Here is a 57,671-nt window from a genome sequence, read left to right on the forward strand (position 1 = left end):
AACCAGAACTTGCGGTACGTCTGGCAGACCGCATCAGCCGGATTCACGACTGCTGCGCAGCCGAACGCAGCCTCGCAGGCTCGGCAGCTGCTACCAATCGTGTTACGGCGTGGTGCGCAGGCACGCATTCACCGGCGGTACGCGCTGCCGCCAGGGCTGAGCCTGCTCCAGTTGTGCGGCCAGGCTCAGCAAGGTCGCCTCTTCGCCGAAGCGGCCTGCGAAGTGCGCGCCCATGGGCAAGCCTTGCGGGCTCCAGTGAAGCGGTACCGACATTGCCGGTTGCCCGCTGGCATTGAACAACGCGGTAAACGGCGAGTAACTGTGGAAGCGCTCGATCAATTCATCGAGACTCAAGCGGTCGTCCCGCAGGTCCAGCTCGCCGATCGGTACCGGTTCACGGGTCAGGGTCGGGCTGAGGATCAGGTCGTAATCCTGCATGAACAGCGCCAGTTGTCGGCCCAGGGCATGAATCCACTCCACCGCTGCCGCGTATTGCGCGCCACTGACCCCGCCCTTGTCGCGCAGAATGATCCGCGTGCGGGCTTCCAGCTCCTCGGGCTGTACAGGCGCGCCACGCAATTGGCCCAACAGGTCGACGTAGTTTCGCGTGCTGGCACCGATGATAGTGAACACCTGGTCAAGAAACTCAGGCAGCACCACCGGTAACCGGGCGGGTTCTACCCGATGCCCCAGCGACTCACACAGGCTCGCAGCCTGACGCACCGCCTCCAGGCTTTGTGTGGAAGTCGGCCAAGACCCGATCTGCTCCACCAGGGCGATACGCATTGGCCGCGGAGTCTGTTGTACAGCAGTCACATACGGTTGCGCCGACAGCGGCGCAGCATAGGGCGCACCCAAATCGATTCCCGCCGTAGCGTCGAGCAAAGCCGCGCTGTCACGTACCGATAAGGTGATGCAGTGGTTGGTGCCCATGCCCGCCCAACCCTCGCCTATCATTGGCCCGGAGGGCAGCAAACCACGGCTGGGTTTGAGGCCGAAGACTCCGCAGCAGGACGCCGGCACCCGCAGCGAACCGCCGCCGTCATTGCCGTGGGCAAAAGGTACTACCCGCGCCGCCACCAGGGCCGCCGCCCCGCCGCTGGAGCCGCCGGCGCTGTGCTCGGTGTTCCACGGATTGCGGGTGGCGCCGAAACGTGTCGACTCGGTGGAATAGGATGTGCCGAACTCCGGTGCCGTGCTGGTGCCGACGATCAGGCAACCGGCGCGGCGCAGGCGGATCACCACCTCGGATTCGAAATCGGCGCGGGCCCCGCCCAGCGCCAGCGAACCATTGGTCATTGCGGCACCCTGCACCGGCGCGAACAGGTCCTTGATCAAGGTCGGCACACCGGCAAACAGTCCGTCCCGAACCTGAGGTTCGAGCGCTGCCTCGCGGGCCTTGTCGTAGAGCCGCTCGGCCACTGCGTTGAGTTGCGGTTCAACCCGCTCCAGTCGCTCGATCACTGCGTCGACCAGCTCCACGGGCTGCACTTCACCACGCCTGACCCAAGCGGCCAGGCCGGTGGCGTCTTCCTTGTCCAACAACTGATGGATGTCTTGCATGTTTGATACTCCGGATCTATTTCAATGACGAATGGGTGGATGGCACGGAAGAGTTCGAGCGGCGGCGCGATAACCCGGCGATCGCCCAAAGCAACGCGGCAGCAAGACTGGCAAAGGCCAGCCATTCGATGGCGTGACGCAGGTCGCCGGCAAATGCGCCGAGCATCGCCACCACCAAGGGGCTGACGAACTGACCGAAATACAGGCACGCGGTGAAGCCTCCCAATCCCCGACCACGGGTTCTAGCACTCAAGGCCTCCATCATCGGCGCCATGACATTGGGCACCAGCAATCCCGCGCCCAGGCCATGGATCACCACCGCCAACACCACTTGGTTGTAGCTTTGCCCGCGCATCAGCAACCACAACCCGAGCGCCAGCAACAGCAGCAACACCGCATTGGTACCGGCGATCCCCAAGCGTCGACGCAGTAGCGGCCAGGCCAGGGAACCGCCCAGGGTGGCCAGCAGGCTCAAGCCGGCGGACAGGCCAATCAGGGTGCTGGATGTGACCCCGAGACCCACCAGCAAAATGGGCGTCTGTACCGGCACCACAAAGCTCAGCACCATGCCGACGAGGATCAGCAGATAACCCAACACCAGCGGCAGAATCGCCACCCGCTCCGGTCCCTGAACCTCAACGGACGGCTGCGTACGAACCGGCTCCCAGAGCACCTTCACCATGGCCGGCACCAGCAGCAGCGGCAGCAAATAGAGGAGGAACGGCAAGCGCCAGGAGTGCTCGCCCAAAGCGCCACCAACGACGAAGAACAACGCACCGACCAAACCGATGGTGACCACCTGACGATTGATGTAGCGCAAGCGTTCCTCGCCCTGCCAATAGTCGCCGATCAGGGTCGCGCAACAGGTCATCACCGCCGCCTCGGCCACCCCGAACAGCAGGCGCACGGCGACGATGGACTGCAGATCTCCCAGCACCGCCGGCAACGCGCCGAGCAAGGCATAGAGCAAGGTGGCGATCACCAGCAACGCCTTGCGCCCGACTCGATCGGCGAGCCAACCGGCCAGAGGCGCGCACACCGCAATCGCCAGCGCCGGTCCGGTGACCGCCAGTGGCACCAGCAGGTCGGCCCGGGAAGTGAGCGGCCCGAACTCGGCACCGAGTTTGGGCAGGATCGGCGCGATCATCACCGAGCCCATGATGGTCAGGCTGCTGCCCAGCACCAGCACCAGCCCTTCGCGGCGTCCCGTGGCCTGACGCACGACAGGCGTCGCCAGGGTTGAAGCGCAATGCACAGAAGTCATGGTCCGGTCCTCAGAAACTTTGGGAAACGCGCAAGGCGACGGTGTAGCCTTCGGCGCGGTTGCTCGCGCCCTGCTCTTTGTAGAGGTGCAGCCAGACCGGCGGCAGGCCCGGTTTGACGTAGCTCACCGCTGGTCCCACAGCCAGCACCCTGGCGCGATTGCCACTCGTCAGGCCCGGGGCGTCGTCATCGGTGAACTGACGGTAGTAGTACCCGCCGATACCGGCGGTCCAGGGGCCGAAGTGCTGGCCCACGGCGAACTCATGCCGGTACTCCACGCCGTTCTTGTAGTCAGTGGCAGGGTTGCGCGTGTTGATGTCCACCTCGAAGCTCGATGACACCTCGAAGCCGGTGTCACTGATGTAAGTGGCATTGACGATGGGGGAAAAAGTCCAGTGATTGAGCCCGGGGGAAATCAGCCGGTTCTTGTCGTAGTCGCCGGTGGGGGTCTGGATCTGAAACTGGGTGTTGACGAACAGGTTGGGCGACAGGTTCCACTGCAGGATCAGCGGCAGAAACTGCACGTCTGCCAGGCGGAACGGATCGGCCTCAAGCTTCAAAGGACCGCCCGGCGTCGGCACCTCCAGGGAAGCATCCATCTTGAAGAAAGGCACCACCGTGCCGAAACCGTATTGGGCGCCGAGGACGCTGTAGTCCGTCATGCGCATATAGGCGAGGCCGATGGACAGCACGTCCAGGGAGAGATTGTTGTCCAGAGAACGACCGTGGCGGTCCTTCTGCACGTTGGCCGAATAGTAGGCCGTGCGCAGGCCCAGGGTGCCGAATGGCGTGGCCGGCGGCATCATCCCGGCGCCGAAGTCATAGACGCCCACTGCGGTGGTCGGCGCCCCGTTTTCAGTGGCCTGTGCGCCGGCGCACAGGCCGAACAGCCCCAGGGTGAATACAGTGACGCGGCTGATGCTTGAGTTGTTGTTCTTGTGATTCATCGAATGCCCCTCCCAACCAAATGGTGTGGGCCATCCTAGTAACGACTCCGGTAGGCGGGTTATCCGTTTTCAGCACAGTTAATGGCGACGCAAGGTCTGTGAGGGCGTCTCTCCGAACAGTGTGCGGTAATCGCTGGCAAAGCGACTCAGGTGCCAGAAGCCCCAACGCGCCGCCACCTCTTGCACCCCCTGTTCATGGGGGCTGTCACGCAGTTCACGACGCACTGCATTGAGGCGCAACGCCCTTAAATACGCCACCGGATTGATACCCAGGGTTTCCTGGAAACAGTACTGGAGTTTGCGTCGGCTGGCGCCGATGTGATTGCACAGATCGAGGATCGACAATGGTTCGTCCAGATGCCCCAACGCGTATTCCCTGGCACGATCGACCATGCGTTTGCGCGCCGTCGGGTTAAGGGGCGCGGCCTGATCCGGCGCGACCAGTTCCAGCAGTTGCACCATCACGGCATCGCGAATGCCATGACGGATCGCCTCATAGCCCAGCAAGCTGTCGTGGCCCTGATCGGCAGCGGCCAGCTCGTCGAACAGCGCCGCCAACTCAGCCTGCACCGAGGAAGCCCCCAGACGGTAACACTTGGGAAGATCGGTAATTCGAAACCGGGCGCCCTGGCGCTCCAGCACATGTTCAAGGGCCTGGACATCAACCGCCACCCCCAACAGATCCAGATGTTCGGGCGTGCGCAGATCGGGCAAGTGATCACCATGGGCCACCAACAGGCTCGCCTCATGAATCGGATGCCCCGCACAAAACACCGTCCCCTGAGCGCTCAGCGGCACGCTGAAGGTGATGGCTCCCTTCCAGGCGCTGCCACTCTTGAGCATCGCCTGATTAGAGCGGTCGCGCGCCAGTTGCATCCATCCGGCGCGAAACTCGATCAACTCACCTTCGAAGCGACCGGGCGTCAGCTGGTCATAGCGTACCTGCCAGCCGTCCATGTTCTGTGCGTGCTGATCGATGTCGTTGGTGCGATAACGATGAATCGCCGCAGTCATGTCCGGCGTACCGGTGGCGCCTTCCACGCTAGGGTTATTGTTATTCATGGACCTTTCCTGTTGGGCACACAAGGCTTGCAGACTGTTGGGGAGGCAAGTTCCATTCCGCCGTAACAGGCATTGGCGCAATTGTGCCGAAAACGGCTAGTCGGTCCTTCGGCCCTCCTTGATCATCTGCACAAGCAAGCTCGCTTCAGGCTTTTTTGCGAAGAGCTTCTGCGGCAGCAACAGCCAGGCCAGGGCCGGCAGCAGGATCAGGGCGCCGAGCATGTTCACCAGGAACATGAACGCCAGCAGAATCCCCATGTCGGCCTGGAACTTGATCGGTGAGAACGCCCAGGTCGACACTGCGACCGCCAGGGTCATGCCGGTCAGCAACACCACTTTGCCGGTGAACAGCAGCGCCTGGTAATACGCCTGGGCCAGGGTGTCGCCGGCACGCATGCGAGCCAGGATTACACTCAAGACATACAGCGCGTAGTCGATGCCAATGCCCACGCCCAATGCGATTACCGGCAGTGTCGCGACTTTGACCCCCATGCCCAGCCCCACCATCAGCGCCTCGCAAAGAATCGAAGTGAGCATCAGCGGCAGCATCGCGCAAAGGGTTGCGCGCCAGCTGCGGAAGGTCAGCAGGCACAACAGGCTGACGGCGCCGTAGACCCAGAACAGCATCTCGCGCATGGATTTTTTCACCACGATATTGGTCGCGGCTTCGATCCCGGCGCTGCCGGCGGCGAGCATGAATTTGACCTCTGGGATCTGATGCGCGCTGATGAATTTCTCGCTGGCCTCCACCACCCGATTCAGGGTATCGGCCTTGTGATCGGCCAGGTAAACGTACAGCGACAACATCGAGCAGCCCTGATTGAACAGCTCCCTCGGTGCACGGGTTTGCACGGCGCCCAGCGCACCATCATTGGGGATCAGCTCATACCATTTGAAGTTGCCTTCGTTGTAACCGGCCGTGGCGATTTTGCTCAGCGCCGCCATCGAGGTGGTCGACTCCACGCCGGGCAATTGCTCCAGCCGCCAGGCCAACGCATCCACTGCCGACAGGCTCGCGTAACGGGTGCACTGATCTTCCGGAGTCTTGATCATGACCACGAAAATATCCGAGCTGGCCGCATAATTCTGGGTCATGAACAGCGCGTCGCGGTTGTAGCGCGAGTCAGCCCGCAACTCCGGAGCGCCGGGGTCGAGATCGCCGATCTTCAGGTGCAGGCTCACGGCAAAACCGAACGCTGCCAGCAGCAGAGCGCCCAGCATGGCGCCCATGGCCCAGCGCCGTTGGGTGAACAAATCGAGTACGCGCCACAACGGATGCTTGATCTGCGCCTGCAGTTCGGCGTTTTCCGAACTCAGGCTGCGTTGCGCCGCTGCCGGGCTGACACCGATATAGCTGAGCAGGATCGGCAACAGAATCAGGTTGGTGAAGATCAGCACCGCCACACCGAGACTGGCGGTGATCGCCAGATCCTGAATCACCCGGATATTGATCAGCAGCAACACCGCGAAGCCCACCGCATCACAGAGCAACGCGGTCATGCCGGCCGCGAACAGTCGGCGGAAGGTATAACGCGCGGCCACCACCCGGTGGGTGCCGCGACCGACGTCCTGCATGATGCCGTTCATCTTCTGCGCGCCGTGGCTCATGCCAATGGCGAACACCAGAAACGGCACCAGCGCCGAGTACGGGTCCAATTCATAACCGAGGGTGGCGAGCAGACCCAGCTGCCAGAGCACCGCCACCAGCGAACACGTCACCACCACCAGCGTGCTGCGCGCGCAGCGGGTATAGCCAAACAGCACCAACACCGTCACCAGTACCGCCACCACGAAGAACAGCAAAACTTGAGTCAGCCCCTCGATCAGGTCGCCGACGATTTTGGTGAAACCGGTGATGTGAATCCGCAGGTCATCGCTCTGGTACTTGTCCCGCAGGGCTTCCAGTTGCCGGGAAAACTCGCCGTAGTCCAGGGCCTTGCCGGTCTGCGGACTGATGTCCAGCAACGGCACGAAGATCACGCTGGACTTGAAGTTGCCGGCCACCAATTGACCGACCTCACCGGAACGCGCGACGTTGGTCCGCACCTGTTCGATACTGGCCGCCGAGCCATCGTAGTCGTCGGGGATCACGGTGCCGCCATCAAGCCCCTCCTCGGTCACGGCGGTCCAGCGCGTGGTCGGGGTCCATAACGATTTCATGTAGGGCCGGTCGACACCCGGCAGCAGATAGAGCTCGTCGTTGAGCCTGGCCAGGGTGTCGAGATAGTCCTTGGTGAAAATGCTGCCTTGTTTGACCTCCACGGCGATCCGCAGCGAGTTGCCCAGGCCGCTCAACTCACTGCGATTCTCCAGGAAGTTGGCGACATAGGGATGCCCCGTGGGAATGGTTTTCTCATAACTGGCATTGATGCCGATGCGCGTGGCTTGCCAGCCGAGCACCAGCGTCACCAGCAGACACAGCAGGATCACCAGCGGTCGATGGTTGAAGATCGCCCGCTCGGCGAAGTTGCCCGACGCCTGGTCGAAGTCTGCCAGGCGGCCGATCACGGTTTGGGTTTTGTCGTCTTTCAAGTCTGACTCCTGTTGCACGGGCCGTGGCCCGATAGCGCTGCACCGTGAAGATTCAAGGTTTGCCAGAGGCTCGTGGATCCTGGTCAGCGGCCACACCGCTCAAACCAACGCTGGCCAGACTGCCATCGGCCGCCTGTTGCACGGCAGCGACAGTCCCGCCGCTGCGGCTCTGGCGTTTGTCGAAGCTACGACCCTCGTCATGGCTGAATAAAAGCTCGCCGCCCTGGCTGGCCAACAGCAGGCTGCCATCGCGCAGTTCGATGGCGCTCGACAGTGTTGATTCGATGCCGGTGTCGAGGCGTCGCCAACTGCCGCCACGGTCGTCGGACCACCAGGCGTTACCGCGCAAACCATAGGCAATCAAGGCGCCGCCGTGAGTGCCGAGCAAGCCGAAAAAGCTGCCTTCATAAGGTGACTTCAAGGCCTGGAATGAATGCCCGGCATCGGTCGAACGCAACAGCAAACCGCGCTCCCCCACCAGCAGCAAATCGTTGCCCGAGACGCGAATGCCATACAGGTTCAGGCCCTGCGGATTGTCCACATGCTGCATCCACGGCTGCCAGCTTCGCCCGCCGTCGTCGGTACGGTAGATCTGGTTGTAGGCGCCAACGACGTAGCCGTGCAGGCGGTCACTGAAGTACAGGTCGAGAAACGGTTTGTCCGGTCCGTCGTCGAGCATATGCCGGGCCTGCACCAGGTTGCCGGCGCCGCCCGGCTGATCGGCATCGCGCTCAGCGGCCTGCACCGCCAGCGCGGCGGCGCGTTCACCGTCGAGTTGCTTGTGCCAGGTTTCACCGCCGTCCTCGGTGTGCAACACCACGCCCAGATGACCGACTGCCCAACCCTGCTCGGCATCGACGAACTGCACCGCCGTCAGGCTGACGCTGACCGGCACACTGGCCTGGCGCCAATTGACTCCAGCGTCATCCGAGAGCAGCACGATCCCGCGCTCGCCGACCGCCACCAGTCGCTCGCCGGCCCGGGTCAGCCCGAGCAATGCCGCGCGCTGGGCCTTGGCGGTCGACAGTGCCGGCTGCTGCAGTACGGCAAACGTGCTCGCCTGGGCGCTGAACACACACGCCATCAAACCCAATGCCAGGACGCAGGCGCCCCGGCGCAGGCCAAAGCCTGCATAGCGTTTTTGCCCCATCATGTCTTTATCCCACTCGCAAAGTCACAGGCGACCGCAGCGCGCACCCTCACCCGCCGCGGCCTCCCCAGGTTCAACGCATGTTTTCGTTGGCCATGGCATCCGGTGTGAAATAGGACGCCGAAGGTTTCGCGACTTTCTGGTACTGGACCGCCAGATCGTTGCTCGAGGAGTTGAGGAAGTAAGCCCCGGTGTCGAGGTTGTAGCTGCCCCACATGACCTGCGCGGTGAGGGCCGGCAGGTCCGGCGCCAGCAGCGTCAGCGAATACATCTGCCGTCCGAGTTTGCCCTGGGCGTCATACCCGTCGGCCATCAGGATCTGCCAGGAGTCTTCGTCGATGTAGTAGGTGCGACGCGGCACCACATGGCGCTTGCCGGATTTGAGCGTGGCCTCGACCACCCAGACCCGATGTTTCTCCCAACGCACCAGGTCAGGATTGAGGAAGTTCTGCTTGACCAGGTCGTCGCTCTTAGCCAGGCCGGCGCGGTTATTGTTGTAGGCGACAATCAGTTCTTTCTTGCCCATCAGCTTGAGGTCATAGCGATCGGTAGGCCCGAACAGCATGAACGCTTCGTCGAACAGACCGACCCCCGAGGTCACGAAGTCCGGGGTGTCGTAGGCAATGTTCGGCGCACGACGCACCCGGCGCTGGCCGACCAGATACTGCCAGGCCGCGCGGTTGGCCGGGTCCAGGTCCCAATGGGTCATCAGGCCTTCACCGGCCTTGGACGATGGCAACTCGGTCAGCAGCTTGCCCACCAGGTACTTGCCGGAAAAGTTTTCCAGGCTGCCGTCTTCGACGTAGTAGGGAAACTGGTAGGTGTACTGGGCGCGGGTTGCCTGGACTTTCTTGCCGCCGGCGGTCATCAGCCAGGTATCGAAAGGCGAGCTGATGGTGTCGCCGCCCTGCCAGGACAATCGATAGTTCCACAGCACTTGCGTACCGTTTTCCGGGATCGGGAACGGAATGCCGCCATAGGCGCCGGTGACTTTCTCGCTCGCCACGTCCAGCGTGGCGCGGGTGGCATTCTTGCCGGTGTTGTCATACACCCATTGCGGGGCTGCCGCCGAGCGATGGGTCGGGTAGACGTCCAGGCGATAGTCCGGGTATTTCTTCAGCAGCAGTTTGGTGCCTTCGGCCAATACATTGGCGTACTGCTCCATGTTCGAGGCCTTGATCGAATACAGCGGTTTTTCACCGGCGAATGGATCGGGACGTTTGTCACCTGGCTTGTAGCCAGGCGCGACCTTGGTGTAACCGCCTTGCCAGGCCGGGATGCTGCCATCGGCGTTGCCGGCGCGCTCGCCACCAAGGGGTGTCAGTTCAGTCTTCAAACGTGCAGCCTGCTCAGGCGACACGGCCGCCTGCGTCAGGCTCATGCCGGCAAGGGCCAGGGTGAGGACGCAAGTGTTGAGAAATGCTTTGTTCTGCATGGCGAATCCACCTTATTAGAATGAGGTTTTCACGTAGAGCGAGACGAAGTCGCGGTCGGCCAACGACTGCCCGTAACTGAAATTGCCGTCCTCGCGCAGCCCGGCTTTTGGGGCACCGAAGAAGTTCACGTAGTTCAGGCCGACATCCCAGCGCTGCAGGTAGGTGGCCTTGAGCCCGACACTCCAGTCGCCGGAATGGGTATTGCCGAAGCCCGATTTGTTGACCGCCGAAGAGCGCCCATCGAGTACCACACCCATGCCGATCGGCACGGTCAGGTCGATCCCGTCGACAATCTGGAAGTACGCCGGCTCCACCAATACCCGCAGTGCCGTAGCATCGCGGGTGGTGTTGGCATCCAGCGCGGCGGCGTTCTCGGTCACGCTCAGGGTGCGGTTCCAGGCCAGCTCGGCCAGTGCCGAGCCGCCATCCCAAAATGCGGTGGGCGATAACAGGTAAATCGCCGACAGGTTGGCGTGAGCGGTTTTGCCCCTGGCAAACAGTGAGTTATCGTCGCCATCGGCCGCCACGCCAGGGGCCACCACTTGCAGATTGCTCACCAGCGGCGCGTTCCAGCGCACGGAAGTTTCACCGGCAAAGTTGAACGGCCCATAAGCGGTGGAGAAGCTGACACCGGCAGTCTTGATGTCTTCGGCGTAGACCTGACGATAGGAACTCAGGATCGGCAACCCGGTGGCGGCCGCAGCCGCACCGTCGAGGTAGGCGTACAGGCCGGTCGGGGTTTTGTCGTGATACTGCGCAGCGTAGAAACCCAACTCCAGCTCGGTGCCGGTCGGCTTGAAGCGGATCTGCATACCGCCCTGCCCCGAATTTCGCGGTTTCAAATCACCGCCATTCACCGTGTCGTTGCCGAACACTTCGCGCAGTGAACCGCTGCCGTAACCGATGGCATCGATATCGCTCAGGTAGCTGCCGGCGCCGGGCACATTGGAGCGTTCCCACTCAAACTGGTAGTAAGCGCCCACCGACAACTGCGGGTTGATCTGCAACTGCCCGGAGATCTGATTGACCGGACGCAGGATCTCCTTGAACTGGGTCCCCGGCACGCTGAGCAACTTGACCACATCGGTCGGGCCCTGGGCATTGGCAATGCCGTTGCCACCGTAAAACAGGCTTTCGCCGTAGATCAGGCTGTGTCGGCCCAGACGCACCACGCCCTGGGAGTCTTCACCGAGGTCACCGCGCAGGAACACGAAGGCGTCGAGAATTTCCGCATCGCGACCGTGGAGCTTGCGGGTTTCGCTGAGGAAATGCGTTTGCTCGCTGCTGTCGGTGCCCTTGTTGTAGATATCGTCGTACCAGGCTGCGCCGCTCACGCGCAGGCCATAGTTTTGCCGGCTGAGGTCCATTTCGGAAAACAGGTCCAGACGATTGGAGACCAGGCCACTGCTGAAGTTTTTATCACCCTGACTCTGGATCGAGGGATACAGGCCGTTGGCGGTCGGTGCGTTGACCAATCGGCTGTCCTGCCCCTGAAGACGCCAGGCCTGGCTGTACTTGATGGTGTTGTCCCAACGCAGTTTCCAGTCGGAATCACCAAGGTCCATTTGCATGGCCTCGACCCTTTCGACCATCACACCGGCGCTGCATAACGCCAGAAACAGGGCGCAATGCTTGAAACGAAAGCAACGTTTAACGTTGTCCATGGACGCTCCTCATTATTTTTATTTTTGCCTGTGCATCTGTGGCGAGGGGGCTTGTCGGAACGCCGCATCGCCCCGTTGGGGCGCGCAGCGGCCCTCAAGTAGAACCGGTGCACCGATTTACGACTGCTTCGCAGCCGAACGGGAGCAAGCTCCCTCGCCACAGCCGCCGTCTACAGGTGTGCATTTCAGATGTAGGTGGAGGCCAATCCGCCATCGACGGCCAGGTTGACGCCGTTGATCCAGCGCGACTCGTCGGCACACAGGAAAGCGATCACCGCCGCTACCTCATCGGCATAAGCGGGGCGTTTCATGCGATGGGCATCGGCCTGGGTTCGGGCCTCACCGAGCATGCTCACGAAGTCGCCGAGGATCGGCGTGAAAACCGGACCTGGCGCGACGCTGTTCATGCGCACCGAATGTTCGAGAAACCAGGGTTGGGCCTGCAGGTAATTCCAGACGATCAAGGCTTCCTTGAAATACTGGTAGCAGGTCTGGTCCGGTACCGGGTGCTCGGCCAGCCAGGCCTGCCCGGCGGCGAAACCTTCGATGCACGCCAGCGCCTTGTGCTGTTCCAGACGTAACGGCCACTCGGCGCCGAGGATCGAGGCGATATTGACGATGCTGCCGCCAGCGTTGATGCGTGGCAGCAACGCGCTGCTCAAGTGGCGCAATCCCAGGTAGTTGACCCGCGCCAACAGTTGCGGGTTTGCAGTGCCCGGCACCCCGGCGATATTGCACAGGCTGTCGATCCGTGCCGGTAGCTGCGCCAGCAACCGGTCGATGTTCTCGACACAGCTCAGATCGCCCTGAACAAAACCATCCAGGGTCATGTGCGGCGCCTTCAGGTCCACGCCAATCACGTGGGCGCCGTGGCTGCGCAGCAGGCTTGCCGTGGCCGCGCCGATACCCGAAGAGACGCCAGTCACCAGCACAATCTTGTTGTCGAGTTTCATGTTGAGTCCTCTTATTATTTTTGTGTACTCGGTGAGCCGACCTACCTTGTCGGCCCGGCAAAACCGGCCCGTCAGAACGGGTAACGCGGCGCCTTATCCTTGACCGTCACCCATTGCCATTGGGTGTATTCATCCCAGTCGGCCGGGCCGCCTACGCTGCCGGCATTTCCTGAGCTGCCGCGTCCGCCGAAGGGGTTGATGCATTCGTCGGCCACTGTCTGGTCGTTGATGTGCAGCAGCCCGCAATTGAGTTGCTCGCCCATCGCCATCGCGTGCCCGACCGAAGGCGAAATGATCCCCGCGGACAAGCCATACTCGGTGCGGTTGGCCAGGTCGATGGCCTCATCGTCGCTGGCAAAACTCACCACCGTGGCCACCGGGCCGAAGATTTCCTCGTCGAACGCGCGCATGCCCGGGCGCACACCGGAAAGCACCGTGGGTTGGTAGAAGAGCTGCTCATACTCGCCGCCGGCTTGCAGAGTTGCCCCGGCCGTCACACTCTCCGTGACGATTTCATGCACTCGCAACAGCTGGCGTTTGTTGATCAACGGCCCCAGCACCGCCTCACCGCGAGCGGCATTGCCGACCGTGATTGCCCGTGCCTTTTCTGCCAACCGGCGGACCAGTTCTTGTGCAATCGACTCATGGGCCAGGATGCGTCCGGTGGCCATGCAAATCTGCCCCTGATGCAGCCAGGCACCCCACGCGGCGTTACTGGCCGCCAGTTCGAGATCGGCGTCTTCGAGCACGATCAACGAGTTCTTGCCGCCCAGCTCCAGGGCGACTTTTTTCAGATGACGCCCAGCCAGCTCCGCGACTTTGCGCCCCGCTGCGGTGGAGCCGGTGAACGCGATCATCCGCACATGCGGATCGCGGCACAGCGCTTCTCCGGCTGGCGCTGCACCCGGCAACACCTGCAGCAAGCCCTTGGGCAGACCGGCCGCCTCGAACAACCGGGCAATGATGAAACCGCCACTGACCGGGGTCTGCGGATCGGGCTTGAGCACCACGGCGTTGCCCGCCGCCAGCGCCGGCGCCACCGAACGCAGGGACAACACCAAGGGAAAGTTGAACGGCGAGATCACCCCGACCACGCCATGGGGCAACCGGCGTGCATAGGACAAGCGCCCCGCTTCGCTCGGCAGAACCAGACCATGGGGTTGCGACAGCAGCCCGGCCGCCTGATGCAGCAACACGATCGCCTCACGGACCTCATGTTCACCCTTGAACAGGCTGCCGCCACTTTCCCGGGCGATGTACAACGCCAGTTCGGCAAAGTGTTGCTGGGCCAGTGCGGCAGCTTTACGAAAGATCTCTGCGCGTTCCCGTGGCCCCAATGCCGCCCAGGCCGGTTGAGCACGAGCGGCGTTCAGGCTGGCAAACGCGATGTCCGCTGCATCGGCCAAACCGGTGACGGTCAACACCTCGCCGGTGGCCGGTTCAATGACGCTATGGCTGCCGCCCAATGGACGTAGCCAGTCACCATTGAAGATGCGTTCACGCCATGGCTCGTCCCGCAGAAAATCAGATGGTTCACTTACCGACATTTCGGTCTCCCGGCTCTTGTGTTTGTCATTGCCTGACGCGGCCTTGCTAAAACGATGCAAGGCGTCTGCGTGGTGAAAGCGCTAGAGCAAGGGCTGTGCCGACTTCCTGCGTCGCGCCGCATTTCAAGTGGCGAAGGCTCTGGCTTGCGGGCTGTAGAGGGGTGTTTGCGAATAGGACAAGGTGCTTGGCGTACAGCCGGCAGCTCACCACTTGTCCAAATGATAAAGTTATGTTTAATAACTGTTTTGCTAGTTGATCATTTCGATCAGTCGACTCGCTCAGGGGCATAACAATGAACAATCCCCATTCGCTGCTTCCTCATCTTGCCGTGCAGGAGGAGCATTTCTCGCCCCGAGGCGACAGTACCCAACTGGCCGAAGGCAACTCACCGACCCTGGCCGAGTTGACCGAATGCCTGTTCTTTTCCCCTGTTGACGGACGTATCTGGCTCAACGACCAGCGCATGCTGCTATTGCACAGCTCATCCTTCGGCGCGCTGCGACGGGAAATTATCGAGCGCCAGGGACTGGAACAGAGCCGCGGCCTGTTTACCCGCACCGGCTATCTCTCCGGCGCACGCGATGCGCGACTGATCCGCGAGCGCTGGCCGGACGCCGACGCCGCGGCGGTTTTCTCGGCCGGCACGCGTCTGCATACACTTGAAGGCATGACCAAGGTCGAACCCCTGCACTTCAAATTCGACGCCGACTCAGGCTTCTATGAAGGTGAATTCCTCTGGCACCACTCCTGTGAGGCCGACGAACATATCGCCGCCTACGGGATCGGCCAGGATCCGGTGTGCTGGACCGAACTGGGCTATGCCATCGGTTATGTCAGCGGGCTGTTCGGCCGTCTGGTGATCTTCCGCGAAACCGAATGCCGGGGCATGGGCCATGAGAGCTGCCGGGTGATCGGCAAGACCGCCGAGCAATGGGGCGATGTCGAGCAGGACCTGAGTTATCTCACCGCCTCACCCTCAAGCGCCGAGCCCAAACAGCCTCAAGCCCCGGCGCCCGCCCCCCAGGATGACGACAGCGAAAACCCCGGCGGGCCAAAACCGATTGGCGCCAGCGCGGCCTTCAATGCCGCTACCCTCGCCTTGCAGCGCGTGGCGCCGACGCCCGCCACGGTGTTGTTCAGCGGCGAGTCCGGGGTCGGCAAAGAGTTGTTCGCCCGTCAGTTGCATCAGTTCAGCCCACGCCATCGAGCACCTTTCGTGGCGCTCAACTGCGCCGCCATCCCGGACAATCTGATCGAGGCTGAGCTGTTTGGTGTCGAACGTGGCGCCTACACCGGCGCGACCCATTCGCGCCCCGGACGCTTCGAGCGCGCCCAGGGCGGCACGCTGTTTCTCGACGAAATCGCCAGCCTCAGCCTGCCGGGTCAGGGCAAGTTGCTGCGTGCATTGCAGGAGCGAGAGATCGAGCGCATCGGCGGTGGCCAGCCCATCAAGGTCGACGTCCGGGTGGTGGCGGCCACCAATGTCGATTTGCGCAAAGCCGTGGCGGCCGGAGAATTTCGCGAAGACTTGTTCTACCGGCTGAATGTCTACCCCATCGTGCTGCCACCGCTGCGCGAACGTCGCGACGACATTCCGTTGCTGGTCAACGCGTTCCTGCGGCGCTTCTGTCAGGCCTACGCCCGCAAACCCGCCGGCCTGACCATGCGCGCACTCAAGGTGTTATTGCGCTATGACTTCCCCGGCAACGTACGGGAACTGCAGAACCTGGTGGAGCGCGGCCTGATCGCCAGCGAAGACGGCCAAGCCATCGATCTGATCCACCTGTTTCGCAACGAACCCATGCCGCAGGATGCGTACTCTCTGGACGACAATGGCAGCCTCGCCGCAACCGACCAGAGTCCCACCGGCACACAGCCTCGCCCGGCCTTGCTGGAGACCCTGGCTCGCCTGGAACACGGCTTCTCCATTGAAGGGCTGGAGTCGCGCCTGATCGATGAAGCGCTGCAAAAAAGCCAAGGCAATCTGGCCGCTGCCGCGCGACTGCTGGGTTTGAGTCGTGCGCAGTTTGCCTATCGACTGAAAAAATACCGACAGGCATCGGCTTGATTCAGACGGACCAATGCACGGTGAACAGTGTGTAAAAGATTAATGAAATTAACTATAAAGCCTGAGGACTCTCGCCATCAGCCAACGAGACTTTTCGCTTCCGGGATAAACGCGCACTACAGAAATTAGCGCTTTAAAAGTTTTACCCGATTAAGTATTTTGCATGGATGATTGGGCGACATGCGCCCCCTTTATTCATAGCGACAAGGGATCAACCGTGAGCGGACTGCGTGAACGTCAGAAAGTCGAACGACGCCAAGCCATCAGCAAGGCAGCGATCGAACTGTTCGAGCGTCAAGGTTTCCAGAACACCACCATCGAACAGATCGCCAACCAGGCTGGGGTGTCGGCGCCCACCGTGTTCAAGTACTTCGGCAACAAGCAGGAAATCATCCTGGAAATCCTGCACGACGCCGACCAGCGGGCCCTCAAGGACACCCGCAACCAGATCCCTGAAATTGAGGATCCGGTCGACGCCCTGTGCTACCTGGAACGCCTGCTGACCGGTTACGCCCTGGAAGTCATGCATCCCAGTCTCTGGCGTGAACTGTTGCCACTGATATTGTTTGGCGGCGACAACGAACTGCCCGAAGGCTATCGCGCCATGAACGATGCACTCAGGGCTGAAATCAGCGGGTTGCTCAGAGAACTGCAGCAGGCCGGCAAACTTCGCGCCGACCTCAACGTCGACCTGGCCGCCTTCCTGTTGAACGACTACTCACACCTGCAGTTGTTCAGGCTGGTCAATCAGGAACAGCCGGACATCGAGTCACACTCCACTCAGGTAAGACGTATCACCGAACTGCTCTTTTACGGAATGCGGGCCTGAGAACGCCAGCCTCCTCCCAGACTGGCTGCAGGCTATAGCCGAGGCGCGTCATTGCTGGCGAGCCCGGCGTCGCGACGCCGGGCCACGATGATCAGCGATTGGTCTTGATGGTGGTCCAGGTGCGGGTGCGGATCCGCTCCACGGCTGCCGGCATGGGCTCCAAAGCGAACAGTGTTTTGCGCGCTTCGTCCGGCACATACATGTTGGGGTTATTACGGATCTCGGCGTTCACCAGTGCAGTGGCGTCCTTGTTCGGATTGGGGTAACCGATCTTGTTGCTGATCCGGGCAATGACGTCAGGGCGCAGGATGTAGTTGATGAACTCATAGGCTTCTTTGGTATGGGGGGCGTTGGTCGGCACCATCATCACGTCCGACCACATCGGCGCGCCTTCCTTGGGTAACGCCATCTCCACCCTGACGCCCTTGCCGGCCGCATCGGCCAGTTGCTTGGCCAGCGCCACACCACCCGACCAGCCGACGGCTACGCAAATGTCACCGTTGGCCAGGTCCATGCCGTAGCGTGAGGAGTTGAAGTAGGTGATGTGCGGGCGAATCTTCATCATCGCCGCCTGGGCCTGCGGGTAGTCTTCGCGCTTCTGGCTGTTGGGGTCGAGGCCCTTGTAGTGCAAGGCGATGGGCACGATTTCGTTGGCTGCGTCGAGGAAACCGACACCGCAACTGGCCAGCTTGGCGAGGTTCTCTTCCTTGAAGATCATGTCCCAGGTGTTCATCTGCACATTGGCGCCCAGGACTTGCTGAACCTTGTCGACGTTGTAGCCGATCAGCGTGGTGCCCCACAGGTACGGTGCCGCGTAACGGTTGCCCGTATCACCCGCAGCTTCCAGGGTTTTCATGAACTCCGGGTCCAGGTGCCGCCAGTTCGGCAGCTGGTTGCGGTCCAGCGGCTGGACGGCACCGGCGGCGATCAGGTGACTCAGGTTGGCGCTGCCGGGGTACACCACGTCATACCCGGAATTGCCGGTCAGCAGCTTGGACTCCAGGGTTTCGACACTGTCAAAAACGTCGTAGACCGGACGGATGCCCGTTTCCTCCTGGAAGCTCTTGAGCACTTCAGGTGGCAGGTATTCGATCCAGTTGTAGATCCGCACCGTGCGCTCTTCAGCCAGGCACACACCGCTGGCCAGCAACGACACTACAGCGCCCAATAAGGTGTTACGCAAAAACATGTTCATGGTTAAGCACTCCTGCGCGGCCGCGAAGGCTCGCGGCACTTAATAGCGGTAGGTGAAGTACAGTTCCAGCGCACTGAATTTCTGGTCATCGCCGAACACCTGCCTGGCGGCGGCCAGCGGCTTGACCCAGTTATAGGAGAGCGACGTATAGAACGACGGCGTCGGGGTCCAGTCGAGGAAAACCACACTCTCGTCCGCAAAGCGCCGATCGCTGACCTGCGCACCCATGTAGTTTTTCTCGTCCAGCCAGAACTGATAGTGGATCGCGCCGAGGGTCAGCGTTTCATTGAGGTGGGTCTTGAGCGAGAACTGCTGGACGTTTTCGTTGCTGTTGAACAGCAGGTAGTTGCCGACGACATCCCCCACCAGCCAGGTGCTCCAGTCGACGAAGCCCTTGCTCAGTGACTCCCAGGCTTTCTGCCGGTTGTCGGCGAGGTTGTCGTCGCCGGAAAAACTGGCGTAGCGATAGCCGATCACCGGGGTCAGCGGCAACGTGTTGAAGGCGTAATCCGCCTGACCGTACCAGGCGTTGGCATCGTAATCCACGCCTTCACCACTGCCCCGCTCCACGGCGTATTCGGCATTCAGGGTCAGGTCCGGCACGCCCGGTACTTTGGCCTTCAACGCACGCACGTTGTACACCTGCATCCCGTCCCGGCGTCGTGGCAGTGTACTGCCCTTGGGCCCCAGCGCATTGACCTTCATCGCCATGGCCCCAAGTGTCACCTGGTCGTCGAGGTTGTAGTCCAGGTTAGCGCCGGTCATGCGGAAGTCACCCAGATCGTCATCGACCCGCAAGGTGAAGGCCTGGGTTTTCAATGCGCCATGATCCCAGGCCAGAATGGCCGAATCCTTGAAGGCGGTTCTGGGGCCAAGCCAGTAGGCGCCGTCCTTGAGTTGGTCGAGGTTACCGTCCATGACGATGAAGCCGGTGCCGATCATGTAGTTCTGGCGACCGGCTGTGAGCGTCCACTCCCCGGCCCGGAAACCACCGTAGAGTTCTTCGGTGGCCACGTCACCATCAGAGCTGCGGGTGAAGCCGCCGGCATCGCCATCGCCAAAGGTGGTCGCCGCCACCAGCGAGCCACCGGCCAACAGGCTGAAGTCTGGCTGCAGGGCGTATTCCAGCTTGACGCCGGGCTTGACGTAGAGCTCCTGCCAGTCGATTTTCGTACCGCCATTCTTGCCACTGCGCGCATCGACGCGGCCGCTGCCGAAGTTGACGTTACGGGTGGAAAGGGTCGCACCGCCGGCAGTGAAGTTGACCTCACCCTTGAGGTTGCCATCCTCGAAGGTGTAGCCCGCCAGCGCGACTTGGGCGGTCAGGGGTAAGCCGACCGCTAAGAGCGTTCGAGAGAAACGCGTCATGAGAACCATATGAAGCTCCTGTGTGATTATTGTTGTTACAGGGCAGTGAATGGCGGCGCAAAGCGCCGCCAACACCTGGTCGAGCCAGGCGAATAGGTCGCAAACTTCTTGTCGTTATGAGGCGTTTCAGTGAGTAAGGTGCGCGGCGATGGCACGCAGCATGCGCACGCTGTCAGCATCGAACGGGCTGACAGCCTCGGTCAGCGATGACTGCTTGACGATCACCACACCGGACGGCTTATCGACGAACAGGTACTGGCCGTGGATGCCGCCGGCCATGATCGCCTGGGTGTGGTCGTTGAAGACGTACCACTGGCTGCGGTAGGAAGCGTCAGGGGTCCATTGGGAGAACTCGGAGTTTTTGGCGTAGATCGCGGGATCGGAGCCGGCGCAAATGCGTGCAACCGTCTCGGTCGACAGCAATTGCAGCCCATCATGGCGACCGTCGTCGGCCAGCAGCCGACCGAACCGCGCCATGTCTCGCAAGGTGGCGTTGAAACCGGCACCGGCAACGCTACGCCCCCAAGGATCGGCCATGAAGTAGCCGTCGCGCTCACACCCCAACTGGCTCCAGATGTCTTGCAGCAATTGATTGCAAGCCTTGCCCGAAGCGCGCTCCATGACCCAGGCCAGGGCTTCGGTGGTGGCGGTCACGTAATGGAAAAAGCCGCCATGACTGCCGCGTTTTTTCAGCGACGGCAGGTACTGATACAGCGACTCGAACTGAGCGTACTGCGCAGGTGCCGGCTGGAAACCGCAGGCATAGCCGTACTGCGAGCTCTCGGAGTTGGGATCGTCATAGACTTCGCTGTAGTCGATGCCCACGGCCATGTCGAACAGCTGGCGCACCGTGGCATCGCCAAACGCGCTGCCCAACAGTTCGGGCACGTAAAACGCCGCCGGCAACTCCGGATTGAGGATGCCATCGCAGACCAGTTGCTCCCCCAGGGTGCCGATCAGCGACTTGGTCACCGAGAACATGACGTGCCGGTCGCGGGGACGCTGGCCGTTGAAGTAACGCTCGAACAGCACGGTGTCGCCCTGCATCACCAAAAAGGCGTCGGTCTGACTGACCACCAGATGATCGATGACACTGACGCTCAAGCCACATTCACTGTCGAAGTGCAGTTCATCCAGCGCTTGTGGCGCTTCCTTCAAGACGCTGACCGGTCCGCCACCCGCCTCCACATCAATGGAGGGACGCAGGCGCGCCAGATTGCGGAACCCCCACTGATTGAACGGTGGACGCATCCAGTTGTTCCAGGTGACGCGGCGTTTCGGCTCGGCCGGAAAACCCTGCATAAACAAAGGCGCCAAGCGCCTGTGGAGTGACGATTCATTCGTCTCGATGTAAAGACTGGCCAGCAACGGCACGGTGTTCTGACTCATCGGGTTTCCCCTGCAAAATGACTCTGCGTGAAAGCAGATGCAGGGAAATAATTACCCGGTATTATTTTTTAGTCAATAAAACTTTTATCAGATAAAAATATTTTTAGCGCTGTGCTTTGATGAGGGGGCAAACACGGCGTTCAGCGCCCGTTACTCCTGCGACAGCCCTGCCAACCGGGGGGGTAATTGGGTGCTAAATGCCCTCGCAGGGTGCTGATACCAGGCGTAGGATCAATACGATGACTGCTTATCACGCATCGTTGGAAGGTGACTTCCAACCCATCTGCATTCACGCGCAAACGCAAGACATTTACCGCCGCACTGTAAGGCCGCGCGACCCTTCGCAGTACAAGGGCCGTGTTCTCACAACAACAAAAGCGAGGTGAAATCATGTCTGGTAATCGTGGTGTCGTGTATCTCGGCGCAGGCAAGGTCGAGGTGCAAACCATCCCCTATCCGAAAATGGAAGACCCGCGCGGCAAGCGCATTGACCATGGCGTGATCCTGCGCGTGGTTTCGACCAATATCTGCGGCTCCGACCAGCATATGGTGCGTGGCCGGACCACGGCCCAGGTCGGGCTGGTGCTTGGCCATGAGATCACCGGCGAGGTCATCGAGAAGGGCCGTGACGTGGAAAACGTGCAGATCGGTGACCTGGTATCGGTGCCGTTCAACGTCGCCTGCGGCCGTTGTCGCAGTTGCAAGGAGCAGCACACCGGCGTCTGCCTGACGGTCAATCCGGCGCGCCCCGGCGGTGCCTATGGCTATGTGGACATGGGTGACTGGGTTGGCGGCCAGGCCGAATATGTGTTGGTGCCGTATGCCGACTTCAACCTGTTGAAGCTGCCCGACCGCGACAAGGCAATGGAGAAAATCCGCGACCTGACCTGCCTCTCCGATATCCTGCCGACCGGCTACCATGGCGCGGTGACCGCCGGTGTCGGCCCTGGCAGCACGGTGTATATCGCCGGTGCCGGTCCGGTCGGACTGGCTGCCGCCGCCTCTGCCCGTCTGCTGGGTGCGGCGGTGGTGATAGTCGGCGACGTCAATCCGCTGCGCCTGGCGCATGCCAAGGCCCAGGGCTTCGAGATCGCCGACCTGACCCTGGACACTCCGCTGCACGAGCAAATCGCCAACCTGCTCGGTGAGCCGGAAGTCGATTGTGCGGTCGATGCGGTCGGCTTCGAAGCCCGTGGCCATGGCCATGACGGCGCGCAGCACGAGGCCCCGGCCGATGTGCTCAACGCGCTGATGGGCGTGGTGCGGGTCGCCGGCAATATCGGTATCCCCGGTCTGTATGTCACCGAAGACCCGGGTGCGGTCAATAAAGCCGCCAAGCATGGCAGCCTGAACATCCGTTTCGGCCTCGGCTGGGCCAAGTCCCACAGTTTCCACACCGGCCAGACCCCGACGATGAAGTACAACCGTCAGCTGATGCAGGCGATCATGTGGGACCGGATCAAGATTGCCGAGGTCGTCGGCGTGCAGGTGATCAGCCTGGACGACGCGCCGCGTGGCTACCACGAGTTCGATGCCGGGGCGCCGAAGAAATTCGTCATGGATCCGCACAAGCTGTTTACCGCGGCCTAAGGAATGGGTTGGGACAAGGGCAGCTTTTGAGCTGCCCTTTTTTATGGCCGTTTATAACGTTAGAAACAGCGCCGAGGTCCAGACTCGGGATTGATCGCGCTGCCGGGCGCAGATGAACAATGGATGTTCACGCCCCTGCTCCAGATTCAATCGGGCAAGCTCGATTTGCCCTTGCAGTTCACGAGGCAGCGGCGCAGCGGTTGTCCTTTCGAGGGACACCTTCAACTCCGCGCCCGGCAGCTCTTCGGTCACTTGCGATTGCACCAGCAACTCATCGCCGGACAACTCCATCAGCACCGTCGGCGCATGCACGTAAGGTTGCGGTTCAGACGGGTCGCCGACCTTGATGTAGTTATCGATGCGGCTATGAACCTGCAGCGTGGCGCCGGCCAATTGCGACAAGTCGATTTCGATGCTGTCGGTGTCGCCGTTGGTGTCGGTGCGAAAGGCCAGAACCGTTGCATCCTTGCGCCATACAGTTTGTTCGGGGTGATCGAGACCCAAGGCGCGAAAGCCGTTGATGACCGCACCCGTCACGCGAATCTCGCCGGTCCAGTAGGCGCCGCGATAACGGTCCTTGATCCTTGCGCCGCCCAGGCGCAGACGAATACGTTGGCTGGAAAAACCCAATTCCTGATGCAGGTTGCGCGACCAGATCAGTTTGTCGCCATCGAACAGATCGACCTGCTCCCAGCCCGCCTCTCCGAGCAGTCGATAGTCCAGCGTGGCATTTGCATCGGCGGTGAACACTTCACCCATGAAATGCTGGCCCTGGCGCAGGCTGGCAAATGAACGCTCGCCGGTGGTGGCAAAAGTGCGACGGGCGCGAAGTGCCTTGCCAACACTGGCTCGATCGAAGGCCTCGGCCACCACGCCAGTCAGCCCGCCGCGAGAGCCGAACACCGCCGTGGCCGGAACACCACCGCCACAACGCCCCTGATGCTCATCGCTGTTCGCCGCGGCACCCACTCGATAGCCACGCTGAAGCGCTTCGGCGTAGACCCAATGGAACTGCCCCCAGGCCGAGCCGACCTCGATCAGGCGCTCCAGCTCCGGATGGTGCCAGTCGAGGTTGCAACGGCGTCCGCCGACGTGAGGCATCATCAAATGCCCTTCGGGGTCCTTGGCATAGGCGGCATACAACTCATCCACCGGCCAGGCACCCGGCTTGATGGTGCCGGCGGTGAACTCGTTCCACTCGAAAGAACGCACCAGCCGACCTTGATTGTCGAAGGGAAACTCGGGTTTGCGGTCATGCAGGAACACCACATTACGGTCACCACCCGCGCAAGAGTTGCCGCACCATTCGGTGCCGGGATAGCAAACAAATCGTCCTGGTTCATTGAGTTCGTGAATCAGGTTGACCGCCTGATCCCAGCGCTGCTCAGTGATATTGAAATCATTGGCGGTGTAACCGAGGACATCGAGCCCGGCGACATCGCGACCGTAGCTGAGGTTGTACAAGGTGTCGTTGGTGCCCACCGTGTCATCGGAGTGCACATGCAGGTCGGCGTACAGCGGGCGCAATGCAGTGCCGGCCGGATCGACCGTGACAAACGCCCGAGCGGCACGCACAAAAGGTGCCGCCACCTCGGCCGACAAGCGCCACTCCCCCACCGCACCAAGATCAAAACCTTCAAGCCGGGCAGTCGCCCAACCTTCAGCCGCCAGGGTGAACGGTTGTTGTCGCTCCCCCCCTTCGGGATCAACCAGAGTCAGGACACCTTGGAGCGGCAAGTTGCGGCAGGTGTTGCCCCAGGCATCATCCACCCTGAGCAGTACGTCGAACGCCTCACCCGCGCTGACCAGGCGAGGCACGATCAACTGCACGCTTTGCGCCGGTCCCGGCACGATGTTCAGCAGCGGGTCACCCGGCACCTCGGCAAATTTCGAGCTGCCCAGCGGGTCGATGAACAAACGGAAACGGAAGTCCTTCTCGACAAAACTCTGCACCCGCGTACCCGCGCCGCCCTGACGACGATCGCCCAGGCGAATGATTATTTTGTCTCCCGGATTCAGGTAACCGTCGATGATGTCGATGATGATCGCTTTCTGAAACGGCCGTTCATGCCCCTTCTGGTCGAAGCGCACTTTCAGATGCTGCACAGAGGCCTGGCTCTGGCCAGGGACCAGCTCGCCTGCCTGATATTCGGCGCTGACATAGTTGGGGCCAGTCGGATTCGAGGTCTGGAACAAGGCCCAGTCGGAGTAGAACTTGAAGGCCAGTTTCAACCAGGCGCCGTCTGCGAGGCCGCTGCCGCCGACCTCGTAGACCAGGGTAATTTCATCCCATTGGCCGGCAATCAGCGTGTCACGATCACAGTGGATGCTGCCCAGAAACGGGCGTTGTTTGTTGCGTTCGTAGAGGCCTTGAGGGGCAATGTAATACCCGGCTTCGCGGGGATCGAAAATGTTACTCACATGACACCTCGTGCAGTGGTCCACTGAAGGTTTGAAGGGGGTTGAAGTCAAATGACGATGCTTACTGCACTCGCCATTTCTGGTAATGACGCTCGATACGCCTGAACACAAAACTCTCCATCAGCCAGGCAATCAGGCCGATCACCACAATGCCCAGCAGCACCTGGCTGCTATTGCCGATCTGCCCACCCGTCGACACCATCCACCCGATGCCCTGGGACGCACCGATCATTTCCGCCGCGACCAATGCCCTCCAGCCCTGGCTGAAGCCGATGCGCAACGCCGCCGTCACGAAGGGCAGCGAGGCCGGCAGGTAAACGTGGGCCAGCAGTTGCCAGCGGTTGGCGCCCAAGGTGCGTGCCGCACGGACTTCACCGCCGCGGATACTCTGCACGCCCTCCTGAATGGTCACGGCCATGGGGAACATCGCGGCAATGAAAATCACCAACACGATGGAGACATAGCCCAAGCCAAAAATGATCATGATCAGCGGCGCCCAGGCGATCGGCGGGATCGCCATGAACAGGCTGTTGAGCGGCGAGATGAAATCGCGAAAACGCGAGGACAGGCCACCGGCAGTACCCAGCAGAATCGCGACGATCACCGCCGCGCAAAAGCCGCCAACCTCTTCAAGGACGCTGGCCCGCAGGTGCTGCCACAACGAACTGTCGCCCAGCCAGCGCACAGCCTCGCGGGCAACATCCCATGGCTGCGGCAGGATGTAAGTGGGAAAGCGGCTGGCCAGGGCCATCCAGATCAACAGCAGGAATGGCAGTGACGCCCATCCCCAATTCGGTTTTGGCAAGGACATGACAGACTCAGTGCGAGGCTTTTTGCAGGTAGGAGGTATCCACGATCTGTTCGGTCTTGAGCGTGGTATCGATAAAACCCAGGTCGTGGGAGTAATTCATCAGGCGCTGGATGAATTGAATATCCGCAGGCTGCAAGTCCGCTGACCAACCCAACCGGGTACGTGCCTGGGCGACGATGGCTTGCGGGGCGATGGTCTTGCCGTCTACGCCTTGCACCGCTTCAAGCTTGAACGCCTCGGCGATGATTCGATTCGACTCTTCGGGGTGCTCGTTGAGAAAGGCGATGGCCTTGCGGTGCGCACGCAGCAGCTTCACCACATCTTCCGGTCGCTCCTGCAAGGTTTTGGGTAAGGCGATCACCACGTACCAAGGGTAATTCGGCAGCGCCTGATTGACGTCGAGCAGGATCCGGCTCGACCCGCGCAACAACGACTGGCTGACAAAGGGTTCCCAGGAAAACGCCGCATCGACAATGCCGCGCTCCAGCGCCGCGTTCATATTGCCGGGTGGCATGTCGATGATGTCCAGATCCTTGTCAGGATTGAGCCCGGCCTTTTCTTTCAGCACATAGCCGCGCAGCAGCACATCCATGCCACTGCCCTTCTTGACCCCGGCCAGTTTTTTCCCCTTGAGTTCATCCAGGGCGGTAACCGGACTCTTGGCGTCGACAATCACCGCGGCCTGACCGTAATTGACCTTGGCCAGAATCCGGCTTTGCAGCCCCCGGGAAAACCATTGATACACCGGCGGCGTACCGACATAGGCCACATCCAGCTCGCCAGCGGCCAGCGCCTGCTGGATTACCGGACCATCGCCCAAGGCCTTGAGATCGACATTCAAGCCTTCCTCGCGGTAGTAGCCCTGTTTGTCGGCGATCAACGCCGGGGCGTTGGCCATGGCGAATACGTAACCCACACGCAAGGGTTTCTCTTCGCCAGCCACGGCGAATACGCTGCTTGCCAAGGCGGCAACAGACAAGGAAAGGGCAAGCAGCGAATGTTTGATCATGCTGTCAACTCAGGTTGGCGGGTTGGGTAAGCGGAGGCTGCAGGCACTTCCATGACCTGGGAAATGCGCTCCATCAGCTCATTGCGGTAATCGAGAAAGGCCGGCAACCGGCGGGTTTCGAGGTTGGAGCGAGGACGCGGCAAATGAATATTCAGTTCGCTGTGGATACCGCCGGGGGCGATGTTGAGCACGATGACCCGATCCGCCAGAAACACCGCTTCGTCGATATCGTGGGTAATGAACAGCACCGTCTGACCCAATTCAGCCCAGATGCGCAAGGTCTCTTCGTTCATGCTGTTGCGGCTGATGGCATCCAGTGCAGCGAATGGCTCATCCATCAGCAACACGCTGGGCTCCAATGCCAGGGTCCTGGCCAGGGAAACCCGCTGCTGCATGCCGCCAGACAACTGATGCGGCAACCGATGCGCGGCATTCTCCAGACCGACCAGACGCAGGTACTGCAAGGCTTGAGAACGCTGCTGCGATTCGTTGATCCGAGCCGCCATTCGCAGGCCGAAACGGACGTTTTCCAAGGCGCTCAACCAGGGAAACAACTGCGGCGCCTGAAACACATAACCCAACTCCGAACGCTCTGGACGCACCGCCGTCTGGTTGATACTGATCTGACCACTTTGCGGTTGCACAAAACCTGACAACAAGTTCAGCAAGGTGGTTTTCCCGCAACCGGATGGCCCCAGGATCGCAACGAACTCACCGGGCCTGGCGTTCAGGCTGAAAGAGGAAAACACGCGATGCCCATTGGGGTAGCTGAAGCTGATGTCATCGACCGTCAGCGCATCGGCTTGCTGCTGTGCGTAAGGGAGGGTTTTGAACATGGCAAGTGTCGTCAGGTCGTTTACAATGGGAATACCTGACATAATACGTATTAATACAAGTCGTCCCAATAACCTATTTTTATAACCTTAGAAGTGAAGGCGCACCGCCCTCCTCCAAGGCCATGGAAACCGACAGTGTCTACGTCCATTCTTCGCGACAGCACCACCTCACTCTACGAGCAGATTGCCCAGCAATTGCTGGAAGAGATTCAACGTGGCGACTTTGAGCCCAGCGGCAAGCTGCCGTCAGAAGCAGAGCTGGGTAAACGTTTTGCGGTGAGCCGCGTCACCGTTCGCCTGGCGGTGGGCAAACTCAGCGACGACGGCGTGGTGGAGCGCAAACAAGGCAAAGGCACCTTCGTGGCGGCCAAACAGGTGCGGCACGGCCTGGACGCGTTGCGTAGTTTTCATGAAGCCTTGTTGCTGCAAGGGCTCGAACCGAGCATGCGCGTCATCAGCCATACCCTGCAGCCGGTTCCAGAGGCATTGCGTGGTTTGTTTGAAGAAGCGGACGATTGCCTGCTTCTGGAACGACTGCATTTCGTCGATGACGAACCCATCGCACTGGGCCGCAGCCATTTACCAGCCGAATTGGCCAGCGTGGTCTGGACTGAAGTCGAGCATCAACCGATTTACTCCATTCTCGAGTCGATCACTGGCATGGCGGTCACCCGAGCCGATCTGGCGATCCGCGCGCAAGAAGCCGATAAACACCTGGCCAGTGCCTTGCACATCAAACGTGGCGCGGCACTGCTGGTCATGGAGCGCACCTCCTGGTTTGCCGACGGTCGCTGCTGCGACCGTACGACCTTCTACATCCGCCCGGAACGTTATGCCTTTGTCTTGAGTGGTGTCTTCAAGTCCAGACCCGCCAGCTGAATCAGTGCACCCGCAGGAATGCCCGCCTCAATCGCCAATTCAACCCGACGCATGGCGGTCAATGGGGTTTCCATCGCCGGTTTGATTCTCACCGTGCCGTGGGTTTCATTGGCCCGGGAGCTCAAGGCTTTTGAGAAAGCCTGCGACCAGCGCGTTGAACGCCTCGCCTTGATCATCGTGTACATAGTGACTGGCACCTGCGACCTCCACCGTCTGGACGTGCGGATTGCTGGCGCTCATCGCTTGCAGCATCGCGGGCGGCAGAAAGTCCGAGCGGCCGCCGCGAATGAACAGGGTCGGGCAATCCAGCGCGCGCACCGCCGGCCATAGGTCCGTCGGCTCGATACTCAGGCGCGCCTCGGCAATACCCTGCTGATCATGGCGCCAGGTGATCACGCCATCGCTCTCTTTCATCGAATGAGTGAGCCTTGATGCCAGGCCCTGTTCCGACAACCCAGGGCGCGAAGCCTGCCAGAATGTGCGGGCCGCCTCCCAGCTATCGAACTGCAAAGGCGTCTGGCTCATTTCGCGGCGAATACGCGCGGCGCCATCGCCCTGGATTGAGGAGCCGGGGCCGATGTCCTCGATCATCAAGCCAACCAATCGCCCCGGGTTTTGCCGCGCATATTCAAGGGCGTTGGCGCCCCCTAATGAGTGCCCCAGCAATACAAAACGCGACAAGCCAACATGGGCGACCAAGTCCTCGAGGTCCTCGACGTACGACTGCGTGTGGTAGCTGCCGGGCGCGGCCCAGTCACTCAGTCCTCGACCGCGCTGGTCCAGGGCATAGACGCAGTAGCCTGCACCCAGAGATTGCACCAGCGATTCCCAGGTTTGGGCATAAGCCCGCAAGCCATGCAATAGCACCAGAGGCACACCGGTGGATTCACCCCAGCGCAAAAAGTGCAGGCGCAAGCCAGATCGGTTGGTAAAGAAACAGCTGTCAGAAGGCATCGTTTGGTTCCTTATATGCGTGGCTTCGACCGACCTAGAAACGATCGAACCGATAAGGGCTTGGATCAATGATCGGCGCATGACCGCTGACGAGATCCGCCGCGAGGTGACCTGCCGCCGGCGACGTGCCGAAGCCGTGCCCCGAGAAGCCGGTGGCCACGGTCAGCCCCGGAATCTGCGCGACCGGCCCAATGACCGGGTTGGAATCCGGCGTGACGTCAATAGTGCCTGCCCAGGCCTGGGCGATCCGCGCCTGTTCAAACACCGGCCAGGCCGCAATGAGGTTGTTCATCGCATCGTTATTGAGCCGCGGGTTGGCGGCCGGGTCCTGCACCCTGACGCGCTCGAACGGGCTGACACTGTCGGATTTCCAACGCCGGGCAAGCGCCAGGTCATTGAAAAAAGGCTTGCCCAACGACACGTTCAGAACGCTGCGTTGCGCACGGAACTGCGGCATGTATTGCTTGGCAAGCAACAGGTGGTCGAGGGTCAGGAAGGCATCCAGTTTGCCGCGCTGGGTAATGATGAAGCCACCGTCCTTGTGCTTGCGAAACGAAAAATCCGGTGCGCCGACAGCAATTTCCGTCGGCCCCTCCATTGGGTGAGTACGTAGCACCGAGCAGGTCAAGGGCAAGGTCGGCAACGACACACCGAGGTTGCCCAGAAAACGCCGTGACCACATCCCCCCAGTCAGCAGCACATGATCACAGCGAATCTCACCTTGCTCGGTGACCACGCCACTGACGGTGCCAGCGGACATTTGCAGCGTCCGTACCGCGCACTGCTCGATAATCACCACACCCAGGGCCATGGCGGCCTTGGCGATAGCGCTGCTTGCCAGCGTCGGTTCGGCACGCGCATCGGACGGCGTGAAGATGCCACCGGCCCACTCACCCACGCCACCGGGCACCAACGCGTCAATCTCGCGCTTGCTGAGCAGCCGTGAATCCAGCGACAAATGCTCCACCGACTTGAGCCATCCCTCGTGCATCGCCATCTGCGATGGGCTGCGGCCCACGAACATGATGCCTTCCTGGCGATACCCGACATCCGCCCCTACCCGCTCAGGCATCTTTGCCCACAAGCGGTCCGCGGCGAGGGCCAGAGGGATATCGGCTGCGTGGCGGCTGGTCTTGCGTACCCAGCCCAAGTTGCGTGACGACTGCTCGCCGGCGATACGACCTTTTTCCAGCACCACCACCGCAATATTGCGTTCGGCCAATGTCAACGCTGCAGTCAGGCCGATAATCCCGCCGCCAATGATGACGACGGAGGTTGCGGAGGGAAACACGGTAGACGTTTTCACGGGCGCTATAGTGGGTGCCATGATCAAGACTCGGTAAACGAATGAGGTAGGCCACGCCTGAGCATGGCCGCGTGACAGTTACTGCGACAGTCGAATGACTTCAACTTGCGCCTTCGACGCGTTGCGATACGCCGTCACTTCCAGCTCCACCTTGTAGACCGTCGACCCCAAGGGCGGACAGGTGACGGTGCTGGCTGGGTCAACGCCGCGAAACTTTTCGCCGATCAGGGCCATCACGGCAGGTACGTCCTTGGGGTCCTGGATGAACACCCGCGAACACACCACATCAGCCAGGCTCGCATCGACCGCCGCCAGGGCCGCCTCGATGTTGGCAAACACTTGATGCGTCTGCTCGAGGATACCTTCCGGAATCAGCTTGGTTTGTGGGTTGCGGCCTGCGGTGTTGGACACGTAGATCCAGTTGTCCACGACCACCAGGCGCGAATAGCTGGCCTGATCTTCAAACGGGGAACCGGTCTTGAGCTTGATGATTTTTGTCATGTGGAATGTCTCGTCAATATTAGTGATGGCTGGCTTAGCGCAGAACCGGGGTTTCCCACAGGTTCAAGGTGACGCCGATGCCTTTTTCGATGGCGTTGCGGTAAACCACCGTGCCCCAGGCCACGTCTTCCACGGGCATTCCGCCCACCGACATGATGATGATTTCTTCATCGTTCTTACGGCCTTGCGCGGCCCCGGCGATGATCTTGCCAATGTCCTCGACGTCTTCGAGCCGCATCTTGCCTTCGGCAATCATGTCCATGAAGCGCACGCCAATCACCGGCACGCAGTGATGCGCAGGCTTGGGCAGTTCTTCAAACCAGGCTTGGTAGAGACCGGTGTTGTCCAGCACCTTGCGTACGTCGCGCTGTTCCATCCCGTCGTCAAGGGAGCAGGATGCAGGCATCGCGAGGAAGGCACCTGGCTTGACCCATTCGCGCTTCACAATTGGGTAGGTTGTGGGATCACCCACCTCACCGGAGCTACAATAAGTAACAAGGTCGGAGTCACGAACCACCGCTTCAAGGGTGTCGACCACTTCGATCGTGGTGACCTGCGGGTAGGTTTCCTTGACCCAGGCAATAAAGTTATCAAGGCTCTTCTGGCCGCGACCCTTGATCTTCAGTGTGTCGATATGCGGGCATACCGCGATGAATGCCGCCAGTGTGGTCTTGCCCATTACACCCGGGCCGAGCAGGCCGACGACTTTCGAGTCCTTGCGTGCCAAGTGGCGCGCGCCCACGCCGGGAATCGCACCGGTGCGGTACGCGGACAGCAGGTTGGCCGACATATGGGCCAGCGGTGCGCCGGTGTCGGGGTCGTTCAAGGTAAACATCAGAATCGAGCGCGGCAGGCCTTTTTCGCGGTTGGCGATATTGGAGCCGTACCACTTCACGCCTGCGGTGCAAAAGCTGCCGCCCAGGTAGGCAGGCATGGCCATCATGCGTCGGTCAGCCGTGGGCTTGGGCATGTTCGGGAAGGGTGAATCCTGCGGGAAGATCACCATCGCGCCATGGGAGTCATTGTTCGGACCGGCCATGCGATAGTCACCGGCATAGAGCAGGCCGAACATCTCCTCCATGGTGTTCACGCACGCCAGCATGTCAGTCACGCCCGCGCGGATCATGTCCTGCTCGGAGAGGTAGATGAAGTCGATTTTTGTATTTGTAGACATAGTTATTCTCGGGCTGAAGGTGATATCGCTGCGGTAGGCGCAGCTCCACGCTGTCGACCTCGAGTATCAGGGCGCGCTTTTCGGCGGTATTGTAAATTTCGGACATGCCCGATTGACCGGCGCGCAACAGTTGGCGTGATTAATGCGTGAAAACTTCCGTATCGCTGCTCATCGAAGGTGCAACCATGATCAAACAGTGCGCGCCGCCTCCCAGGCACCACACTGCGAACGAACAGCCCTGGTTCGTGCTCAACTCTTCACGGTATTCGGTCATGCCCTCCGAACACCCGGCGATCTCGCATTTCTATGCCTTCGATGTGGCTCAGTCAGCCAACCTGCTGGCCGTGCCGGACGGTTGCGTGGATATTGTTTTCGACTGTGATGCAACACGCCCTACCGCCCGGATCTGTGGCACGCCGCTGGCTGCCCAAGCGGTCGAGTTACACCAGAACCATCACTACTTCGGCGTGCGCTTTTCACCGGGCGTCATTCCCGGATTTATCAATGTGCTGGCCGAGGAATTGACCGAACGGGAACTCGACCTGCTGGAGGTCTCGGGGTTCGCCCAGCGCATCTTCGAAAATATCGTTCAAGCACCACTGCTGGGCGATCAGATGCGGCTGTTCAACGACTACCTCGCCCCCCGCCTGATGGGGAGAACGTCAGCACTCACGGCCATGGTCATTCAGCAGGCGCTGCGCCACCGCGGTGATATTCGTATTCAGCAACTGGAAGAACTCAGCGGGTACACCAGTCGCACGCTGCACCGACAGTTCAGCCAGGACACTGGTATGTCACCCAAGACCTTTTGCCGAATCATCCGCTGCCAGGCAGCTCTGGACACCCTCAATACCCAACACGATGTATCGTTTTCGGAGCTGGCCCTCGACCTGGGCTTTTCCGATCAATCGCACTTCCTGCGCGACTTCAAGAAATTGGTCAGTACAACGCCTTGCGACTATCAACGCAAAATGGTCCAAAACGCCTATAGCGACCGCATCAACTACGCCTGACCCGCCCTTTCAAAATTTCACGAGCGCTTGAATATCAGCCTGGAAAAGGAAATCGGGTGGGAGGACAGCGTCAGCCGCACATGAGGTCTTTAGCGCATAGCCCTGAGCGTTTCAGACGGTGACTCGCCGAACAATTGCCGGTAATGCGCGGCAAAGTGGCTCAGATGAAAAAAGCCCATCGCCATCGCGATCTCACTGATGTTGTGAGTGCAGGCAGAGGTTGTGATCAAGCGGCGTCGCACCGCGTTGAGGCGTAGATTGCGCAGGTATTCGACCGGACGCATTCCGGTCACTGCCTGAAAACTGTTCTGCAGGGTCCGGCGACTCACCCGCAGGTGCTCGCACAGGTCGAGAATGCTCAGCGGTGTATCACCACTGGCATCGATCAGCTCTTGGCAACGCTTCACCAGGTAAGCACTCACGGCGAAATTACCGCGACGACAACGTACCTCATCGGTGGCGTGGCTGAACAAATCGAGGAACGCGCCGAGCAGTTCTTCCTCCAGCATTTTCTCGGCGGTTGAGTTGATAGCGTCCGTCTGTTCCAAAAGGTGATGAAACAGCGGGTGGATACGCTGACGTATTCGCAACAGTAACGCGTCATCCACGCTGAGTTGGGACGTGGTCTTCAGGCGCTTGAGCTGATCGTCAGACAATTCGAAGGCCGCCAGTTTGGCGAAGCGTACCGCGTCGATATTGAGCGCAAAGAAGTGCATGCCTTCAGGGGCGTGCAACACAAACTCCTCGCCGTCACGCAACAGTACCACGCTGTGAGTGCCCACCTGTTGCCCCTGCACCACCGGCGCGCAGCCTAACGACATGGCTGCGCACAGCCGACCTTTGGGCGCATAGCCGCGCTGTACCACGCGTTTGTCCAGCACTTCCTGGAAGATTTGAAAGCGGTCAGAGGACAACTGCCGCAGCTCACTGGTCAGGCAGCCACGGCCGAGTTGGTCATACACTTGTCGCCAGCCCTGGATGGAGCCAGCGTGTTGTTGAGGGTCATTGAAGGTTCGAACTTCAGCAAGCATGGTCGTCGTTCCTCGGTGGCCCCGTTTGTTTATCGGCCTGAAAGGGACTCAGTCATCCGTGACGGCAGCTATCGTTCACACCGGGGCGGCGTCCGCCTTGAAAACCAAAGCCAGTTCCATGCCAAGCATGTGCAGGCAGTACGTGGCGGGCTGGATATTCATCGGCGGCAACAACGCCCCGGACAACACGACCTGCCCAGCCTCCACAGGTTGACCGTCGGCCAACAGACGCCGAATCAGCCAGCACAGATTGGCCAGCGGGCTGTCCTCCCGATCACGCGTATCACCGTTTCCGCAGAGCGCGCCGTCGCACTCCAGGCGATACGCTACGTTGACGTGGTGTACAGGATCGAACGGGATACGCGGTCCGAGACAATAAAGCCCCGCCGCCGCGTTGTCGGCAAGAAAGGCGCCCACTCCGAAATCCCAGCCCTGCCAACGGCAGTCGGCGATCTCGAACGCGGGCGCTACGTCGCCGATGGCGGCCAGAATATCCTCGTCACGGTAGTCCCCCGGCGCCAGGGTACGCCCCAATACAAACGCCAATTCGATCTCCAGCTTGGGCTGGATCAATCGCGAGAACTCCACCGCCGTACCCGGCTCGACGATCATGCTATCCATCAGGCCGCCATACACCGGCTCGTCAAGGCCAAAGCGTTTTTGCGCGGCGCTGCCGGCGAAGGCGACCTTCCACCCGCTCAGTCGCTCGCCTGCGGCTTGGCGATGGTCCAGCGCCTGGCGTTGCAGCGCATAACCCGCAAGCCGATCTATCGCCTCGGGGGCCAGTGGCGCAATGGCTTGCACCGTGCGCGTTGCCTGATGTAGCCGGTTAAGTAGCGCGTTGCCGCTGTTCATGACAGTTGCTCCGCCAGTTTGCGCAGCACACCTTCAAGCCTCTCTGGTGTGGTAATGGCGGCGACAAACCGGTCCGGACGCACCACCACGATGCAGTCACGCACCCTGGAGAACCATTCACCCAGGCGATTATCCACGTCCTCCACGCTGATGGCGTCCGAGGCCGTCAACGGCTGGCCACGTCCGATGCCGCTGCGCGAACGATTGACCTGAATGAAACGCGTGTCCCAGCGCGCCCAATAAGCGGCCATTTCCTCGCTGAGTTGCTCGCGCGGGTTCACCCGATAACCCAGCACCGCATAGGAATTGCCAAGCACTTCGTCCAGGCGACGACGCTGCCCCTGGGCGTCTTCGATATGCGGCTGTACAAACAGCTGGCCGACCAGGTCGTCCTCGCGCAACTCGGCCCGCTCGTGATAGACCAAGCCCTTGGTGATGGTGGCCTTGGGTTTGAATTTGAACTCCAGCAGGTGCGAGCGCAGGTTGTCGACACTGTTCACCGCCTGGAACAGCCAGTCGCGCACGCCGGCCATCAGCGGGTTGGTCATTCCCAGTACCGCGCCCATGTTGTCGGCCAGGGCTACCAGCTCGGTGGCATGCCCACGGCGCTCCTGGTCGTAGCTGGCGAGGATCGAGTGCGAGGCACGGCCCTGGATGATCGCCGCCAGTTTCCAGGCCACGTTGGCCACGTCCCTCAGCCCGGAATTGAGGCCCTGCCCGGCCCAGGGTGGAGAAATATGCGCGGCATCGCCCACCAGCGCCACACGCCCTTCGACAAACCGCACCGCGACCCGGGAGTGGTGGGTATAGGCTCGGATGCGGATGATGTTCAACTGATCGACCGCGTTGCCGATATGCCCACGGATCAAGTCGCGAATGGTGCTTTCCTCACACATCCTCGCTTCATCTTCGCCCTCCAGGAGCATGAATTCCCAGCGGCGTTGCTGGTACGGCAGATAGATGCACACGAAGGGCCGCTCCGGGTCGGCATGCAGTGCGGTGTAGGGTGCATCTAGGGTGTCATTGGCCGTATCGACCACCACCCATTTGCGCGCATGTGTCAGCCCCGACAGCTCGATACCAAGCTTTTTACGCACCGTGGAGCGTCCGCCATCGGCGCCGATGACATAGTCAGCCCGCAGTTGATAAATCTCGCCTTGAGCATCGCGCACCTGCAATGTCACGCCCTGCCCGTCCTGCTCGAGTTCGAGCATTTCATGGCCTTGGCGCAACACAACGCTGGCACGCTGTCCCAGCGTTTCGCGCAACGTGCCTTCCAGCAATTGCTGCATGAAAATATTACGCATTGGCCAGCCGTAATGGGCGGTACTCGGCTTGACCTCGGCGAAGCACACACCGCGTGCATTGTAATAGCGCAGCGGTACATCGCAGATCATGTCGCGTACAGCGAGATCGGCGATGCCGATCCCCTGCAGCACGCGCAGTGCTTCATCATCCATGCCCACCGCGCGTGGGTAAGGCAGTACGCCGTCGGCAAGCTCAAGGACGACGCAGTCGATACCGTACATCCCCATATAGTGTGCGGCCGTGATCCCGTTAGGGCCGCCGCCGACAATGACAACTTGGGTCTTCTCCTGCTTCATCGCTATTCACCGCTTTCTTGTTGTGTTTTTAATCCGACGCCGCTAAAGCCATGCGCCTGAAATCAGTGCAGTCCATCAATACCTTTGACGTCTGCCGCCTGCAGACCGCCCAGCCGCGCATGCAAGCGCCCGCGCGTGGCGAAGGCCCAGATCACGATTACCTCATCCGGCGCGGGGCCGTCGCCAAACATCAGGGACATGCTGTCGTAATGGGAGCGTACATACAGTGCATCCTTGTGGGCCAACGGCACATCGATGGTTGAACCCGGGGCGCCCCGTTTGCCGGTGGACGGCACCCAGGATTTGCCCCCGCCCAGCGCCAGGCGCACCGGATCGGCAGCCGGGTTGGTCAGGAACGCATTGCCGTGTTCGTATTCGCCCTGGCTGCCCACCATGCAAGCTTTACCGTAGCTGACAATATCCCGCGAGCCGGCCAGCGCCTGAATGCGACGACCGAACTCTTCGCCCAGCAGCGGCGACGGTTCTACCAGCTCTGTCAGCGACTCGCTGTAGCGACCGGCATAGGGGTTGGCGATCACGGCGGCGACGGCATATTTGAACAGCGGCTCGCCATCGGCTAACTGGCCACTTTCGTTGGCCAGGGTTTCTTCGACAAAGCTGTACCACTTGCGGATGTGATACGAAGCAAAATTCGCGGTTTTCATCTGGGTGGCCTCAAAGCGGGTCTAGTGGGTCTAGTGGATCTAGATTGAAATGTCGGCTTGGCGCGCCAGCGGCCTTGAACCGGGCCTTGCCGCGCGCATCGTCGTGTTCGGTCTCAAGGAAAAATTCCATGCGATTACCGTCAGGGTCGTTGAAATACACACCATGGCCGATTTCGTGATCGGTGATCTTCACCACCTCGACGCCCTTGCCCAGCAACATGCCGTAGAGCTGGCGCAAGGTGGTCATGTCCCCGGCGATTTCCAATCCATAGTGTTGCAACCCCAACCCGCCCTGATGGGCGCCGGGCTCTGCACGAAGCAAGGCGATGTCGTGATGTTTGGTGCCAAACGCCATCATGACCCAGCTTTCGCCCCGGGCACTTTCATGCATGCCCAGGATGTCGGCGTACCAGCGTGCCGACACATCAGGATCACTTACCGAGAGCGATAAGTGAGTACGAAGGATTTCGACTTTCATCGCGTGATACCTCAGCTTTTTTTGACCACGGATTGATGCCCTGCCTTGATCTGCGCCACCGCGGGGGTCCAGAGCACGTCAGCGATCTCACTGAATTCGCGCCACTGTTTCTGCCAACCATCACCGCCATTCCCGGAGGTGAACAAGTGCCCGTACTTGGTTCCCGCAACGATCTGTCGCGGATTTTCCGGGTTGAAGGCAATGGCCCAGACGCAGGAATTGGGTTGTTGCGGCAGGGGCAGCACTTCCCAGCTGAGCGCAGCATCACGGGACACCAGGATCTTGCTGGTGGTACCGGGCGTGCCATCGGAAATACTCAGGTACAGGTCGCTTTGCGTGCCCAACGGCGCGTTCATGGCGCGCATGTAATACAGGCCGAATACTTCTCGACCGATAATGCCAGTCCAGGTCAGCCCCTCATCCAGGCTGCGGTAGACGGCGTTGACGCAGACCACCACGATGACTTTCTGACCATGATTGGGCAGTACCAGAATGTTGTGGACATCCGAGTTGTAGTCCCACAGCAGCCGATCATCGACGCGCGTCCAGCTGTCGCCACCGTCACGGGAGTGGAATAACCCACCCTCTTCAAGGCCGAACCATAGCTGGTTGCGGTCGGTCGGGTCATAGGCGAAAGCCAGCAGCCGTGGGCGGCTGACTCCGTCGCAGAATTCCGGAATCTCAACCGGCGCACGATCCCAACTGAGACCACCGTCCAGAGTCCTCCACAGTACGGCGCGCGAAGGTGCACCGGTGCCGACGAAAATCCGTTGCGCGTCCTGCGGATCGACGGCGACTTTCCAGACCGTCTGCCCGTTGAAAGGCGAATCGACCCGCTGCCAATGGCCGCCGGTGTCGCGGCTGACACACAAACCTACGTCCGTGCCGGCGTAGATCACCTCAGGCTCGCCGGGGTGCACGCTCAAGGATCGAGTGATCGCGTCGAACTCCAGATCCTGGCCCAGGCCCAGGCGATGCCAGGTCCGACCCTCGTCGGCGCTGCGGATCACCGCCTGCCCTACCGTGGCCACTAACAGGGTTCCGTTACTCATCGTTGGTGCTCCTCAGATGTAGATGCCGCGGGTCAAACCGCCGTCGATGCCGATGGATTCTCCGGTCACCGCGCCAGCCTTCGGCGACGCCAGGAAACCAATCAGCCAGCCCATTTCAATCGGTGCCAGGGTGCGGCGAATCGGCGTCGCGTCGATGTAGGCCTGCTCAACCTGTTCCGAGGTCTTGCCTTGCTTGACCGCTTCGCGCTCGTACAACTCCTGGATGTGCGGGGTATCCACCACGCCGGGATGGATCAGGTTGACCGTGATGCCCGAAGGGCCCAACTGGTCGGAGAGGGTTTTGGTCATGTGGGCGATCGCCAGGTTGCGCATCCCCGAGAGGACTTTGCTGCTACGCCCGGTGAGGCCGCCGATGTTGATGATGCGACCGAAACCGCCGGCCTTCATGTGCGGGGTCACTGCCTTGGCGCAACGGAAGTAGCCGATCACCTTGGTGTTGAGATCCGACAGCAACTCGTCGTCGCCGGCATGTTCGATGTCATTGCGCACCACGCCGGACGGCGCTGCGGCACCGTTGACCAGGATGTCGATGCGGCCGAAGTGTTTGTGCGCAGCTTCGACCATGTCAGACACGGCCGACATCTGATTGGTGTCGCAGTACAGCGGCAGTACTTCGTTGCCGGTCTGAGCCGTGATCTCTTCGGCAGCCTGTTGGAGAAACTCCATGCGGCGTGCGCAGATCACCACCTTGCAGCCCTCTTCGGACAGAAAACGTGCGACTTCCTTGCCGATACCCATACCGCCGCCGGTGACGATGGCCACGCGGCCTTTCAATTCCAGATCCATAGCATTTCCTCTTGTGATTATTCGGTTCAGGCGAGATCGACGAAGACGCTCTTGGTCTCGGTGTAGGCATCGATCACGTTTTTACCCATTTCCCGGCCCCAGCCAGATTGCTTGTACCCGCCGAACGGCGAAGCCGCGTCGACCACGTTCCAGCAGTTGATCCACACCGAGCCCGCCTTGAGCTGCGCCGCCACGCGGTGCGCCGAGCGCAAGTCGCGGGTCCACAGGCCTGCTGCGAGGCCATAAGGCGAATCGTTGGCGCGCAGCACCAGGTCGTCGATTTCGGTCCAGCTCATGACGGTCAGCACCGGACCGAATATCTCTTCGCGGGCGACACAGGCACGTTCGGCGCGATCAAGGAACACGCTGGGCGCAATGAAGTGGCCGCGCTCCAGGTGGGCGGGACGGCCGCCACCGCAGATCAGTTCGGCGCCCTCCTCCTGACCACGTTGCAGGTAGCCTTTGACCGTGCTCAATTGGCGGCCCGACACGAGTGGGCCCATGCTGGTGGCCGGGTCCAAACCATTACCGAGCACGTGGGCGGTGGCATGCCGCTCAAGTTCTTCGAGCACCTGATCGAGCACACTGGCGTGTACGTATAAACGTGAGGCAGCCGTGCACACCTGGCCCTGGTTGTAGAAGATGCCATCGGCGGCACCTTTGGCGGCGCGCACGATATCGGCGTCTGGCAAGATGATGTTCGGCGACTTGCCGCCCAATTCCAGCGAGACCTTTTTCATGTTGCTGGTGGCCGCCTGAGCGATCAGCCGACCGACCTGGGTCGAGCCGGTAAAGGCAATTTTGTCCACGTCGGGATGCTGCGCCAGCGGTCCGCCCGTTTCCGCGCCAAGACCGGTGATCAGGTTGACCACCCCCGCTGGAAACCCGGCGGCCTCGATCAACTGCACCAGTCGAATCGCAACCAGCGGCGTTTGCTCGGCGGGCTTGAGCACCGCGACACAACCTGTCGCCAGCGCCGGGCCAAGCTTCCACACGCACATGTTCAACGGGAAGTTCCACGGTACGATCAGCGCGCACACACCCACCGGTTCACGCAAGGTGTAGTTGAGCATCGGCGCACCGCTGGCCGGCGATACAGGCAACGTGCTGCCTTCGATCTTGGTCGGCCAGCCGGCGAAATAGCGAATGATGGTCGCCGCACTGGCCGCTTCACCTCGAGCGGCCGAGATGGGCTTGCCGTTCTCCAGCGTGATCAACTGCGCTAGCTCCTCGCGGTGCTGATCCAACAGGTCCGCCAGTCGAAACAGCAGCAGACCGCGCTGGGCGGGAGACTGCAGCGCCCAGGCGCCGTTGAAGGCTGCGCGGGCTGCCGCAACGGCCGCATCTACGTCACTCGCGTCACCTTGGGCCACTTCCGTCAGGGTTTCTTCAGTTGCCGGGTTTTCCACGGCAAACCGTCGGCCAGCGGCGGCGTCCTGCCAACTGCCACCGATAAACAGGCGGCCAGGCTGGGACAGAAAATGTTGCACAGCAGGTAGCACTTCGAACTGTTTCATCATCGACTCCTTCACAGCGCCATTTCGATCAGGCAAGGACCACCGTCGGCATTGGCATTGGCCAGCGCCTGTTGCAGTTCGGCATTGGTGTGCACCGTGCAGGCCGGCACACCGTAGCCCTTGGCCAGCGCTTTCCAGTCAATCCGCGGGCTATCGAGCACCGTCAGGCGCAGGGCTTCGGTGCCCATTTCAGTCATGCCGAAGCGGCGCAGTTCGTTCTGCAAAATGGCGTAGCGATGGTTGGCGGCAATCAGGATCACCACCGGCACCTGCTCACGGGCGATGCTCCACAGGGTTTGGATGGTGTACTGGGCACTGCCGTCGGATTGCAGGCAGAACACGCGATTGCCCCGCTCCGCCAAGGCGGCGCCGAACCCCACCGGAATGCCCTGGCCGATCGCGCCACCGGTATTGGTCAACACCCGGTGCCGCGCGGCGCTAGCAGAGGCGGTGAAAAACGGATAGCCACAAGTGCCGCCTTCCACGGAGACAATGCTGTCGTCCGGCAGCGATGCGGCTAAAACCTGGCCGATGGACTGAGGTGTGAGCTCGGCATGGCCTGGCGGCAGTTCGATGCCCATCGGTGTCGGCACGTAGGCCGGTGCATTGAGGGCATCGGCCAGCGCCGTCAGCGCGCCGGCTACATCGTCACCGACATCGGCCAGCGTCAGCAGACGCTCACGCTCGGCGAGGCGCGACGGGATGCCTTCGTAGCCAAAATAACTGATGGGCTCCGGCACCCCGGCACACACGACCTGGTCGTACTGCTCAAGGATTTCAATGGCCACTTCCGGGAAGTACGGCAGGCGATCCAGATCCGGCAAACCACCACCACGGTAGCTGAGCCGTGGAAAGGTCTCGGCAAACAGGCGCACGCCAGGCAGTTGGGCCAGGCGCCCCGCTGCTTCCAGACCGGCAACCGACAACCCCTCATCCCCGACAATAAACACCAGGCGCTGCCCGTCACGCAGTGCCTGTGCCACCGTCTCGACCCGGTCACCGGCAAACCGGCGAACCGGCGCCCGCATCGGGGCGAACACGCCGTTGTGCGTCACTGCGCTGGCTTGCAGGTCCATGGGCAGAATCAGGCTGGCGATCTGCCCTTTGGCCTGCCAGGCCGACCGCACCGCTTCCTGCAAATCTTCGCCGATACCCGACGCCGTGCGCGAGGTGCGCACCCAACCGGAGACAGTCCCGGCCAAGGCCTGGATGTCACTGGCCAGCGGCGGATCGTAGTTGACATGCCATGACGCGTGATCACCGATCACGTTGACGATAGGGGTATTGGCACGACGTGCGTTGTGCAGGTTGGCGATGCCATTGGCAAACCCGGGGCCCAGGTGCGTCAGGGTCATCGCCGGCTTGCCGGCAATCCGGCCATACCCATCCGCCGCCCCCGTGCACACCCCTTCGAACAACGACAACACCGGCTTCAGTGCTGGTGCGCTGGCCATGGCCGCCACCAATGGAATTTCGGTGGTTCCGGGGTTGGCGAAGCAGTATTCGATACCGCTTGCCGCTGCCGCATTCACTATCAGTTGCGCACCATTCATTTTCAGCCCTCTTGCTTGAGCATTTGCAGTGATGAGATTTATCACACACAAATACTCAACCAACAAGCATTAAATTCGTATTTGTCTCGTTTTGTGAGATTTATGCGATTTTATTTGCACCAGAAAGACTGCCGAGATTGCGTTTTTCTCTCACTGAGGTAGTGTTGCGCCAGCGCTTGGCGCTTCTGCGGGATGTCTGGTCTACGCCGGAACGAAGCACGCGCCCTCCCCCCGTCTTTAGGAACGAAATGAGTAGCCTGAGCAAATTGCTGAGTGTCCTGGACCTGTTCGGTCCACAGACATTGAAAATCGACCCCGACACCATTGCCGAGCGCATGGGCCTGTCACGTGCGACCGTGTACCGCTACGTCAAGGATTTGTGCGACGCCGGCCTGCTGACCCGCGTGGACGCCGGCAGTTATGGCTTGGGACCGCGAGTCATCGAACTGGACTGGATGATGCGTCAGTACGACCCTATCCTCGTTGCCGGGCGCGAGTTGATGCACGAGCTGTCCGCGCAAACCGGCCTGGCCGTGTTTGCGAGCGTCTTTTATGACGGTCGCATCATCAACACCTACATCGCCGAACCCACCGACACCTACCACTTTGCGTTCGGGCGCGGGCAACCGCTGCCGTTCTTTCGCGGCGCGCAATCCAAGGTGTTGATCGCCTTTCAGAAAGGTCGCCGTTTGCAACGCTTGTTCGACGAGCATATGGCCAACGACCCGGACTGCCCTTATGACTGGTCAAGCTTCTCCAAGGCCGCGAAAAAGATTCGCAAGGACGGTTACTGCCTCACCCATGATGAACTCAACCTGGGCTTGACCGGCATCGCCGCGCCGATCATCCAGACGGACATCGACGAAGTGGTTGGCAGCCTGTCCGCCGTCGGCAGCACGCAGAGCTTCAAGCTGCTGCGCCAGGAAACCGTGATCGAAATGGTCATGGATACCACTCGGCGCATCGCCGAAAACATGCGTAATCAGTCGAACACCACCACGCCCTAGCCTATGGACAAGCCGCCGGTCTCTTACCGGGGACGCGGCGGATGTGCGATCAGAACGGAACAGCCACCGTCAATTGGCTGTACAGGTTAGTGCCATTGCCGCCGACTTGATTACCGCCCGTGGTTGAGTCCTGATCGGGTTTGTAGAGGCCAATCAGCGGGGTAATGATCAAGTGCGGGTTGGCTGCCCATTCGGCGTAGATATCCAGCTCACGGGCATTGAGGTTCAGCGCGTTGTTTTTACGCACCGTGTCGAAATCGAAGTACAGCGCGCCCAAGGTCAGGTTTTCCAGCGGAGTGGCCTTCAGACCGACGTGCTGAATGCTGGTATTGCTGTTGAACGGCCCGGCGTAGTTTCCGGCGACTTCGCCCTGGAACCAGGTGCCGTAGCCCATGCTCAAGCCAGTGAACAGCGGATCCCATTTCTGTGAATAGCGGGTATAGCGATAGGTCACCTTGGGCGCCCAGGCGGTATCGGCGAAGGTGTAGCCCGCTTCGCCGTACCAGGCTTTCTCAGGCCCGGCGTCCTTGTCCTGCCAGGCGTATTCGAACGCCAGGCTGACGTTCTCGATGCCCGCATCGCCTTCACCGCGAACGCTGTAGACGTTCATGCCTTTGCGCTGGCGTTGAACGTCGGTGGCCCATTGATCGCTCACGTCGATGCCGTGTACCCAGGTCAATCCGATCGTACCCGGCTGGGTGGTGTAATCCAGCGTGCCGGCGGCCAGTTCGGTTTCGGCCTGGACGCGGTTGTCGGATTTGAGCCACACCAGACTGCCGTGCAGGCCATCTTGCCCACCCAGGCGCAACAGCGCGGTTTGATCGAACGCATGCCGTGCAGCCAGGTAATAAGCGCCCCCACGGTTCATAGTGCCATTGGCCGGACCCTCGCCCAGGTTCAGTCCGTCATCGTTGATCAGGAACCCTCGGCCCAGCTTGACCACCTGGCGCCCGCCGGAAATATCAACCCCGTCCTTGCCTAACGCAGGGAACAGGTCGCCGGAGCGCCAGCCCAGGTAGGCGTCTTCGATCTTTGTTGTGCGCTCGGTTCCCAGGGAATTGCCGCCTGGGTCGCCGTCGCCCCAGGTGGCGGAACTGACCAGGGCGAATGCCCCATACGCGGTGCCATTGCCCGCCAGGGACTGGTCGCCATTCAAGCCGTACTTGATGAAGCCTTCGCGCCAGGTAGATCCACCGGGTGTGCCGTCGTAGTTCTTGCGACTGTTGAACTGGCCGAACACGGCGGTCATGTCTGCGTTGAGGTGACGGCTCTCATCACTGTACAACTCATAGGCCTGGGCCTGATTGATGGCGCATAGCACCAATGTGCACACAAGCGTGCTACCAAACACGGGATGGCGTGATGGATTGCGCATGGCTCAAGCTCCTTGTGGTGCGCCTTTAAAAGGGCGGACAAACAGCAGTTGCTGGCCAGTGAACTCCAGCAGCCCCTCAAGGCCGAACTCGACGCCAAACCCGGACATCTTGCTGCCGCCAAACGGCGTATTCGGCTGAATCTGCGCGTGGCAATTGACCCAGGCAACGCCGCTTTCCAGGCGGCTGGCCAGTGCCTGGGCCTGCTCGACATCCGGCCCCCAGACCGATCCGCCCAGCCCCATGTCGCCGGCATTGGCGCGCCGCAGTACATCCTCGACATCCCGGTACGCGATCAAAGGCAACACAGGACCGAACTGTTCCTCGTCGACCAGACGCTGGCCATCTGTCACGTCCGCGACCAGGGTCGGCGGATAAAAGAAACCGGGGCGATCCAGACGCGCGCCGCCGCACAGCACGCGTGCGCCTTGTGCCCGCGCGTCAGCGACCAGCGCGTCGACAAGCTCCAATTGCTCAAGGTTTTGCACCGGTCCAAAGGTGACGCCAGCTTCCAGGCCATCGCCCACCACTTGGCGCGTCGCAATCAGGGTCAGCGCATCAGCAAAGGCCTGGTACTGCGATTCGTGGATATACAGGCGCTTGAGGGCCGCGCAGGTCTGGCCCATGTTGAGAAACGCCGCCTGGAAAATCTCCTCGACCACCGCCTCAACCGGCGTACCGGGCAGAACGATTGCCGCGTCGTTACCACCCAGCTCCAGCGTCAGGCGCTTGAGGTTGTTGGCGGCGCCGCGCATGACGCTTTGTCCGGTGGCGGTCGAGCCGGTGAACACAATCTTCTGAATGCCGGTGTGCGAAGTGATTGCGCTGCCGAAACCTTGCTCACCCGTCAGGCAATTGATCACGCCGTGAGGCACATGGCGGGCGATGATCTCCACCAGGCGCAAGGTGCTCAGCGGGGTCAGGCTCGACGGTTTGCTGATCACACAGTTACCGGCTCGCAGCGCCGGCATGATGTGCCAGACGGCGATCATGAACGGCCAGTTCCACGGCGTAATCGACGCCACCACACCCAAAGGCTTGCGATGCAACTCGATCCGCTGGGTGGGGGTTTCCTCCACCAGCTCCACGGCAATCTCCTGCCCGGCCGCATAGCGGGTCCAGGCGGCGGACCCCATGACTTCGGAAAACGCCAGTTCCAGTGGTTTACCTTGTTCCAGCACAATCAGTCGGGCCAGTGACTCTGCCTCCCGCTCGATATCCGCCGCAACCGCCAACAGGCGCTCGCAACGGTCTGCGTGGGTGCTGTGCCGCCAGCTTTTGAACGCCGCTTGTGCAGCGTCGACCGCCTGGTCGAGTTGCGCCAGCGAGCCGGCGGGGCATTGGGCGAATGCAGCACCGGTGGCCGGGTTGATCACATCAAACTGGCCCTGTTCACCGGCGACCTGAACGCCATTGATGAGCATCTTGTAGTTGTGCATTTGAAACCTTCCTTTCACACACTGACGAGCCATGCCGGGCAACGGCAGGCTGGAATTGTCTGGTTAGTCGAGCAGTAACGAGTACGGCCTTAAAGCTTGTGGCTGCCCAAGGCGAGAAACCGTTGCGGGGAGATCTTTCGCAAGCGCGCGGCGAGCATGACGCCGATGATCAGGGCCGCGGGAATGATGGCGCAGAGTCCGTAGGACAATAGCTGGCTGGCCCCGGTCAACACGTCGAAATGCACCACCGCCAGCCCCAGCACGAGCACCAATGCCAGGGAGGAGAAAACAGGCAGGATGCGCCCGCGCCATATCCCGACGTTAAGCTCGGGATGACGCTGAAAGTAGACGCAGACCGCTACCGACGTCAGCGCCATCAGTAAAATGACGCAGAGGGTGGCGAGGTTGGAGAACCAGGCGAACAGTTGCAGGATCGGGTCCGCATCCAACGCAGCGAAAATCAGTACCACCACAGCAGCAATCAGGCTCTGCAACACCGAACCCATATGGGGGCTCTGATGCACGCGGTGAGTGGTGCCCAACAGACTGTGCAACAGGCCATCACGGCCGATCGCGTAAAAATAACGCGCGGCGGCGTTATGAAAAGCCAGGAGGCCGGCATAGATACTCACCATGAACAGCACCCGGATAATCTGAGTCAGCCAGGGGCCGACAAAGTGATCGGACATGCCGTAGATAAACGTCGTGGGATCCTGCAAGGCCTGCAGCATCGGCACGATCTTGTCCGCGCCCACGCCCACCACCATCGACCACACCGACAGCGCGTAGAACCCACCGATCAGCAACACAGAACTGTAGGTGGCAATCGGGATAGTACGCTGCGGGTTCTTGGCCTCTTCGCCGTAAATAGTCGTCGCCTCAAAGCCGATGAATGCCGCAAAACAAAACAGCAGGCCGATGGACGGGGTACCGCCGAGCACATGGGTGCGGTCGAACGCATCAAGGTTGATGCCGCTGTCGCCGCCGGATTTGAGGATGGCAAAATCCAGGATCAGGATCGCCAGGTACTCGGCGATTACCACCACCGACAGCACCCGCGCAGAAAGGTCGATCTTGCGATAGCCCAGAATCGCAATGCTCGCCATCGCCATCAGCGAGTAGGACCACCACGGCAACACCAGCCCAAATACACTTTCCATGGTGCCACTGACGACCCCACCGAACATGCCATACAACCCGACCTGAAGAATGTTATAGGCAAACATCGCCAACACCCCGGCCGCGCCGCCTGCCAGGCCACCCAAACCACGGGAGGTGAACGCATAAAAACCGCCGGCATTGGTCAGGTGCCGGGACATGGTGGTGTAACCCACCGAGAACGCGAGCAGCACCAGCAACGCCAGGATCAGCAATGCCGGAGTACCGGCACCGTTACCCAGCATGATGCCAATCGGGAAGCCACCGGCGATCACACTTAAAGGACTCGCCGCCGACACCACGAAGAAGATGATGAACCCGACGCCCAGGGCGCCACGCTTGAGCTCCGTGGAGCTGTTGATCGAGATAGGTACACTCATGTTGTTGACCTTATTGTATGAGGCAGTCGCTGTTGGGGTGGCCCGATTGAATTCCATCGGCACCGATTAGCGTTTTGTTTTAGTTGCGCGCTGAACTCGATCCTATGCCCGCCCCTGAACCGCTCGCTATCCCAAATCGGTAGCATCCGAGGCGCCGCCCCAAAACAGGTCGATGCGGCACCCGCAATCCGGCAGTCCTTGCCGATTCGGGATAACCGGCTGGCCGTTCCCTCCCGCATGCTAGCGTCACCCGCTCTATACCCAGATGCCGGCACCGATAATAAAAAGCGAGGGCCTGGACCTCAGCCCATCGCAGCCAAAGCCCTCTGCAGGAAGCCTCAGTCATGCGTTTAGCTCATCTCACTATCCAATGGCGGATCACACTCCTGAGCGGACTGTGCCTGCTGGCTGTCGTCGGCGCGCTGGTAGGCGCCTCGGTGTACCAGAACCAACAAAGTGCAAAATTGCTGAAGGAGCAGAGCAGTCACCTGCTCGGGCAAGCCGCCGTGGAGCGCTTGCAAGCCCAGGCCGTTGCCCATGGCCAACAGGTCGAACGCTTTTTCAACGAAACGGCGCTGTATGGCGAAGGGTTCGCGCAACAGGTTTTGCAACTGCGCGATCAAACGCTCAATGGACGCCTCACGGCTGGGCAATTGCGCGAAGCGCTGATCAGCGTGACCCGTCAGACACTGCTCAGACGCGAAAAAGTGCTCGGCCTGTACGTCATACTTCTGCCTGACGCGTTGGCGGGCGCAGACGCCAATTTCGTCGGGCAACGTGCACTGGCGAGCAACGAAAAAGGTCGTTTTGCGCTGTATTGGTCACAGAGCCAGCCGGGACAATTGGTCCAGGATGTGCTCACCGAGGCGCAAATCTTCACCAACACAGCGCCCCCCGGCAGCGAACCGACAAACGTCTGGTACACCTGCCCTCAAGCTCAAAGGCGCACTTGCGTGGTGGAGCCCTACACCAGTGAGGTGGAAGGCCAGAAAGTCCTGATGAGCAGCATTTCTGTCCCTCTGATCGCCAACGGCAAGATCCTCGGCGTGGTCGGCATGGACATTGGCCTCGACACGCTGCAAAAGCTGGCTGCCGACCTCGGCCAGGACCTGTATCAAGGCTCCAGCGAAGTGGCCATTGTGTCGGCCTCCGGCCAGGTGGCAGGACGCAGCGGCGAAGTCTCCGGGACCACCCTCGATATACGCCAGGCTCTGCAACCCGTGGCAGGCAATCCACTCTGGCAACTGGAGATCAAGGTTCCCCAAGCCCTGGTGCAGGCACCCGCCCGGCAAATGCAAAGCGAACTGGACGACAAAAGCCGCCAGGCCAACTGGCTCAACCTTTGCCTGGGGGTATTGGCCAGTTGCCTCGGCATGTTGCTGATCTGGCTGGCCGCCTACGGGGTGACACGCCCGCTGCTGAAGGTGGCAGGCCTGCTTGATGCCATCGTCGATGGCGATGGTGACCTTACCCAACGCCTGCCCGCCGGGCGACGCGACGAATTGGGCCAATTAGCCAATGGGTTCAACCGTTTTCTGGACAAGTTGCAGCCAATTATTCGCGACATTCAAACCGCCTCCCTGGATACCCGCAACAGCGCCAATACCTCGTCGGGGATTGCCCGGGAAGTCAGCGCAGGGATGCAACGCCAGTACCGCGAAGTGGAGCTGGCCGCGACCGCGCTGCACGAAATGAGTGCCAGTGCCCAGCAAGTGGCGCGCCATTCCCACGGTGCCGCCGACGCAGCGACAGCCGCCGAAAGCGCGAGCCGATCAGGTCAAGCGGTGTTCTCCATCGCCGAAAGCAGCATCGAAAGCCTCGATCAGCGTCTGGACACCACCCTTAAGCAAGTGCATGCCCTCGCCGATAGCAGCACCCAGATCGGCCAGGTGCTGGACGTCATCAGCACCATCGCGCAGCAGACCAACTTGCTGGCGTTGAATGCGGCCATCGAAGCGGCCAGAGCGGGCGAACAGGGGCGCGGCTTCGCGGTGGTAGCCGATGAAGTCAGGCACCTGGCCAGCAACACCCAGAGCTCGGTCGAACAGGTCCGCACGGTGATAGAAATGTTGCAGCAGTTGAGCCAGGAGGTGGTGCACAGTACCCAGCTGAGCCGCGAGCAAGCCGGCAACAGCGTGATCCAGGTGCAACAGACCCGTACGGCGCTGGAGAATATTTCCCAGGCCGTGGATGTGATCGAGCAAATGAATCAGCAGATCGCCAGCGCAGCCCTGGAGCAAAGCACGGTCGTGGAAGATATCAACCATCGGGTCAGTGGCATTCGCAGCATCAGCGAAACACTGACCAAACGGATGAGCGATGCCTCAACGGCCAGTGACTCACTCCATGAAATGGCCAACCATCAACAGCAGCTTGTCGGCCATTTTCGAGTGTAAAGGGGCACGGCAGGCTACCTGCCGGTGCTGACGTCTTGACTGAGTGACAGTTGCCGGCTTTCGACCATCGTTCATCGAGCCCCCCCATGATGCCCCCACGTTGGCCTGTTCTCGCTGATCGCGGCCTTCTCGCCATCGGCCAGCGTATTGATCGGTGCCCGCGGCTTTCTGGCTGTCGGCGCGGCGATGATGATGCCGGCTACGCTGGCCATCGTGCGGTTGACGTTCGCCGACCCGCGCGAGCAGGCGATGGCTTTCGGCATCTGGGCATCGGTTGCCTCAGGGGGCGCCGCGTTCGGCCCGGTGGTGGGCGGCCTGCTGCTGGAGCACTTCTGGTGGGGCTCGGTATTTCTGATCAACGTGCCTATTGTGCTGGTGGCACTGGTCCTCGGCGCGGTGTTGATCCCGAATCACCCGGGGGATGCCAAAAAGCGATGGGACTGGCTGGGCTCGCTGCAGGTCATGATCGGGTTGATCAGCCTGGCGTATGCCGTCAAGGAACTCGGTAAACGGGCGCCCTCCTTCGACGGCATGCTGGTGGCGGTCGTGCTGGGTGCGCTATTTCTGACACTGTTCATTCGACGCCAACGCCGTGCCGCACAGCCGATGCTCGATCTGGCGCTGTTCACTGCACCGGGCTTCAGAAATGCCGTCATTTCAGCAGTCGTGTCGGCCGCTGCGTTGATCGGCATGGAACTGGTGTTCAGCCAGCGCCTGCAACTGGTACTCGGCATGTCGCCGCTGGAGGCGGCATTGTTCATCCTTCCTCTGCCACTGGGCTCCTTCGTCGCAGGGCCGCTTGCCGGTTACTACCTGCCGCGCCTGGGAAACCGGCGGATGCTGTGCTGGACGTTGCTGCTGTCGTCAGTCGCGATGCTGAGCTATCTCTTGCTGTACAACGCTGCGGTTTACCTGCAAGTCGCCAGCCTTGCCCTATTGGGCTTGACGATTGGCGCTGCACTGACCGTTTCGTCCAGCACCATCATGCTCAGCGTGCCCGCCGATAAAGCCGGCATGGCCGCCTCCATCGAGGAAGTGTCCTTTGAACTGGGCGGTGCTGTGGGTGTGACGCTGGCGGGCAGTCTGTCATCGGCGATTTATGCGTATTCGGCGGGCCTGATGATTCCGGCATGGCTGACCCTGAACCCCGCGACATTCGAGAGTCTCGACGACGCGTTGGTCGTCGCCGAGACGTTGTCACCCGAAGGCCGCGCGATGCTGAGCGCATTCGCCCGTGCGGCGTTCGATGCAGGCTTTGTTGCCGTGCTGGCAGCGTCGGCAGTCCTGCTGTTGATCGCCTCGCTGCTGGTCATGCTGAGCAGACAGGCGCAGCCGCGCGAGGTCGCAGACCTTCCTTGGTAAGCAACGCGCAGATTTGGTTGAAAAGTTCTGCGTGGGGCCTTAAAGCTTGTGGCTACCCAATGCCTGGTACCGCTGCGGCGACGCCTTGCGAAGTCGAGCCGCCAGGAACACGCCACCCAGCAGGGCCGCGGGAATGATCGCGCAGAGACTGTATGACAAGGCCAGGCTGGCGCCCGTCAGTACATCGAAGTGCACCACCGCGAGTACCAGGACCGCCAATAGGGCAATGCAAGAGAAACCGGGGAAAATCCGCCCGCGCCAGATCCCCACCTTGAGTTCGGGGTGACGCCGGAAAAAGAAGATTACCGCTGCGGACGTGAGCGCCATCAACAAAATCACGCACAGCGTGGCCAAGTTGGACAGCCAGGCAAACAGCTGCAGGATCGGATCGGCATCCATGGCGGCGAAAATCAGTACCACCACCGCCGAAATAAGGCTCTGCAACGCCGACCCCATATGAGGACTCTGGTGCACGCGATGGGTAGTACCCAAGCGGTGCGGCAACAGGCCGTCACGCCCAATCGCGTAGAAGTAACGGGCCGCGGCGTTATGAAACGCCAGCAGGCCGGCATAGATACTGACCATGAACAGCACCCGGATAATCTGAGTCAGCCAGGGGCCGACAAAGTGGTCGGACATGCCGTAGATAAACGTCGTCGGGTCCTGCAAGGACTGCAGCATCGGCACGATTTTGTCCGCACCCACGCCCACCACCATCGACCATACCGACAGTGCGTAGAAACCACCGATCAGCAACACCGAGCAGTAGGTGGCAATCGGGATAGTACGCTGCGGGTTCTTGGCCTCTTCGCCGTAAATAGTCGTCGCCTCGAAGCCGATAAATGCCGCGAAGCAGAACAGCAAGCCGATTGACGGTGTGCCGCTGAACACATGACCGCGATCAAACGCATCAAGGTTGATGCCGCTGTCGCCGCCGGATTTGAGGATGGAAAAATCCAGGATCAGGATCGCCAGGTACTCGGCGATCACCATCACCGACAGCAGCCGCGCCGACAGGTCGATCTTGCGATACCCCAGAATCGCAATGCTCGCCATCGCCATCAGCGAGTAAGACCACCACGGCAGCACCAGTGCGAACATGCTTTCCATGGTGCCACTGACCACCCCGCCGAACATGCCATACAACCCGACCTGAAGAATGTTATAGGCAAACATCGCCAACACCCCGGCCGCGCCGCCTGCCAGGCCACCCAAACCACGTGAGGTGAACGCATAAAAACCGCCGGCATTGGTCAGGTGCCGGGACATGGTGGTGTAACCCACCGAGAACGCGAGCAGCACCAGCAACGCCAGGATCAGCAACGCCGGCGTGCCGGCGCCATTGCCCAGCATGATGCCAATCGGGAAGCCACCGGCGATGACACTTAACGGGCTCGCCGCCGACACCACGAAGAAGATGATGAAACCAACACCCAGGGCACCACGCTTCAACTCCGTCGAACTGTTGATCGGGATAGATACGCTCATGTTCTTGACCTTATTGTATGAGGCAATCGCTGTAGGATCGGTGCAGCAAGCCGTTCACCGTCACCGATAGAGCTTGTCGCTTTTATCGCACGCTGGATTCGATCCTATGCCTCACCGTGAACGCCCCGGTATCCCAAATCGGTAACCTGTTACGCCATCACCTGAACAGCGCCATCCGCCTGCCTGACCTCACTGCGAAGCGAGACGCGCCGTCAGTTCTGACGCCGCGCCGGTCACCAGGTCGCACAGATAGCCTTGCTGAAACGCACCGAACCGCTCACTGCGCCCCACCAGGGTCATGCTCCCTAGGACGCGCTGCTTTTCGTCGAAGATCGGCGCCGCGACGCCACTGCGTCCTGGGTGCAGCTCGCTTTCGCTGATGCAGTAGCCCTGCTTGCGGATGGCGAGCAGGCTCTTGATGAACGGCTTCCACTCCAGCCCCAGATGCTGCAATTCGGATGGGTTCACGTGCGCGTCGTAAACACGTCGGATTTGGCGCGGTAGCAGATAAGCCAGTACGACCCGGGAGGTCGCGCTGTGGAAAAGATCGATCGACCGCCCCCTGCCGCTACCGACCGGTCCAGCATCGGAGCCACGATGGATCAGCACGTTGACCACGGAGTCGCCATGCCACTCGCTGACCAGCGCATCCAGGCCGGTGTCGACGACCAGGTTGTCGACCAGATCCCGGCTGCATGCCAACAACGGATCGTAGTTCGTCATCAGATGCTCCAGCGTGACGATTCGCGGGCCGAGCGCATAACCACGCGGCAATCGCTTCAAAAAGCCCGCGTCGCCCAGTTCGCGCAGATAACGATAGGCGGTGGCGGACGTGTAGCCGAGCTCCCGGCAAATGATGTCCACATCGATGACCGGTTGTTCCGGGCGAAACAGGTCGAAGACCATGAGCAGACGGCGCAGGCTATTCATCTTTCTCTACATCCTTGTGAAGCCAACGGTCACCCCACACTGCTTTCAGCGGGCGGGTGTTCAGGCATGAGCGCAACCGGTGATGGCAGCGCGGGGGGTATGGGACGGCAACTCTGCGAACAGCTCCTGGTACTCCGCCGCAAAATGGCTGAGGTGAAAGAAGCCCCATTGGGCAGCGGCATCGCCGATCGAGAGATGCGACGCGCGGGTGGACATCAAGGTCCGGCGTACACCGTTGAGCCTCACAGAGCGCAAGTAATTCAGCGGCGTCGTCTCGGCAACCGAGCGAAAGCTGTTCTGCACGGTACGCCGACTGACCTGGAGTCGCTGGCACAACTCGATCACGCTGGGCACGTCGATCATCTCCGCGGTCGCCAGACGGTGGCATTTCTCGACAATGAAGCTGCGCGTGGAGCTTGCGGAGCGTTGTTGCTTGTCGCAAGCCGGGTCGGCCATGAGTTGCAGCAACTCGCCGAGCATCGCCTGTTCCAGCGCCAGCTCCCGCTCCCGATCTCGCGTGCTGTCGAGTTCTTCGTACACCAGGGCCTGGGAGAACATCGCCAGCAATCGGCGACGAGCGTCTGCAAAGCGCGGCGTGGAAACCCTGATCACCGGCTGACGCAGCAACAGGCTGACCTCCTTCGCCGAAGCCGTTTGCGCCAACGCCTGCTCGAACAATTCACGTTCGAAGGTGATGGACAGCAGCTCCATGCCCATCGGCATATGGAACATGAACTCCTCGCCACCGTGAAGAAAGAACAGGCTGCTATCGTCCGCCTCCCGTCCCTGCATCCGAATCGAACCCGGGGTGGTGATCGGCACGGCAAAGCACATCTTGCCTCGGGGAGCCACGCCGTGCTGCACGACACGCTGGTTGATCTGCTCGAGAAAGACGTGGACACCCGCCGTCGACAACTGCATCAGCGAACTCTCAGTCGAGCCTGCCGTTAGCTGACTGTAGTCCTGGTTCCACTCCTGGACGGTGGCCGCATGGACATGGACGTCTCTGAAATGGCTGATAGTCTGATTTTTCATGATGTCGAAAGCCTCTGCCAATATTCTTGTTTTTAGATCGCCTTCCTATGCGATATTCGCACATAGTGAGAATTTTGCACAATTCTTTATGAGATTTTAAATTCACTGGACAGTGCGCTCAGGGCGGTCCACTCATATGCCAATTCGGGCTACCGGCCATACACACACCACGGAGATGATCAGCACACTTAAATCGACATCCAGAGTGAACGTCATGAGTGAAGCCAAACTTGAATCCCTCCATTTCGCGGATGCCCCGCGAATTACCTCCAGCACACTTCCCGGCCCCAAAACCAGCGAGGCCCTGGCGTTGTCGGCGCGTACCGAGTCGATGGCGCGCGGCGGCGGACGCATGCCTGTGGCCATGGACCGCGCCTTCGGCGCGACCTTCAAAGACCCGGATGGCAACACCTACATCGATTTGTCCGCCGGCGTGGGCGTCAGCAGCGTAGGCCGCTGCCATCCGAAGGTGGTGCAGGCGATCCGCGAACAGTCCGAAGTGCTGATGCATGCCCTGGAGGTCAACAGCACCCGGCGCACCGAGCTGGCGGCCAAGCTCTCCGAGATCGCGCCCGACGGCTTGCGTGGCGACTGCATCACCTTCTTCACGCAAAGCGGCAGCGATGCGCTTGAAGCAGCCATCAAGTTCGCCAAACGCATCACCGGGAGGCACCAGATCATCGCCTTTCATGGAGGCTACCACGGCGTGTGGAACGCCTCGGGTTCCCTGACGACAGGTACGGCATACCGCAAGGGTTACGGAGCCCAAATGGGCGGGGTGATTCACGCCCCCTACCCTTACGCCTACCGTTTCCCTTTCGACACCACTCACAAAAGCGCCGAGCAGATCGCCGGCGAATATGTGGACTACCTGTTGAACACCCCCTACACCGCCGCCGATGACGTGGCTGCCGTGATTGTGGAACCGGTGCAGGGCGAAGGCGGCTACGTGCCTCCTTCACCAGAATTCCTGCAGCTTTTGCGCAAAGCATGCGACCGTAGCGGCACGCTGCTGATCGTCGATGAAGTGCAATCCGGCGCAGGGCGCACCGGCAAGATGTGGGCGGTCGAGCACTCGGGCGTGAAGCCGGACATGCTCACGTTCGGCAAAGGCATCGGCAGCGACCTGCCAATGGCGGGCCTGATCATGCGTTCGGACCTGGCGGCGGCGATTCCTGACGGATCGATGCCCAACACCTTTGCCGCCAACTCGTTGTCTGCGGCGGTTGCGCTGACCAACATCAGCATCCTGCAGGACCCGGAGCTCGATCTGCTCAACCGTGCGCACACCCTGGGGTTGGAGGCGCAGGAACGTATCCGTGGCTTCAACAGCCCGTTCGTCGCTGAAGTCCGCGGCCGCGGCCTGATGATCGGTATCGAACTGGTTGAAGACCCAGCCACCAAGGCTCCCCTGGCGCCCGAAAAAATCGGCCAGCTCATGGGCTACCTGCTGAACCACGGCGTGCTGATGATTCCCTGTGGTCGCTATAGCAACGTGATGCGAGTCATGCCGTCGCTGACGATCTCACGCTCGCTGTTCTTCAAGGCACTGGACATCTTCGGCGACGCCCTGGCTTCCCTTGAGGCATGACCCGACCACTGCACATCACTTATGGACCGCAAAATGACTGAGCACTTGAATCACTTCATCGAAGGCGCGTCCTTCGAAGCCTCCGACGGCCGTCGCATAAACCTCGTCAACCCCGTGACAGAACAGGTGTACGGCAGTTCCGCACAGGGCACGACTGAGGACGTGGACCGCGCAGTGGGGGCCGCACACCGCCAACTTGAGGGTGGCGCCTGGAGCCAGCTCGACGGCGCCCAGCGCGGTCGACTGCTATCGAAACTCGCTGACCTGGTTGAACGCGACAGCGAATTGCTGGCCGATCTGGACGCCAACGCCATCGGTCGCTCACCCATCGAACCGCGCCGGATGGACTTGCCCAACGCGATCGCCAACCTGCGTGCCGCTGCTGGCTGGGCCAACCAGCTGGAAGGGCGCACCATTCCCACCGGTGGCTACTTCGGCACCAAGACTCTTTCGTACACGGTACGCGAGCCCGTGGGTGTGGTCGGCGCC

At 61.0% G+C, this 57,671-nt stretch carries 44 protein-coding genes and 4 pseudogenes (1 of these 48 running past the window's edge); 11 read left to right on the plus strand and 37 right to left on the minus strand.

Going from position 1 to position 57,671, the window contains the following annotated elements; all coding sequences use genetic code 11:
* Positions 1-102: 102 nt before the first annotated feature.
* The 10 genes from AC07VO_RS05525 to AC07VO_RS05570 all read right to left on the minus strand — a co-directional run bounded on the left by AC07VO_RS05525 (position 103) and on the right by AC07VO_RS05570 (position 14,117).
* The gene (locus tag AC07VO_RS05525) at positions 103-1,563 is read right to left on the minus strand and encodes an amidase (protein ID WP_138867367.1); all 1,461 of its coding nucleotides are present in this window, start codon (positions 1,561-1,563) and stop codon (positions 103-105) included.
* A gap of 16 nt (positions 1,564-1,579) precedes the next feature.
* Entirely contained in the window at positions 1,580-2,827 is a 1,248-nt protein-coding gene (locus AC07VO_RS05530; RefSeq protein ID WP_086945704.1) for an MFS transporter, read from the minus strand.
* 10 nt (positions 2,828-2,837) lie between these two features.
* Complete coding sequence (locus AC07VO_RS05535) at positions 2,838-3,773, minus strand: SphA family protein (protein WP_086945705.1); 936 nt, start codon at positions 3,771-3,773, stop codon at positions 2,838-2,840.
* 78 nt (positions 3,774-3,851) lie between these two features.
* The gene (locus AC07VO_RS05540) at positions 3,852-4,835 is read right to left on the minus strand and encodes a helix-turn-helix domain-containing protein (protein ID WP_192351242.1); all 984 of its coding nucleotides are present in this window, start codon (positions 4,833-4,835) and stop codon (positions 3,852-3,854) included.
* Between the two features lie 96 nt (positions 4,836-4,931).
* Positions 4,932-7,367, minus strand: a complete 2,436-nt coding sequence (locus AC07VO_RS05545) for an efflux RND transporter permease subunit (protein WP_192351240.1) — start codon at positions 7,365-7,367, stop codon at positions 4,932-4,934.
* 52 nt (positions 7,368-7,419) lie between these two features.
* Positions 7,420-8,520 (minus strand): WD40/YVTN/BNR-like repeat-containing protein, encoded by a 1,101-nt coding sequence (locus AC07VO_RS05550; RefSeq protein ID WP_192351238.1) that lies wholly within the window; start codon positions 8,518-8,520, stop codon positions 7,420-7,422.
* 70 nt (positions 8,521-8,590) lie between these two features.
* A complete protein-coding gene (locus AC07VO_RS05555) occupies positions 8,591-9,952 on the minus strand; it encodes a DUF1329 domain-containing protein (protein WP_192351236.1) in 1,362 nt (453 codons plus the stop codon).
* A 15-nt stretch (positions 9,953-9,967) separates the two neighbouring features.
* Positions 9,968-11,617: a DUF1302 domain-containing protein gene (locus tag AC07VO_RS05560; protein WP_018927880.1), complete on the minus strand. Its 1,650-nt coding sequence runs from the start codon at positions 11,615-11,617 to the stop codon at positions 9,968-9,970.
* Between the two features lie 185 nt (positions 11,618-11,802).
* The gene (locus tag AC07VO_RS05565; protein ID WP_192351234.1) at positions 11,803-12,570 is read right to left on the minus strand and encodes a coniferyl-alcohol dehydrogenase; all 768 of its coding nucleotides are present in this window, start codon (positions 12,568-12,570) and stop codon (positions 11,803-11,805) included.
* Between the two features lie 71 nt (positions 12,571-12,641).
* The gene (locus AC07VO_RS05570; protein ID WP_018927878.1) at positions 12,642-14,117 is read right to left on the minus strand and encodes a benzaldehyde dehydrogenase; all 1,476 of its coding nucleotides are present in this window, start codon (positions 14,115-14,117) and stop codon (positions 12,642-12,644) included.
* Positions 14,118-14,410: 293 nt separating this feature from the next.
* On the opposite strand from AC07VO_RS05570, the gene AC07VO_RS05575 reads away from it, so the two are divergent.
* Together AC07VO_RS05575 and AC07VO_RS05580 are read left to right on the plus strand one after the other, a co-directional pair.
* Positions 14,411-16,186, plus strand: a complete 1,776-nt coding sequence (locus AC07VO_RS05575) for a sigma-54-dependent Fis family transcriptional regulator (RefSeq protein ID WP_018927877.1) — start codon at positions 14,411-14,413, stop codon at positions 16,184-16,186.
* Between the two features lie 217 nt (positions 16,187-16,403).
* Complete coding sequence (locus AC07VO_RS05580; protein ID WP_192351232.1) at positions 16,404-17,015, plus strand: TetR/AcrR family transcriptional regulator; 612 nt, start codon at positions 16,404-16,406, stop codon at positions 17,013-17,015.
* 91 nt (positions 17,016-17,106) lie between these two features.
* Here the strand turns inward: AC07VO_RS05580 and AC07VO_RS05585 are convergent, their stop codons facing one another.
* The 3 genes from AC07VO_RS05585 to AC07VO_RS05595 form a co-directional block, all read right to left on the minus strand.
* On the minus strand, positions 17,107-18,210 hold the full coding sequence (locus AC07VO_RS05585) for a polyamine ABC transporter substrate-binding protein (RefSeq protein WP_192351230.1): 1,104 nt from the start codon (positions 18,208-18,210) through the stop codon (positions 17,107-17,109).
* Between the two features lie 39 nt (positions 18,211-18,249).
* On the minus strand, positions 18,250-19,587 hold the full coding sequence (locus tag AC07VO_RS05590; protein ID WP_018927874.1) for an alginate export family protein: 1,338 nt from the start codon (positions 19,585-19,587) through the stop codon (positions 18,250-18,252).
* Positions 19,588-19,704: 117 nt separating this feature from the next.
* Positions 19,705-20,967 carry a serine hydrolase domain-containing protein gene (locus AC07VO_RS05595; RefSeq protein WP_192351228.1) on the minus strand — a complete coding sequence of 421 codons (1,263 nt, stop codon included), beginning with the start codon at positions 20,965-20,967 and terminating at the stop codon, positions 19,705-19,707.
* Positions 20,968-21,357: 390 nt separating this feature from the next.
* Here AC07VO_RS05595 and fdhA point away from each other — a divergent pair, with 390 nt between their 5' ends.
* On the plus strand, positions 21,358-22,557 hold the full coding sequence (gene fdhA, locus AC07VO_RS05600; protein WP_018927872.1) for a formaldehyde dehydrogenase, glutathione-independent: 1,200 nt from the start codon (positions 21,358-21,360) through the stop codon (positions 22,555-22,557).
* A gap of 51 nt (positions 22,558-22,608) precedes the next feature.
* Here fdhA and AC07VO_RS05605 read toward each other — a convergent pair whose 3' ends face one another.
* From AC07VO_RS05605 to AC07VO_RS05620, 4 genes are all read right to left on the minus strand, one after another.
* Positions 22,609-24,978, minus strand: a complete 2,370-nt coding sequence (locus AC07VO_RS05605; protein WP_192351226.1) for a hypothetical protein — start codon at positions 24,976-24,978, stop codon at positions 22,609-22,611.
* Positions 24,979-25,039: 61 nt separating this feature from the next.
* A complete protein-coding gene (locus AC07VO_RS05610; protein ID WP_192351225.1) occupies positions 25,040-25,789 on the minus strand; it encodes an ABC transporter permease in 750 nt (249 codons plus the stop codon).
* A gap of 7 nt (positions 25,790-25,796) precedes the next feature.
* Positions 25,797-26,798 (minus strand): ABC transporter substrate-binding protein, encoded by a 1,002-nt coding sequence (locus AC07VO_RS05615; protein ID WP_192351223.1) that lies wholly within the window; start codon positions 26,796-26,798, stop codon positions 25,797-25,799.
* Complete coding sequence (locus AC07VO_RS05620; protein WP_192351221.1) at positions 26,795-27,634, minus strand: ABC transporter ATP-binding protein; 840 nt, start codon at positions 27,632-27,634, stop codon at positions 26,795-26,797. The genes AC07VO_RS05615 and AC07VO_RS05620 overlap by 4 nt, the downstream gene beginning before the upstream one ends.
* Before the next feature lie 135 nt (positions 27,635-27,769).
* Between AC07VO_RS05620 and AC07VO_RS05625 the strand changes: the two genes are divergently transcribed.
* A complete protein-coding gene (locus AC07VO_RS05625) occupies positions 27,770-28,513 on the plus strand; it encodes a GntR family transcriptional regulator (protein ID WP_019578600.1) in 744 nt (247 codons plus the stop codon).
* On the opposite strand, the pseudogene AC07VO_RS05630 reads toward AC07VO_RS05625, so the two are convergent.
* The 5 genes and pseudogenes from AC07VO_RS05630 to AC07VO_RS05650 all read right to left on the minus strand — a co-directional run.
* A pseudogene (locus AC07VO_RS05630) lies at positions 28,501-28,608 on the minus strand (aldehyde dehydrogenase family protein); the annotation flags it as partial. The gene AC07VO_RS05625 and the pseudogene AC07VO_RS05630 sit on opposite strands and share 13 nt — an antisense overlap.
* Before the next feature lie 10 nt (positions 28,609-28,618).
* Positions 28,619-29,467, minus strand: coding sequence for an alpha/beta fold hydrolase (locus tag AC07VO_RS05635; protein ID WP_192351219.1), 849 nt, complete (start codon positions 29,465-29,467; stop codon positions 28,619-28,621).
* A 34-nt stretch (positions 29,468-29,501) separates the two neighbouring features.
* On the minus strand, positions 29,502-30,794 hold the full coding sequence (locus tag AC07VO_RS05640; RefSeq protein WP_192351217.1) for an NAD(P)/FAD-dependent oxidoreductase: 1,293 nt from the start codon (positions 30,792-30,794) through the stop codon (positions 29,502-29,504).
* A 57-nt stretch (positions 30,795-30,851) separates the two neighbouring features.
* Positions 30,852-31,274 carry a RidA family protein gene (locus AC07VO_RS05645; RefSeq protein WP_111454530.1) on the minus strand — a complete coding sequence of 141 codons (423 nt, stop codon included), beginning with the start codon at positions 31,272-31,274 and terminating at the stop codon, positions 30,852-30,854.
* A gap of 34 nt (positions 31,275-31,308) precedes the next feature.
* Positions 31,309-32,448 (minus strand): ornithine cyclodeaminase family protein, encoded by a 1,140-nt coding sequence (locus AC07VO_RS05650; RefSeq protein ID WP_018927864.1) that lies wholly within the window; start codon positions 32,446-32,448, stop codon positions 31,309-31,311.
* A 185-nt stretch (positions 32,449-32,633) separates the two neighbouring features.
* On the opposite strand from AC07VO_RS05650, the gene AC07VO_RS05655 reads away from it, so the two are divergent.
* Positions 32,634-33,461, plus strand: a complete 828-nt coding sequence (locus AC07VO_RS05655) for an AraC family transcriptional regulator (protein ID WP_018927863.1) — start codon at positions 32,634-32,636, stop codon at positions 33,459-33,461.
* 89 nt (positions 33,462-33,550) lie between these two features.
* Here AC07VO_RS05655 and AC07VO_RS05660 read toward each other — a convergent pair whose 3' ends face one another.
* From AC07VO_RS05660 to AC07VO_RS05700, 9 genes are all read right to left on the minus strand, one after another.
* A complete protein-coding gene (locus AC07VO_RS05660) occupies positions 33,551-34,492 on the minus strand; it encodes a helix-turn-helix domain-containing protein (RefSeq protein WP_018927862.1) in 942 nt (313 codons plus the stop codon).
* A 75-nt stretch (positions 34,493-34,567) separates the two neighbouring features.
* Positions 34,568-35,347: a 2-keto-4-pentenoate hydratase gene (locus tag AC07VO_RS05665; protein ID WP_192351215.1), complete on the minus strand. Its 780-nt coding sequence runs from the start codon at positions 35,345-35,347 to the stop codon at positions 34,568-34,570.
* Positions 35,344-36,951 (minus strand): bifunctional 3-(3-hydroxy-phenyl)propionate/3-hydroxycinnamic acid hydroxylase, encoded by a 1,608-nt coding sequence (locus tag AC07VO_RS05670; RefSeq protein ID WP_018927860.1) that lies wholly within the window; start codon positions 36,949-36,951, stop codon positions 35,344-35,346. The genes AC07VO_RS05665 and AC07VO_RS05670 overlap by 4 nt, the downstream gene beginning before the upstream one ends.
* Positions 36,952-37,013: 62 nt before the next feature.
* Positions 37,014-37,616, minus strand: a complete 603-nt coding sequence (locus AC07VO_RS05675) for an amino acid synthesis family protein (protein ID WP_018927859.1) — start codon at positions 37,614-37,616, stop codon at positions 37,014-37,016.
* A 10-nt stretch (positions 37,617-37,626) separates the two neighbouring features.
* Positions 37,627-38,094: a VOC family protein gene (locus AC07VO_RS05680; protein ID WP_064617305.1), complete on the minus strand. Its 468-nt coding sequence runs from the start codon at positions 38,092-38,094 to the stop codon at positions 37,627-37,629.
* 11 nt (positions 38,095-38,105) lie between these two features.
* The gene (locus AC07VO_RS05685; protein ID WP_192351213.1) at positions 38,106-39,146 is read right to left on the minus strand and encodes a VPS10 domain-containing protein; all 1,041 of its coding nucleotides are present in this window, start codon (positions 39,144-39,146) and stop codon (positions 38,106-38,108) included.
* A 12-nt stretch (positions 39,147-39,158) separates the two neighbouring features.
* Positions 39,159-39,953, minus strand: coding sequence for an SDR family NAD(P)-dependent oxidoreductase (locus AC07VO_RS05690; RefSeq protein ID WP_019578593.1), 795 nt, complete (start codon positions 39,951-39,953; stop codon positions 39,159-39,161).
* A gap of 26 nt (positions 39,954-39,979) precedes the next feature.
* Complete coding sequence (locus tag AC07VO_RS05695; RefSeq protein WP_018927855.1) at positions 39,980-41,470, minus strand: aldehyde dehydrogenase family protein; 1,491 nt, start codon at positions 41,468-41,470, stop codon at positions 39,980-39,982.
* Between the two features lie 11 nt (positions 41,471-41,481).
* Positions 41,482-43,023 (minus strand): acetolactate synthase large subunit, encoded by a 1,542-nt coding sequence (locus tag AC07VO_RS05700; protein ID WP_192351211.1) that lies wholly within the window; start codon positions 43,021-43,023, stop codon positions 41,482-41,484.
* Between the two features lie 248 nt (positions 43,024-43,271).
* Between AC07VO_RS05700 and AC07VO_RS05705 the strand changes: the two genes are divergently transcribed.
* Positions 43,272-44,030 (plus strand): IclR family transcriptional regulator, encoded by a 759-nt coding sequence (locus tag AC07VO_RS05705; RefSeq protein WP_018927853.1) that lies wholly within the window; start codon positions 43,272-43,274, stop codon positions 44,028-44,030.
* 49 nt (positions 44,031-44,079) lie between these two features.
* On the opposite strand, the gene AC07VO_RS05710 is transcribed toward AC07VO_RS05705, so the two are convergent.
* The 3 genes from AC07VO_RS05710 to AC07VO_RS05720 all read right to left on the minus strand — a co-directional run bounded on the left by AC07VO_RS05710 (position 44,080) and on the right by AC07VO_RS05720 (position 48,380).
* A complete protein-coding gene (locus AC07VO_RS05710; protein WP_018927852.1) occupies positions 44,080-45,405 on the minus strand; it encodes an alginate export family protein in 1,326 nt (441 codons plus the stop codon).
* 3 nt (positions 45,406-45,408) lie between these two features.
* Positions 45,409-46,842, minus strand: a complete 1,434-nt coding sequence (locus AC07VO_RS05715) for an aldehyde dehydrogenase family protein (RefSeq protein ID WP_018927851.1) — start codon at positions 46,840-46,842, stop codon at positions 45,409-45,411.
* 89 nt (positions 46,843-46,931) lie between these two features.
* Complete coding sequence (locus tag AC07VO_RS05720; protein ID WP_018927850.1) at positions 46,932-48,380, minus strand: APC family permease; 1,449 nt, start codon at positions 48,378-48,380, stop codon at positions 46,932-46,934.
* Between the two features lie 344 nt (positions 48,381-48,724).
* On the opposite strand from AC07VO_RS05720, the pseudogene AC07VO_RS05725 reads away from it, so the two are divergent.
* The 3 pseudogenes from AC07VO_RS05725 to AC07VO_RS05735 form a co-directional block, all read left to right on the plus strand.
* Positions 48,725-49,918 (plus strand): annotated as a pseudogene (locus tag AC07VO_RS05725) (PDC sensor domain-containing protein); the annotation flags it as partial.
* A gap of 318 nt (positions 49,919-50,236) precedes the next feature.
* Positions 50,237-50,776, plus strand: a pseudogene (locus tag AC07VO_RS05730) (methyl-accepting chemotaxis protein); the annotation flags it as partial.
* Between the two features lie 102 nt (positions 50,777-50,878).
* Positions 50,879-52,138, plus strand: a pseudogene (locus AC07VO_RS05735) (MFS transporter); the annotation flags it as partial.
* A 39-nt stretch (positions 52,139-52,177) separates the two neighbouring features.
* Here AC07VO_RS05735 and AC07VO_RS05740 read toward each other — a convergent pair.
* The 3 genes from AC07VO_RS05740 to AC07VO_RS05750 form a co-directional block, all read right to left on the minus strand.
* Entirely contained in the window at positions 52,178-53,626 is a 1,449-nt protein-coding gene (locus tag AC07VO_RS05740) for an APC family permease (RefSeq protein ID WP_018927847.1), read from the minus strand.
* 189 nt (positions 53,627-53,815) lie between these two features.
* Positions 53,816-54,556 carry an IclR family transcriptional regulator gene (locus AC07VO_RS05745; RefSeq protein ID WP_018927846.1) on the minus strand — a complete coding sequence of 247 codons (741 nt, stop codon included), beginning with the start codon at positions 54,554-54,556 and terminating at the stop codon, positions 53,816-53,818.
* Between the two features lie 60 nt (positions 54,557-54,616).
* Positions 54,617-55,591 (minus strand): helix-turn-helix domain-containing protein, encoded by a 975-nt coding sequence (locus AC07VO_RS05750; protein WP_192351207.1) that lies wholly within the window; start codon positions 55,589-55,591, stop codon positions 54,617-54,619.
* A 214-nt stretch (positions 55,592-55,805) separates the two neighbouring features.
* Between AC07VO_RS05750 and AC07VO_RS05755 the strand changes: the two genes are divergently transcribed.
* Together AC07VO_RS05755 and AC07VO_RS05760 are read left to right on the plus strand one after the other, a co-directional pair.
* The gene (locus AC07VO_RS05755) at positions 55,806-57,182 is read left to right on the plus strand and encodes an aspartate aminotransferase family protein (RefSeq protein ID WP_018927844.1); all 1,377 of its coding nucleotides are present in this window, start codon (positions 55,806-55,808) and stop codon (positions 57,180-57,182) included.
* A 33-nt stretch (positions 57,183-57,215) separates the two neighbouring features.
* A protein-coding gene (locus tag AC07VO_RS05760; protein WP_026286552.1) for an aldehyde dehydrogenase family protein crosses the window boundary here: on the plus strand, positions 57,216-57,671 show its start. 999 nt of this gene lie beyond the right edge of the window; only the first 456 of its 1,455 coding nucleotides appear in the window; its start codon is at positions 57,216-57,218; the stop codon falls past the right edge of the window.

This window comes from Pseudomonas sp. GW821-FHT03E01 (assembly GCF_059420765.1).

Bases quoted from the DNA above. Each gene is read 5' to 3' on its own strand.
- AC07VO_RS05555 (WP_192351236.1), bottom strand. From the start codon at position 9,952: ATGCAGAACAAAGCATTTCTCAACACTTGCGTCCTCACCCTGGCCCTT.
- AC07VO_RS05575 (WP_018927877.1), top strand. From the start codon at position 14,411: ATGAACAATCCCCATTCGCTGCTTCCTCATCTTGCCGTGCAGGAGGAG.
- AC07VO_RS05750 (WP_192351207.1), bottom strand. From the start codon at position 55,591: ATGAAAAATCAGACTATCAGCCATTTCAGAGACGTCCATGTCCATGCG.
- AC07VO_RS05640 (WP_192351217.1), bottom strand. From the start codon at position 30,794: ATGGCACCCACTATAGCGCCCGTGAAAACGTCTACCGTGTTTCCCTCC.
- AC07VO_RS05745 (WP_018927846.1), bottom strand. From the start codon at position 54,556: ATGAATAGCCTGCGCCGTCTGCTCATGGTCTTCGACCTGTTTCGCCCG.
- AC07VO_RS05540 (WP_192351242.1), bottom strand. From the start codon at position 4,835: ATGAATAACAATAACCCTAGCGTGGAAGGCGCCACCGGTACGCCGGAC.
- AC07VO_RS05550 (WP_192351238.1), bottom strand. From the start codon at position 8,520: ATGATGGGGCAAAAACGCTATGCAGGCTTTGGCCTGCGCCGGGGCGCC.
- AC07VO_RS05700 (WP_192351211.1), bottom strand. From the start codon at position 43,023: ATGAATGGTGCGCAACTGATAGTGAATGCGGCAGCGGCAAGCGGTATC.
- AC07VO_RS05635 (WP_192351219.1), bottom strand. From the start codon at position 29,467: ATGCCTTCTGACAGCTGTTTCTTTACCAACCGATCTGGCTTGCGCCTG.
- AC07VO_RS05720 (WP_018927850.1), bottom strand. From the start codon at position 48,380: ATGAGTGTACCTATCTCGATCAACAGCTCCACGGAGCTCAAGCGTGGC.
- AC07VO_RS05650 (WP_018927864.1), bottom strand. From the start codon at position 32,448: ATGTCTACAAATACAAAAATCGACTTCATCTACCTCTCCGAGCAGGAC.
- AC07VO_RS05530 (WP_086945704.1), bottom strand. From the start codon at position 2,827: ATGACTTCTGTGCATTGCGCTTCAACCCTGGCGACGCCTGTCGTGCGT.
- AC07VO_RS05705 (WP_018927853.1), top strand. From the start codon at position 43,272: ATGAGTAGCCTGAGCAAATTGCTGAGTGTCCTGGACCTGTTCGGTCCA.
- AC07VO_RS05685 (WP_192351213.1), bottom strand. From the start codon at position 39,146: ATGAGTAACGGAACCCTGTTAGTGGCCACGGTAGGGCAGGCGGTGATC.
- AC07VO_RS05610 (WP_192351225.1), bottom strand. From the start codon at position 25,789: ATGTCCTTGCCAAAACCGAATTGGGGATGGGCGTCACTGCCATTCCTG.
- AC07VO_RS05595 (WP_192351228.1), bottom strand. From the start codon at position 20,967: ATGAGTCAGAACACCGTGCCGTTGCTGGCCAGTCTTTACATCGAGACG.
- AC07VO_RS05660 (WP_018927862.1), bottom strand. From the start codon at position 34,492: ATGCTTGCTGAAGTTCGAACCTTCAATGACCCTCAACAACACGCTGGC.
- AC07VO_RS05675 (WP_018927859.1), bottom strand. From the start codon at position 37,616: ATGAAAACCGCGAATTTTGCTTCGTATCACATCCGCAAGTGGTACAGC.
- AC07VO_RS05740 (WP_018927847.1), bottom strand. From the start codon at position 53,626: ATGAGCGTATCTATCCCGATCAACAGTTCGACGGAGTTGAAGCGTGGT.
- AC07VO_RS05695 (WP_018927855.1), bottom strand. From the start codon at position 41,470: ATGAAACAGTTCGAAGTGCTACCTGCTGTGCAACATTTTCTGTCCCAG.
- AC07VO_RS05565 (WP_192351234.1), bottom strand. From the start codon at position 12,570: ATGAAACTCGACAACAAGATTGTGCTGGTGACTGGCGTCTCTTCGGGT.
- AC07VO_RS05655 (WP_018927863.1), top strand. From the start codon at position 32,634: ATGATCAAACAGTGCGCGCCGCCTCCCAGGCACCACACTGCGAACGAA.
- AC07VO_RS05645 (WP_111454530.1), bottom strand. From the start codon at position 31,274: ATGACAAAAATCATCAAGCTCAAGACCGGTTCCCCGTTTGAAGATCAG.
- AC07VO_RS05525 (WP_138867367.1), bottom strand. From the start codon at position 1,563: ATGCAAGACATCCATCAGTTGTTGGACAAGGAAGACGCCACCGGCCTG.
- AC07VO_RS05590 (WP_018927874.1), bottom strand. From the start codon at position 19,587: ATGGTTCTCATGACGCGTTTCTCTCGAACGCTCTTAGCGGTCGGCTTA.
- AC07VO_RS05690 (WP_019578593.1), bottom strand. From the start codon at position 39,953: ATGGATCTGGAATTGAAAGGCCGCGTGGCCATCGTCACCGGCGGCGGT.
- AC07VO_RS05570 (WP_018927878.1), bottom strand. From the start codon at position 14,117: ATGTCGGTAAGTGAACCATCTGATTTTCTGCGGGACGAGCCATGGCGT.
- AC07VO_RS05535 (WP_086945705.1), bottom strand. From the start codon at position 3,773: ATGAATCACAAGAACAACAACTCAAGCATCAGCCGCGTCACTGTATTC.
- AC07VO_RS05665 (WP_192351215.1), bottom strand. From the start codon at position 35,347: ATGAACAGCGGCAACGCGCTACTTAACCGGCTACATCAGGCAACGCGC.
- fdhA (WP_018927872.1), top strand. From the start codon at position 21,358: ATGTCTGGTAATCGTGGTGTCGTGTATCTCGGCGCAGGCAAGGTCGAG.
- AC07VO_RS05615 (WP_192351223.1), bottom strand. From the start codon at position 26,798: ATGATCAAACATTCGCTGCTTGCCCTTTCCTTGTCTGTTGCCGCCTTG.
- AC07VO_RS05620 (WP_192351221.1), bottom strand. From the start codon at position 27,634: ATGTTCAAAACCCTCCCTTACGCACAGCAGCAAGCCGATGCGCTGACG.
- AC07VO_RS05680 (WP_064617305.1), bottom strand. From the start codon at position 38,094: ATGAAAGTCGAAATCCTTCGTACTCACTTATCGCTCTCGGTAAGTGAT.
- AC07VO_RS05560 (WP_018927880.1), bottom strand. From the start codon at position 11,617: ATGGACAACGTTAAACGTTGCTTTCGTTTCAAGCATTGCGCCCTGTTT.
- AC07VO_RS05670 (WP_018927860.1), bottom strand. From the start codon at position 36,951: ATGAAGCAGGAGAAGACCCAAGTTGTCATTGTCGGCGGCGGCCCTAAC.
- AC07VO_RS05585 (WP_192351230.1), bottom strand. From the start codon at position 18,210: ATGAACATGTTTTTGCGTAACACCTTATTGGGCGCTGTAGTGTCGTTG.
- AC07VO_RS05755 (WP_018927844.1), top strand. From the start codon at position 55,806: ATGAGTGAAGCCAAACTTGAATCCCTCCATTTCGCGGATGCCCCGCGA.
- AC07VO_RS05715 (WP_018927851.1), bottom strand. From the start codon at position 46,842: ATGCACAACTACAAGATGCTCATCAATGGCGTTCAGGTCGCCGGTGAA.
- AC07VO_RS05710 (WP_018927852.1), bottom strand. From the start codon at position 45,405: ATGCGCAATCCATCACGCCATCCCGTGTTTGGTAGCACGCTTGTGTGC.